The 57,671-nt window shown below is 54.5% G+C and carries 57 protein-coding genes (2 of these 57 running past the window's edge); 40 read left to right on the top strand and 17 right to left on the bottom strand.

Translation table 11 applies throughout. The features are described from left to right. The 6 genes from HV242_RS09795 to uspE all read left to right on the top strand — a co-directional run. Positions 1–583: the 3' end of a M20 family metallopeptidase gene (locus HV242_RS09795; protein WP_041162568.1), read on the top strand. Its footprint begins 863 nt before the window's first position; only the last 583 of its 1,446 coding nucleotides appear in the window; the start codon falls outside the window, past its left edge; its stop codon occupies positions 581–583. Positions 584–640: 57 nt separating this feature from the next. Next, entirely contained in the window at positions 641–2,167 is a 1,527-nt protein-coding gene (gene abgT / locus HV242_RS09790) for a p-aminobenzoyl-glutamate transporter (RefSeq protein WP_020884305.1), read from the top strand. Between the two features lie 10 nt (positions 2,168–2,177). Continuing rightward, positions 2,178–2,693 carry a methylated-DNA--[protein]-cysteine S-methyltransferase gene (gene ogt / locus HV242_RS09785; protein ID WP_020884306.1) on the top strand — a complete coding sequence of 172 codons (516 nt, stop codon included), beginning with the start codon at positions 2,178–2,180 and terminating at the stop codon, positions 2,691–2,693. 183 nt (positions 2,694–2,876) lie between these two features. Then, positions 2,877–3,629 (top strand): fumarate/nitrate reduction transcriptional regulator Fnr, encoded by a 753-nt coding sequence (fnr, locus tag HV242_RS09780; protein ID WP_014070017.1) that lies wholly within the window; start codon positions 2,877–2,879, stop codon positions 3,627–3,629. Positions 3,630–3,805: 176 nt separating this feature from the next. Then, positions 3,806–3,958, top strand: coding sequence for a hypothetical protein (locus HV242_RS09775; protein ID WP_223398027.1), 153 nt, complete (start codon positions 3,806–3,808; stop codon positions 3,956–3,958). A 110-nt stretch (positions 3,959–4,068) separates the two neighbouring features. Then, entirely contained in the window at positions 4,069–5,019 is a 951-nt protein-coding gene (gene uspE / locus HV242_RS09770; protein WP_014169827.1) for a universal stress protein UspE, read from the top strand. Between the two features lie 49 nt (positions 5,020–5,068). Here the strand turns inward: uspE and pntB are convergent, their stop codons facing one another. Continuing rightward, positions 5,069–6,457, bottom strand: a complete 1,389-nt coding sequence (gene pntB / locus HV242_RS09765; RefSeq protein ID WP_050736698.1) for a Re/Si-specific NAD(P)(+) transhydrogenase subunit beta — start codon at positions 6,455–6,457, stop codon at positions 5,069–5,071. Positions 6,458–6,467: 10 nt separating this feature from the next. Further along, a complete protein-coding gene (pntA, locus tag HV242_RS09760) occupies positions 6,468–7,997 on the bottom strand; it encodes a Re/Si-specific NAD(P)(+) transhydrogenase subunit alpha (protein WP_020884308.1) in 1,530 nt (509 codons plus the stop codon). 535 nt (positions 7,998–8,532) lie between these two features. Between pntA and ydgH the strand changes: the two genes are divergently transcribed. The 3 genes from ydgH (at position 8,533) to folM (ending at position 11,807) form a co-directional block, all read left to right on the top strand. Continuing rightward, a complete protein-coding gene (gene ydgH / locus HV242_RS09755) occupies positions 8,533–9,477 on the top strand; it encodes a DUF1471 family protein YdgH (RefSeq protein ID WP_020884309.1) in 945 nt (314 codons plus the stop codon). A 185-nt stretch (positions 9,478–9,662) separates the two neighbouring features. Next, the gene (locus HV242_RS09750) at positions 9,663–11,045 is read left to right on the top strand and encodes an amino acid permease (RefSeq protein WP_020884310.1); all 1,383 of its coding nucleotides are present in this window, start codon (positions 9,663–9,665) and stop codon (positions 11,043–11,045) included. Between the two features lie 39 nt (positions 11,046–11,084). After that, positions 11,085–11,807, top strand: a complete 723-nt coding sequence (gene folM / locus HV242_RS09745; protein WP_025204335.1) for a dihydromonapterin reductase — start codon at positions 11,085–11,087, stop codon at positions 11,805–11,807. Here folM and HV242_RS09740 read toward each other — a convergent pair. Further along, positions 11,804–12,139: a GlpM family protein gene (locus HV242_RS09740; RefSeq protein WP_020884312.1), complete on the bottom strand. Its 336-nt coding sequence runs from the start codon at positions 12,137–12,139 to the stop codon at positions 11,804–11,806. The genes folM and HV242_RS09740 overlap by 4 nt on opposite strands. A gap of 128 nt (positions 12,140–12,267) precedes the next feature. On the opposite strand from HV242_RS09740, the gene rstA reads away from it, so the two are divergent. The 3 genes from rstA to tus all read left to right on the top strand — a co-directional run bounded on the left by rstA (position 12,268) and on the right by tus (position 15,772). Further along, positions 12,268–12,984 (top strand): two-component system response regulator RstA, encoded by a 717-nt coding sequence (gene rstA / locus HV242_RS09735; RefSeq protein ID WP_025204337.1) that lies wholly within the window; start codon positions 12,268–12,270, stop codon positions 12,982–12,984. 485 nt (positions 12,985–13,469) lie between these two features. Then, positions 13,470–14,768: a two-component system sensor histidine kinase RstB gene (gene rstB, locus HV242_RS09730; protein ID WP_014169816.1), complete on the top strand. Its 1,299-nt coding sequence runs from the start codon at positions 13,470–13,472 to the stop codon at positions 14,766–14,768. Positions 14,769–14,842: 74 nt separating this feature from the next. Next, on the top strand, positions 14,843–15,772 hold the full coding sequence (tus, locus tag HV242_RS09725; protein ID WP_014169815.1) for a DNA replication terminus site-binding protein: 930 nt from the start codon (positions 14,843–14,845) through the stop codon (positions 15,770–15,772). Here the strand turns inward: tus and fumC are convergent, their stop codons facing one another. Further along, positions 15,773–17,167: a class II fumarate hydratase gene (fumC, locus tag HV242_RS09720; RefSeq protein ID WP_044867810.1), complete on the bottom strand. Its 1,395-nt coding sequence runs from the start codon at positions 17,165–17,167 to the stop codon at positions 15,773–15,775. It lies immediately after the preceding gene. Between the two features lie 137 nt (positions 17,168–17,304). After that, complete coding sequence (gene fumA / locus HV242_RS09715; protein ID WP_025204339.1) at positions 17,305–18,951, bottom strand: class I fumarate hydratase FumA; 1,647 nt, start codon at positions 18,949–18,951, stop codon at positions 17,305–17,307. Positions 18,952–19,148: 197 nt separating this feature from the next. Here fumA and manA point away from each other — a divergent pair, with 197 nt between their 5' ends. Both manA and HV242_RS09705 read left to right on the top strand, forming a co-directional pair. Then, positions 19,149–20,324, top strand: coding sequence for a mannose-6-phosphate isomerase (manA, locus tag HV242_RS09710; protein WP_049022014.1), 1,176 nt, complete (start codon positions 19,149–19,151; stop codon positions 20,322–20,324). 99 nt (positions 20,325–20,423) lie between these two features. After that, complete coding sequence (locus HV242_RS09705) at positions 20,424–21,992, top strand: YdgA family protein (protein ID WP_050736697.1); 1,569 nt, start codon at positions 20,424–20,426, stop codon at positions 21,990–21,992. A 69-nt stretch (positions 21,993–22,061) separates the two neighbouring features. Here HV242_RS09705 and HV242_RS09700 read toward each other — a convergent pair whose 3' ends face one another. Beyond that, entirely contained in the window at positions 22,062–23,090 is a 1,029-nt protein-coding gene (locus tag HV242_RS09700; RefSeq protein WP_014169810.1) for a Mal regulon transcriptional regulator MalI, read from the bottom strand. Positions 23,091–23,267: 177 nt separating this feature from the next. Between HV242_RS09700 and malX the strand changes: the two genes are divergently transcribed. From malX to add, 3 genes are all read left to right on the top strand, one after another. Next, a complete protein-coding gene (gene malX / locus HV242_RS09695) occupies positions 23,268–24,860 on the top strand; it encodes a maltose/glucose-specific PTS transporter subunit IIBC (RefSeq protein ID WP_050736696.1) in 1,593 nt (530 codons plus the stop codon). Positions 24,861–24,908: 48 nt separating this feature from the next. Next, the gene (locus HV242_RS09690; RefSeq protein ID WP_032681156.1) at positions 24,909–26,081 is read left to right on the top strand and encodes a MalY/PatB family protein; all 1,173 of its coding nucleotides are present in this window, start codon (positions 24,909–24,911) and stop codon (positions 26,079–26,081) included. A 96-nt stretch (positions 26,082–26,177) separates the two neighbouring features. Next, positions 26,178–27,179 carry an adenosine deaminase gene (add, locus tag HV242_RS09685; protein ID WP_014169807.1) on the top strand — a complete coding sequence of 334 codons (1,002 nt, stop codon included), beginning with the start codon at positions 26,178–26,180 and terminating at the stop codon, positions 27,177–27,179. A gap of 45 nt (positions 27,180–27,224) precedes the next feature. On the opposite strand, the gene HV242_RS09680 is transcribed toward add, so the two are convergent. After that, positions 27,225–28,265 carry an oxidoreductase gene (locus HV242_RS09680; RefSeq protein ID WP_050736695.1) on the bottom strand — a complete coding sequence of 347 codons (1,041 nt, stop codon included), beginning with the start codon at positions 28,263–28,265 and terminating at the stop codon, positions 27,225–27,227. Between the two features lie 243 nt (positions 28,266–28,508). Between HV242_RS09680 and blr the strand changes: the two genes are divergently transcribed. From blr to gstA, 12 genes are all read left to right on the top strand, one after another. Beyond that, complete coding sequence (gene blr / locus HV242_RS09675) at positions 28,509–28,634, top strand: division septum protein Blr (RefSeq protein ID WP_168112406.1); 126 nt, start codon at positions 28,509–28,511, stop codon at positions 28,632–28,634. Between the two features lie 232 nt (positions 28,635–28,866). Then, positions 28,867–29,082 (top strand): transcription modulator YdgT, encoded by a 216-nt coding sequence (gene ydgT, locus HV242_RS09670; RefSeq protein ID WP_006174966.1) that lies wholly within the window; start codon positions 28,867–28,869, stop codon positions 29,080–29,082. An 86-nt stretch (positions 29,083–29,168) separates the two neighbouring features. Beyond that, complete coding sequence (locus tag HV242_RS09665) at positions 29,169–29,609, top strand: DUF2569 domain-containing protein (protein WP_025204344.1); 441 nt, start codon at positions 29,169–29,171, stop codon at positions 29,607–29,609. 76 nt (positions 29,610–29,685) lie between these two features. Next, entirely contained in the window at positions 29,686–30,267 is a 582-nt protein-coding gene (rsxA, locus tag HV242_RS09660) for an electron transport complex subunit RsxA (protein WP_014169803.1), read from the top strand. Then, a complete protein-coding gene (rsxB, locus tag HV242_RS09655; RefSeq protein ID WP_032681158.1) occupies positions 30,267–30,845 on the top strand; it encodes an electron transport complex subunit RsxB in 579 nt (192 codons plus the stop codon). Before rsxA ends, rsxB begins: the two co-directional genes overlap by 1 nt. Further along, positions 30,838–33,060, top strand: coding sequence for an electron transport complex subunit RsxC (gene rsxC / locus HV242_RS09650; protein WP_050736694.1), 2,223 nt, complete (start codon positions 30,838–30,840; stop codon positions 33,058–33,060). Before rsxB ends, rsxC begins: the two co-directional genes overlap by 8 nt. Next, the gene (gene rsxD, locus HV242_RS09645) at positions 33,061–34,113 is read left to right on the top strand and encodes an electron transport complex subunit RsxD (RefSeq protein WP_014169800.1); all 1,053 of its coding nucleotides are present in this window, start codon (positions 33,061–33,063) and stop codon (positions 34,111–34,113) included. It begins immediately after the preceding gene. Positions 34,114–34,123: 10 nt separating this feature from the next. Beyond that, on the top strand, positions 34,124–34,744 hold the full coding sequence (rsxG, locus tag HV242_RS09640; protein WP_020884325.1) for an electron transport complex subunit RsxG: 621 nt from the start codon (positions 34,124–34,126) through the stop codon (positions 34,742–34,744). Between the two features lie 2 nt (positions 34,745–34,746). Then, positions 34,747–35,433 (top strand): electron transport complex subunit E, encoded by a 687-nt coding sequence (locus HV242_RS09635; RefSeq protein WP_014169798.1) that lies wholly within the window; start codon positions 34,747–34,749, stop codon positions 35,431–35,433. Next, positions 35,430–36,065 (top strand): endonuclease III, encoded by a 636-nt coding sequence (gene nth, locus HV242_RS09630; protein ID WP_014169797.1) that lies wholly within the window; start codon positions 35,430–35,432, stop codon positions 36,063–36,065. Before HV242_RS09635 ends, nth begins: the two co-directional genes overlap by 4 nt. A gap of 617 nt (positions 36,066–36,682) precedes the next feature. After that, complete coding sequence (gene dtpA / locus HV242_RS09625) at positions 36,683–38,191, top strand: dipeptide/tripeptide permease DtpA (RefSeq protein WP_014169796.1); 1,509 nt, start codon at positions 36,683–36,685, stop codon at positions 38,189–38,191. 105 nt (positions 38,192–38,296) lie between these two features. Continuing rightward, complete coding sequence (gene gstA / locus HV242_RS09620) at positions 38,297–38,902, top strand: glutathione transferase GstA (protein WP_014169795.1); 606 nt, start codon at positions 38,297–38,299, stop codon at positions 38,900–38,902. A gap of 59 nt (positions 38,903–38,961) precedes the next feature. Here the strand turns inward: gstA and pdxY are convergent, their stop codons facing one another. From pdxY to anmK, 5 genes are all read right to left on the bottom strand, one after another. Beyond that, a complete protein-coding gene (gene pdxY, locus HV242_RS09615) occupies positions 38,962–39,822 on the bottom strand; it encodes a pyridoxal kinase PdxY (protein WP_050736693.1) in 861 nt (286 codons plus the stop codon). Positions 39,823–39,887: 65 nt separating this feature from the next. Continuing rightward, complete coding sequence (tyrS, locus tag HV242_RS09610; protein ID WP_025204348.1) at positions 39,888–41,162, bottom strand: tyrosine--tRNA ligase; 1,275 nt, start codon at positions 41,160–41,162, stop codon at positions 39,888–39,890. Between the two features lie 125 nt (positions 41,163–41,287). Then, the gene (gene pdxH / locus HV242_RS09605; protein WP_025204349.1) at positions 41,288–41,944 is read right to left on the bottom strand and encodes a pyridoxamine 5'-phosphate oxidase; all 657 of its coding nucleotides are present in this window, start codon (positions 41,942–41,944) and stop codon (positions 41,288–41,290) included. 57 nt (positions 41,945–42,001) lie between these two features. Continuing rightward, complete coding sequence (gene mliC / locus HV242_RS09600) at positions 42,002–42,325, bottom strand: C-type lysozyme inhibitor (protein WP_020884329.1); 324 nt, start codon at positions 42,323–42,325, stop codon at positions 42,002–42,004. A gap of 93 nt (positions 42,326–42,418) precedes the next feature. Beyond that, entirely contained in the window at positions 42,419–43,543 is a 1,125-nt protein-coding gene (gene anmK, locus HV242_RS09595) for an anhydro-N-acetylmuramic acid kinase (protein WP_020884330.1), read from the bottom strand. Between the two features lie 255 nt (positions 43,544–43,798). On the opposite strand from anmK, the gene slyB reads away from it, so the two are divergent. Next, positions 43,799–44,266, top strand: coding sequence for an outer membrane lipoprotein SlyB (gene slyB, locus HV242_RS09590; protein WP_014169789.1), 468 nt, complete (start codon positions 43,799–43,801; stop codon positions 44,264–44,266). Between the two features lie 235 nt (positions 44,267–44,501). Beyond that, a complete protein-coding gene (locus HV242_RS09585; RefSeq protein ID WP_047744553.1) occupies positions 44,502–45,863 on the top strand; it encodes a sensor domain-containing diguanylate cyclase in 1,362 nt (453 codons plus the stop codon). A gap of 36 nt (positions 45,864–45,899) precedes the next feature. On the opposite strand, the gene slyA is transcribed toward HV242_RS09585, so the two are convergent. Further along, positions 45,900–46,340 carry a transcriptional regulator SlyA gene (slyA, locus tag HV242_RS09580; RefSeq protein WP_014169785.1) on the bottom strand — a complete coding sequence of 147 codons (441 nt, stop codon included), beginning with the start codon at positions 46,338–46,340 and terminating at the stop codon, positions 45,900–45,902. Positions 46,341–46,526: 186 nt separating this feature from the next. Here slyA and HV242_RS09575 point away from each other — a divergent pair, with 186 nt between their 5' ends. The 3 genes from HV242_RS09575 to HV242_RS09565 are packed head-to-tail and all read left to right on the top strand — an operon-like array spanning position 46,527 to position 49,659. Then, positions 46,527–46,763: a DUF1656 domain-containing protein gene (locus HV242_RS09575; RefSeq protein ID WP_020884333.1), complete on the top strand. Its 237-nt coding sequence runs from the start codon at positions 46,527–46,529 to the stop codon at positions 46,761–46,763. Positions 46,764–46,765: 2 nt separating this feature from the next. Continuing rightward, positions 46,766–47,626 (top strand): efflux RND transporter periplasmic adaptor subunit, encoded by an 861-nt coding sequence (locus HV242_RS09570; RefSeq protein ID WP_050736692.1) that lies wholly within the window; start codon positions 46,766–46,768, stop codon positions 47,624–47,626. Further along, positions 47,626–49,659: an FUSC family protein gene (locus HV242_RS09565; RefSeq protein ID WP_050736691.1), complete on the top strand. Its 2,034-nt coding sequence runs from the start codon at positions 47,626–47,628 to the stop codon at positions 49,657–49,659. Before HV242_RS09570 ends, HV242_RS09565 begins: the two co-directional genes overlap by 1 nt. Here HV242_RS09565 and sodC read toward each other — a convergent pair. From sodC to HV242_RS09550, 3 genes are all read right to left on the bottom strand, one after another. After that, the gene (sodC, locus tag HV242_RS09560) at positions 49,638–50,156 is read right to left on the bottom strand and encodes a superoxide dismutase [Cu-Zn] SodC (RefSeq protein ID WP_044866241.1); all 519 of its coding nucleotides are present in this window, start codon (positions 50,154–50,156) and stop codon (positions 49,638–49,640) included. The two genes, HV242_RS09565 and sodC, sit on opposite strands and share 22 nt — an antisense overlap. Positions 50,157–50,235: 79 nt before the next feature. Next, positions 50,236–51,132: an aldo/keto reductase gene (locus HV242_RS09555; RefSeq protein WP_044866239.1), complete on the bottom strand. Its 897-nt coding sequence runs from the start codon at positions 51,130–51,132 to the stop codon at positions 50,236–50,238. A 48-nt stretch (positions 51,133–51,180) separates the two neighbouring features. Continuing rightward, positions 51,181–51,420: a DUF1289 domain-containing protein gene (locus HV242_RS09550; protein WP_020884337.1), complete on the bottom strand. Its 240-nt coding sequence runs from the start codon at positions 51,418–51,420 to the stop codon at positions 51,181–51,183. Positions 51,421–51,569: 149 nt separating this feature from the next. Here HV242_RS09550 and eptA point away from each other — a divergent pair, with 149 nt between their 5' ends. The 5 genes from eptA (at position 51,570) to rnt (ending at position 56,242) form a co-directional block, all read left to right on the top strand. After that, a complete protein-coding gene (gene eptA / locus HV242_RS09545) occupies positions 51,570–53,195 on the top strand; it encodes a phosphoethanolamine transferase EptA (RefSeq protein ID WP_050736690.1) in 1,626 nt (541 codons plus the stop codon). Between the two features lie 41 nt (positions 53,196–53,236). After that, positions 53,237–53,836 carry a TetR/AcrR family transcriptional regulator gene (locus HV242_RS09540; protein ID WP_044866238.1) on the top strand — a complete coding sequence of 200 codons (600 nt, stop codon included), beginning with the start codon at positions 53,237–53,239 and terminating at the stop codon, positions 53,834–53,836. 53 nt (positions 53,837–53,889) lie between these two features. Beyond that, positions 53,890–54,987, top strand: coding sequence for an alkene reductase (gene nemA, locus HV242_RS09535; protein WP_020884339.1), 1,098 nt, complete (start codon positions 53,890–53,892; stop codon positions 54,985–54,987). Between the two features lie 100 nt (positions 54,988–55,087). After that, on the top strand, positions 55,088–55,495 hold the full coding sequence (gene gloA, locus HV242_RS09530) for a lactoylglutathione lyase (RefSeq protein WP_020884340.1): 408 nt from the start codon (positions 55,088–55,090) through the stop codon (positions 55,493–55,495). A gap of 96 nt (positions 55,496–55,591) precedes the next feature. Then, positions 55,592–56,242 carry a ribonuclease T gene (gene rnt / locus HV242_RS09525; protein ID WP_025204356.1) on the top strand — a complete coding sequence of 217 codons (651 nt, stop codon included), beginning with the start codon at positions 55,592–55,594 and terminating at the stop codon, positions 56,240–56,242. Positions 56,243–56,287: 45 nt separating this feature from the next. Here rnt and grxD read toward each other — a convergent pair whose 3' ends face one another. Then, on the bottom strand, positions 56,288–56,635 hold the full coding sequence (gene grxD, locus HV242_RS09520) for a monothiol glutaredoxin 4 (RefSeq protein WP_003832760.1): 348 nt from the start codon (positions 56,633–56,635) through the stop codon (positions 56,288–56,290). A gap of 339 nt (positions 56,636–56,974) precedes the next feature. Here grxD and HV242_RS09515 point away from each other — a divergent pair, with 339 nt between their 5' ends. Continuing rightward, a protein-coding gene (locus HV242_RS09515) for a C40 family peptidase (protein ID WP_014169773.1) crosses the window boundary here: on the top strand, positions 56,975–57,671 show its 5' portion. Its footprint extends 77 nt past the window's final position; 697 of the gene's 774 nt are visible here — the first part of the coding sequence; the start codon lies at positions 56,975–56,977; its stop codon lies off the right edge, out of view.

Genomic DNA, 57,671 nt, shown 5'->3' with positions numbered 1-57,671 from the left:
CGTTGCGTGTCGCTTTGATAAAGCCTGCTCCAGCTACCTGCCCAATCGCACGCTCGAAGCGGCGATGTATCGCGCCCTGCAACATTACGGCACACCGGAGTGGACGGAAGAGGAGCGCCAGTTTGCGCAGGATATTCGTGCCACGCTAACGCCAAATGACCTGCAAAACAGCCTGAAGAACATTGCCGCGACGGGGGGAGAAGCCGGTAACGCTTTTGCGCGCCGTCAGCAGGAGATGTTACTGACAGATGAGGTCGCACCTTACGCCATTACCGATAACGTACTGGCCGGGTCAACCGATGTGGGCGATGTCAGCTGGAAAATGCCGGTGGCACAGTGTTTCAGCCCCTGCTTTACCATCGGAACGCCTTTGCATACCTGGCAACTCGTGGCTCAGGGGCGAACCTCCATTGCTCATAAAGGCATGCTGCTGGCCGGAAAAGTGATGGGCGCAACCGCGCTAAATCTGCTCCAGGATGCAACGCTGCTGCAACAATGCCGGGAAGAGTTCGAACAACAAATCACCGAAAAGCCGTACGTGTGTCCGATTCCGGCAGGCGTGACACCGTCACCTTTAAAATAATAAAACACAACACAACAACACAACAACACAACACAACAACAGTCCCGAGGAACGCCCATGAGTATGTCTTCCATACCTTCGCATTCCCCATCCGGTAAGCTCTATGGCTGGGTTGAAAGGATCGGCAATAAAGTGCCGCACCCTTTCCTGCTTTTTATCTGGTTGATCGTGGTTTTGATGGTGGCGACAGCGGTGCTGTCCGCCTTTGATGTCAGCGTGCGCAGTCCGGCCGATGGCAGTATGGTGGCGGTCAAGAACCTGTTAAGTGTCGAAGGGTTGCACTGGTTCTTACCGAATGTGGTTAAAAACTTCAGCGGCTTCGCCCCGCTGGGGGCCATTCTGGCGCTGGTACTGGGCGCCGGGCTTGCCGAGCGTGTCGGACTGTTACCGGCGCTGATGGTGAAAATGGCCTCCCACGTCAGCGCACGTTACGCCAGCTACATGGTGCTGTTTATCGCCTTCTTTAGCCACATCTCCTCGGATGCCGCGCTGGTGATCATGCCGCCCATGGGCGCTCTGATTTTCCTCGCCGTCGGACGCCATCCCGTGGCGGGTCTGCTGTCGGCGATTGCGGGCGTAGGCTGCGGCTTTACCGCCAACCTGCTGATCGTGACCACCGATGTCCTGCTCTCAGGCATCAGCACGGAGGCGGCCAAAACCATCGACACCGCGATGCACGTCAGCGTCATCGACAACTGGTACTTTATGGCCAGCTCGGTGGTCCTGCTGACCCTGGTGGGTGGACTGATTACCGATAAGCTCATTGAGCCGCGTTTAGGGAAATGGGAAGGCCGAAGCGATGAGAAGCTGGAGACGCTGAGTAAAGAGCAACGCGTTGGCCTGCGCGTGGCAGGCGTGGTCTCGCTGGCGTTTATTGCCGCGGTCGCGCTGATGGTGGTACCGGAAAACGGCATCCTGCGCGATCCGGTTAAACATACCGTTCTCCCCTCGCCGTTTATTCAGGGCATTGTGCCGCTGATTATTCTGTTTTTCTTTGTCGTTTCGCTCGCCTATGGGATCGCCACCGGCAAAATTCGCCGTCAGGGCGATCTGCCGCAGCTGATGATCGAACCCATGAAAGAGATGGCGGGCTTTATTGTGATGGTGTTCCCGCTGGCGCAGTTCGTGGCGATGTTTAACTGGAGCAACATGGGCAAATTTATGGCCGTGGGGCTGACCGATGCGCTGGAAGCGGCGGGGTTAAGCGGCGTCCCGGCATTTGTCGGCCTTGCGCTGCTGTCGTCACTGCTGTGCATGTTTATCGCCAGCGGCTCGGCAATCTGGTCGATTCTGGCCCCCATCTTTGTGCCGATGTTTATGATGCTGGGGTTCCACCCGGCGTTTGCCCAGATCCTGTTCCGTATCGCAGACTCCTCCGTCATCCCCCTGGCACCGGTCTCACCGTTTGTTCCGCTGTTTTTGGGCTTCCTGCAGCGCTATAAACCAGAGGCAAAACTGGGTACCTACTATTCGCTGGTTTTACCCTATCCGCTTATCTTTTTAGGGGTATGGCTGGTGATGCTGGTGGCATGGTATCTTGTCGGTCTGCCGATTGGGCCGGGGATTTACCCAAGGCTGCACTAAAGGATTAACGATGCTGAGATTACTCGAAGATAAAATTGCCACGCCGCTTGGTCCACTGTGGGTGATTGCAGACGAGCAGTTTTGTCTGCGCGCCGTTGAGTGGGAAGAACACAGCGACAGGATGGACACGTTGCTCAACGTGCACTATCGCGCGCAGGGTTATGAACGTATCAGCGCCACCAACCCCGGCGGCCTGAGCGACAAACTGACGGCGTACTTCGAGGGCGATCTCAGCATCATTGACACCCTGCCGACCGCCACGGCAGGCACACCTTTCCAGCGCGAAGTCTGGCAGGCGCTGCGCAGTATTCCGTGCGGACAGGTCATGCATTACGGCCAGCTCGCCGGGCAACTCGGCCGTGCCGGCGCGGCCCGCGCGGTCGGCGCGGCAAATGGCGCTAACCCCGTCAGTATTGTGGTCCCCTGCCACCGCGTGATTGGCCGCAACGGCACCCTGACCGGCTATGCCGGTGGCGTGCAGCGCAAGGAGTGGTTACTGCGTCACGAGGGGTATCTCCTGCTCTAGTTTCCAGGCTTTTAGTGCTTAATTTTCTTCCGGTTAGGCTAAAAATCCATAATCAAGCTGTGGAATTTCAAGAAGATGGCAACAGGTTGCCGTCTCTTGTCCTTATTGATGGTTTGGCAGGCTTACGTACTTACCAAAAAGATGTTAAAATTGACCAATATCAATTAAGGCTTGAGCAAACCTATGATCCCGGAAAAGCGAATTATACGACGCATTCAGTCTGGCGGTTGTGCTATCCATTGCCAGGATTGCAGCATCAGCCAGCTCTGTATCCCGTTTACCCTGAATGAGCATGAACTCGATCAGCTTGATAATATCATCGAGCGCAAAAAGCCTATTCAGAAAGGGCAGACGCTGTTTAAAGCGGGAGACGAACTGAAATCGCTCTATGCTATCCGTTCTGGCACCATCAAAAGCTACACCATCACGGAACAGGGTGATGAGCAGATCACCGGCTTCCATCTGGCGGGTGACCTGGTTGGCTTTGATGCCATCGGTACTGGCCATCACCCGAGCTTTGCTCAGGCGCTGGAAACCTCAATGGTTTGCGAAATCCCGTTTGAAACGCTGGACGATCTCTCAGGCAAAATGCCCAATCTGCGTCAGCAGATGATGCGTCTGATGAGCGGTGAGATCAAAGGCGATCAGGACATGATTCTGCTACTTTCCAAAAAGAATGCAGAAGAACGCCTGGCCGCGTTTATCTATAACCTCTCACGCCGCTTCGCGGAGCGCGGTTTCTCCCCGCGTGAATTCCGTCTGACCATGACGCGTGGCGATATCGGTAACTACCTGGGCCTGACCGTGGAAACCATCAGCCGCCTGCTGGGTCGTTTCCAGAAAAGCGGAATGCTGGCCGTTAAGGGTAAATACATTACCATCGAAAACGGTGAAGCTCTGGCCGTTCTTGCCGGTCACTCCCGCAACGTGGCATAACGCCCCCGCATGATTGATGCCAGGCCGATAAATTTTTATGATTTATTGGTCTGGTACGTCACCACTTCCGTTTCACCACGTTTCCCTGGCACCGCCCCACTCAGTCCCTGAAAGGTTCTTGTTGAGGTTATGAATTGAGAGAAAGTTTATTTTTCGTTTCAGTCGTTATCGCCTCAGTGACCTTCATATTCATCTGGATCATGCTTGTCGGGCCAATGAAGGGTGAAGAAAAAACCTACGTACAGGATTCAACGACGTTTGCGATTGCGGTGATGGTACTGCTGTTGATTGCCTTTATCGCGGTAACAACAACGGTTCTTTTTCTGTGACAGATTTTCATGATTTATTGATCTGACAAAAACTTCCCCCCTGTTTCATTCAAGATATATAGGTTACTCTTTTAATTACAGACTGTGGTGACAGTAGTAAGGAGACCTGTATGGCAAAGTATCAAAACATGCTGGTGGCTATCGATCCTAACCAGGACGATCAGCCGGCATTACGACGTGCTGTGTATCTACATCAACGGATTGGTGGCAAAATCAAAGCGTTTTTGCCGATCTATGACTTCTCATATGAGATGACCACCCTTCTGTCGCCTGACGAACGCACCGCAATGCGTCAGGGAGTGATCAGCCAGCGTACCGCGTGGATCCGTGAACAGGCCAAATATTACCTGGAAGCGGGTGTTCCTATCGATATTAAAGTGGTCTGGCATAACCGACCTTTCGAAGCCATTATCCAGGAAGTGGTCGCCGGTGGGCACGACCTGTTGCTGAAAATGGCGCACCAGCATGACAAGCTGGAATCCGTGATCTTTACCCCTACCGACTGGCACCTGCTGCGTAAATGCCCTTGCCCGGTGTGGATGGTAAAAGACCAGCCGTGGCCAGAAGGCGGCAAGGCCGTCGTGGCGGTCAACCTGGCGAGCGAGGAGGATTACCACAATTCGCTCAATGAAAAGCTGGTCAAGGAGACGATCCAACTTGCCGAGCAGGTTAACCACACTGAAGTCCATCTGGTGGGCGCTTACCCGGTAACACCGATTAATATTGCTATCGAGCTGCCTGAATTTGACCCGAGCGTGTATAACGATGCGATCCGGGGGCAGCACCTGCTGGCCATGAAGGCGTTACGCCAGAAATTCAGCATCGATGAGAAAATGACACATGTGGAAAAAGGGTTGCCTGAAGAGGTGATCCCGGATTTAGCAGAACATCTGCAGGCGGGGATTGTGGTACTGGGTACCATTGGCCGGACCGGTATTTCTGCCGCATTCCTGGGCAATACCGCCGAACAGGTGATCGACCATCTGCGCTGTGACCTGCTGGTCATCAAGCCGGATGAGTATCAGACACCGGTTGAACTGGACGACCCGGAAGACGACTAAGTTCAGACATAAAAAAACCGCCGTTTCCGGCGGTTTTTTTGTCGCTGATTTACAGCGATTTCAGAATCGCATCGACACTGGCTTTTGCATCGCCAAACAGCATGTGCGTGTTCTCTTTGAAGAACAGCGGGTTCTGAACCCCTGCATAACCGGTGTTCATGGAACGTTTGAAGACAATCACGTTCTGCGCCTTCCACACTTCCAGAACCGGCATACCGGCGATTGGGCTACGCGGATCGTCCTGCGCCGCCGGGTTAACGGTGTCGTTGGCACCAATAACCAGGACGGTGTCGGTATCGGTGAAATCATCGTTGATCTCATCCATCTCCAGCACGATGTCGTAAGGCACTTTCGCTTCCGCCAGCAGCACGTTCATGTGGCCTGGCAAACGCCCCGCTACCGGGTGAATGCCAAAGCGAACCTTGATACCACGCGCACGCAGCTTCTCGGTGATCTCCGCAACCGGATACTGAGCCTGTGCCACCGCCATGCCGTAGCCTGGGGTAATGATGACCGAGTGTGAGTTTTTCAGCATCTCTGCGGTATCTTCCGCGGTGATCTCACGGTGCTCACCCACTTCTTCGTCAGAACCGGTTGAGGAGCCGTCAGAACCAAAGCCACCCGCGATAACGCTGATAAACGAACGGTTCATCGCCTTACACATGATGTAAGACAGGATCGCACCAGAAGAACCGACCAGCGCACCGGTGACGATCAACAGATCGTTGCTCAGCATGAAGCCAGCTGCTGCCGCGGCCCAACCGGAGTAGGAGTTCAGCATGGAGACAACCACTGGCATATCGGCACCACCAATGGAGGCCACCAGGTGCCAGCCAAAGGCCAGGGCAATCAGGGTCATCACCAGTAACGCCAGCACCTGCAGGCCCACGCTTTCAGTGCGCACGAAGACCACCAGCAGCACAAAGGACACGACCAGCGCCGCCAGGTTCAGCTTGTGACGGTTTGGCAGCATCAGCGGTTTAGAAGAGATCTTACCGCGCAGTTTGCCGAACGCGACAATTGAGCCGGTGAAGGTCACCGCACCAATGAAGATGCCGAGGAACACTTCCGTCAGATGGATGTTGACCAGAATCGGTTCCAGACCGGGTGAGTGGTACAGGTAGCTGTTGAAGCCCACCAGCACCGCCGCCAGCCCCACGAAGCTGTGCAGAATGGCCACCAGCTCCGGCATCTCGGTCATTTCAACGCGTTTCGCCAGGCGAATACCAATCGCGCCACCGATGATCATCGCCACCAGGATCCATGCAACGTTGCCGGTGTCCGGCCCGAAGATGGTGGCAATCAGCGCAATCGCCATCCCGGCGATACCAAAGTTATTTCCCTGCTGAGACGTTTCGTGTTTGGAAAGCCCCGCCAGACTGAAAATAAACAGGATTGCAGCAACAATGTATGCGGCTGTGACTAATCCTCCAGACATATGCTACCCCTTAGCCTTTACGAAACATTTTCAGCATGCGCTGAGTCACGGTGAACCCACCGAAAATATTGATACTGGCGATCAGCACCGCGATAAAGCTCAGGAAGCTTACCCAGCCGCCGTGGCCAATCTGCAGCAGCGCCCCGACCACGATAATCCCGGAGATGGCGTTAGTGACCGACATCAGTGGCGTATGCAGCGCATGGGAGACATTCCACACGACGTAGTACCCCACCACACACGAGAGCGCGAAGACGGTAAAGTGGCCGAGGAATTCTTTCGGCGCGACGTCTGCCAGCCAGCCAAACAGAATAATGACCAGCGCCATGATCGCGTACTTGCGCCACGGAGAAGCCGGTTTAGCTGGCTCTTTAGGCTCAGGCGCCGCTTTCGGTGCCGCCTGAGGCTGCGCGGACACCTGAATCGGTGGCGCAGGCCAGGTGATTTCGCCTTCACGCACCACCGTTACGCCACGCACAACAACATCGTCAAAATCAACGGTGATGTTGCCGTCTTTCTCTTTGCAGAGCAGTTTCAGCAGGTTAACAAGGTTGGTACCGTACAGCTGAGAAGACTGCGTTGGCAGACGGCCCGGCAAATCGGTATACCCGATCACCTTCACGCCGTTAGCAGTGGTGGTCACCTGATTTGGCACGGTGTATTCACAGTTGCCACCGTTTTGCGACGCCAGGTCGACGATCACGCTGCCCGACTTCATTGAGTCAACCATCTCACGGGTAATCAGCTTCGGCGCGGGTTTACCGGGGATAAGCGCGGTAGTGACAATGATGTCGACATCTTTTGCCTGCGCGGCGAAGAGTTCCATTTCCGCTTTGATAAAAGCTTCGGACATGACCTTCGCGTAACCGTCACCGCTACCCGCTTCTTCCTTGAAGTCCAGCTCAAGGAATTCGGCACCCATACTTTGTACTTGTTCTTTTACTTCAGGACGGGTGTCAAAAGCGCGTACGATAGCGCCCAGGCTGTTTGCCGCGCCGATAGCCGCAAGACCCGCCACGCCCGCGCCAATCACCATCACTTTCGCCGGAGGCACTTTCCCTGCCGCGGTGATCTGACCGGTAAAGAAGCGACCAAACTCATGCGCCGCCTCAACAATCGCGCGGTAACCGGCGATATTCGCCATGGAACTTAAGGCATCCAGCGACTGCGCGCGCGAAATACGCGGCACGGAGTCCATGGCCATCACGGTCACGCCACGTGCTGCCAGCTTCTCCATCAACTCAGGATTCTGTGCAGGCCAGATGAAGCTCACCAGCGTCGTGCCAGGATTAAGCAGTTCAATCTCGCTCTCTTCCGGCGCATTAACCTTGAGAATAACGGGCGACTGCCAGACTTCAGCACCGTCCACCACTTCCGCGCCAGCCTGAATAAAGGCCTCGTCATCGAAACTCGCCAGTTTGCCCGCGCCGCGTTCAACTGCGACGGTAAAACCCAGTTTAAGCAGTTGCTCCACCGTTTTCGGTGTTGCCGCTACGCGGGTTTCATTGGCTAACCGTTCTTTTGGTACCCCAATACGCATAGTTTTCCCTTCCATCGGTTTTTGATGATGGTTTGTCGATAAATGCCCGCGGTTTGTATCAACTTTCGCCAGCAGGACAGCGACGACATATGATTAACCCCAGAAAATAAAACAGTAACAAACTTTCTATAACCTACTGAAAATAACGCCCGTGATCTACCGCCAGAAAACACTATTTCTTACTTTATCTGTGAAAAATAAGTGATCTGCGTCGCTGACAGTGATATTTACCTTAAATTCATCGCTGAGACCGATAAATAGCGCAAGCGAAGCGGTAAAAACATGATATAGCGCCATTAGAGAACAACTTATTAACATTAAATTAACTTGTAAAAGTCATAAGCTTTATCAGTTTTGCTTGTCAGACGCCTGTTTTTTCAACATATCACTAAATGTTATCAAATCAGATGATTCAGTGAGCACAGGCTGTGAAAAATGGCGCAGACAGCGACGGGTTTTAAATGCCATAATCGGGACCGTCTCAAATTAACAACAATACCAGTACATGGTTTGCGCAAGGCGAAGGATTATTTTTATGAAGCTTAAGAACACACTCCTGGCGTCCGCACTTCTCTCCGCGACCGCCCTGTCTGCGAATGCCGCGACAGAGTTAACGCCGGAGCAAGCGGCAGCGTTAAAACCTTTTGACCATACGGTCATTGTGGGTCGTTATAATTCTATTGGCGATGCCGTCGCCGCCGCATCAAAAGCCGCCGATAAAAACGGTGCGGCCTCGTTTTACGTTGTTGATCAGTCTGACTCCGGCAACAGCGGTAACCAGCGCGTGACCATTGCGCTGTATAAAGACAATGCGCCGAAAGCTGACGCACCGAAAAACCGCGTGATTAACGGCGTCGTTGAATTACCGAAAGATCAGGCGATTGAGCTGGAACCTTATGACACCGTCACCGTGCAGGGCTTCTATCGCAGCCAGCCTGAAGTGAATGATGCCATCACCAAAGCCGCAAAAGAAAAAGGCGCGTACTCTTTCTTTATCGTGCGTCAGGTCGATGCTAACCAGGGTGGCAACCAGCGCATTACCGCGTTCATCTATAAAGAAGATGCGAAAAAACGCGTTCTGCAAAGCCCGGACGCCATCCCTGCTGATTCCGAAGCGGGTCGTGCGGCGATAGCGAAAGGCGGCGAAGAAGCGAAGAAAGTGGAAATTCCAGGCGTAGCCACCTCTGCCGCACCAAGCGCTGAAGTGGGCCGTTTCTTCGAAACGCAATCCACCAAAGGTGGCCGTTACTCCGTTACCCTGCCAGACGGAACCAAAATTGAAGAGCTGAACAAAGCCACTGCAGCGCAGATGGTGCCGTTCGACAGCATTAAATTTACCGGCAACTACGGCAACATGACGGAAGTCTCTTATCAGGTCGCGAAACGTGCGGCGAAGAAAGGGGCGAAGTATTACCACATCACCCGCCAGTGGCAGGAACGTGGTAACAACGTGACCATCAGCGCCGACCTGTACAAGTAACAGAACGGTTGACCCGAGGCGGCGCAATGCCGCCTTTTTTGTTACTTTTTTTTGAAATTCGGCCCCACGTCATTGCATGCTTTCGTGACACTCCGTAAAATCCCGCGCCTTAGTGTGATCCACCATTTTTATGCGCCTGTGCGAAATAATTATTCTGGATTTGGACCTTTCATAACAGGAAGCCAATGGAAAAGAAACTAGGCCTGAGTGCTTTGACTGCACTCGTTTTGAGCTCAATGCTGGGTGCGGGCGTGTTCAGCTTACCGCAGAATATGGCGGCGGTCGCCAGCCCTGCCGCACTGCTTATAGGGTGGGGCATCACGGGGGCCGGGATTTTGCTGCTGGCGTTCGCAATGCTGCTGCTGACCCGCATCCGCCCGGATCTGGATGGGGGGATTTTCACTTACGCCCGTGAAGGTTTCGGCGAACTGATTGGCTTCTGTTCCGCATGGGGCTACTGGCTATGTGCGGTCATCGCAAACGTCTCCTACCTGGTGATCGTCTTTTCGGCGCTCAGTTTCTTTACCGATACCCCTGAACTGCGGTTCTTTGGCGACGGCAATACCTGGCAGTCCATTGTGGGCGCCTCGGTACTGCTGTGGGTTGTTCACTGGCTGATTCTACGTGGCGTACAGACGGCGGCCAGCATTAACCTGGTGGCAACCCTGGCCAAACTGGTTCCGCTCGGCCTGTTTATCGTGCTGGCCTTTATGGCGTTCCGTCTCGATGTGTTCAGTCTCGATTTCAGCGGTGTCGCGCTGGGCGTACCGGTCTGGGAGCAGGTCAAAAACACCATGCTGATCACCCTGTGGGTCTTCATCGGTGTTGAAGGGGCCGTCGTGGTCTCTGCCCGGGCGCGGAATAAGCGCGATGTGGGTCGCGCCACGCTGCTGGCGGTACTGGCGGCGCTGGGCGTGTATCTGATGGTGACGCTGCTGTCGCTGGGTGTGGTCGCGCGTCCTGAACTGGCCGAAATGCGTAACCCGTCGATGGCGGGCCTGATGGTGAAAATGTTCGGACCGTGGGGTGACGTGGTGATTGCCGCGGGGTTGATTATCTCCGTGTGCGGCGCGTACCTGAGCTGGACCATCATGGCGGCAGAAGTGCCGTTTCTGGCCGCAACGCACAAAGCATTTCCACGCCTGTTTGCTCGTCAAAACAAAAACAGCGCGCCGTCGGCCTCACTCTGGCTGACCAACATCAGCGTTCAGGTCTGTCTGGTGCTGATCTGGCTCACAGGTTCAGACTATAACACTCTGCTGACCATCGCCTCGGAGATGATTCTGGTACCCTATTTCTTAGTGGGTGCATATCTGTTAAAAATCGCCACACGTCCGGCGCACTATGTGGTGGGTGTCGGAGCCTGTATTTACGGCCTGTGGTTGTTGTATGCTTCCGGGCCTATGCATCTGCTGCTGTCGGTGGTGTTGTATGCACCGGGCCTGCTGGTGTTTATCTACGCCCGCCGCACGCATCAGTTAGAGAACGCGCTTAGACGCCGTGAGATGGCCTTAATCGGGCTGTTACTGGTTGCTGCCGTACCGGCAACCTGGATGTTAATGGGATAGAATCGCCTTTCCCATTGTTGAACTGAAAAGGAGAACACGATGGGAAACGCGCAGCAACGCCCAATACTGATTACTGGTGGAGGCCGTCGTATCGGCCTCGCCCTTGCCCATCACTTTCTCAATCTTCGCCATCCGGTCATCATCAGTTACCGCAGCGAATATCCCTCGATTGAGGGGCTACGCAAAGCCGGTGCGATCTGCATTCAGGCCGATTTCTCAACCGATGACGGTATTCTGGCCTTCGCTGAAAAAGTAAAATCTACCACCCCCGGGCTGCGCGCCATTATCCATAATGCCAGCGCCTGGCTTCCCGAAAAATCCGGTACGCCACTCAGCGAAACGCTCTCCTGCATGCTGCAGATCCACGTCAATGCGCCCTATCTGCTGAACCATGCCCTGCTCGACCTGTTGCGCGGTCACGGACATGCGGCGGGTGATATTATTCATTTCACCGATTACGTCGTGGAGCGCGGCAGCGACAAGCACATCGCCTATGCGGCCAGTAAAGCTGCACTCGATAACATGACGCGCTCGTTCGCCCGTAAACTTGCCCCTGAAGTTAAGGTGAACGCCATCGCCCCGGCGATGATTTTATTCAACGAAGACGATGATGCGGAGTATCGCCAGCAGGCGCTAAATAAATCGCTGATGAAAATTGCGCCAGGTGAAAAAGAGGTTATCGATCTTATCGATTATCTGCTCACCAGTTGCTATGTCACTGGCAGAACCTTTGCCGTGGACGGCGGTCGACCGCTGCGCTAGTGAAAGCGGCTCCAGAAGAAGATAAGCACCCAGGCGCTGAGCCCCCAGCAGACAACGGCCCCGCTCAGCGCCAGGGGAAGTCGCATAAAACCGGTGAAGTACCAGAGCGAAAGCAGATAAAGAAAATAAGGGATGATCGACCACATCCCGAACACGATAGTCGTACGCAATGCTTCCGTGCCTCGTTCTGAGGCGACAATATAGTGCGCTATTAACGCAAAGGTCGGGAAGAGTGGGATCAGCCCGGCAATATAATAATTCCTGGTTTTAGCCAGAATACCAATCAGTAACACCACCAGCGCACCCAACGCGGCTTTTATCACCAGCCCCATCTTTTTCCCTATAACAATCAAATAACACTATGAGCCAGAATAACGGAACTGGCGTTAATTATGAAAGATTAATGGAACGTTAAGGTTGTGCGGTGTATGTTGGCTTTTTTCACGATAACAGACGTTGTATGAATAAGATTGTTTATGTTGAAGACGAGCCCGAAGTGGGGCAATTGATCGCCGCCTATCTGGGTAAACATGATATGGACGTCATTGTTGAGCCTCGTGGCGATCGTGCCGAAGAGGTGGTCTTACGTGAAAACCCGGACCTGGTGCTGCTGGACATTATGCTGCCCGGCAAAGATGGCATGACGGTCTGCCGCGATCTGCGCGCCCGGTGGGAGGGCCCTATCGTGCTGCTGACCTCGCTGGACAGCGACATGAACCATATTTTGTCACTCGAAATGGGTGCCAATGACTACATTCTGAAAACCACGCCCCCTGCCGTCCTCCTTGCTCGTCTGCGCCTTCATTTACGCCAGCGTGCCAGCGTTGAACGAGAAGCGCCTGCTCAGTCGCTGACCCCGCACAAAGCGATGCGTTTTGGTACCTTGTCTATTGATCCGATTAACCGTCAGGTTCTGCTTTCTGGCGAGCTTATCGCCCTTTCCACCGCAGATTTTGACCTGCTCTGGGAACTGGCAACCCACGCCGGGCAGATCATGGACCGCGATGCATTACTGAAAAACCTGCGCGGCGTCAGCTACGACGGAATGGATCGCAGCGTTGACGTGGCTATTTCGCGCCTGCGTAAAAAACTGCAGGATAATGCCACTGAGCCGTACCGCATTAAAACCGTGCGTAACAAGGGCTATCTGTTCGCGCCTCACGCCTGGGAAACCTGATGCCGGTTCCCCGAACGACACTGTTTAAAACATTACGCAGACGAGGTCTGACAGTTGCATAAAATAAGAACACTCAGCCTGATCTGCTGTTTTGGGTTAACCGGGTGCGTTGTCGCAGATATGGATTCAAGTCATTTTGACTATGTTCCGTATATTCAGACTATCCAGAATCCCAGGACCCCGGGCCATACCAATGTGCAACAACGCCGTGAGGATTTGTACGCCTGCGGCGTTGATCGAAAGTATTCGCTCAATTCATGGGACGAAAGCTTCAGTCGCAACCGCCTGCTGCCGGGCGAAACGATAGAACAGCAAGATTCCAGGATCAAAAAAATAGAAGACTGTATGAAATCAAAAGGGTACGTTCTGTGGGATTACTCACAATGCGGACCCCGTAAAAAACCGAGCGGTATGTGTAACTAGTTTGGGTTTGCGTGTTTGTCTTCGACGCAGGTTGTTAACGTATTGATTTTCGGTGAGATTGAATGAAAAAGCTGTTCGTACAGTTTTATCTCCTGCTGTTTGTCTGCTTCCTGGTGATGACCATGCTGGTTGGGCTGGTCTATAAATTCACCGCCGAACGTGCGGGCAGGCAGTCACTGGATGATTTAATGAAAAGCTCGCTCTACCTGATGCGCAGCGAGCTGCGAGAGATTCCGCCACACGACTGGGCCAAGACCTTAAAAGAGCTGGATCTGAACCTGTCGTTTGATCTGCGCATCGAGCCGATGAAGGATTTCGATTTAGAGCCACCCGCCATGCAGCGACTGCGTGACGGGGACATTGTGGCGCTGGATGAGAAATATACCTTTATCCAGCGCATTCCACGGAGCCATTACGTTCTGGCCGTGGGGCCGGTACCTTATCTCTATTATCTGCACCAGATGCGCCTGCTGGACCTTGCCCTGCTGGCTTTCATTGCCATTTCGCTCGCGTTCCCGGTCTTTATCTGGATGAGGCCACACTGGCAGGACATGCTGAAACTGGAATCTGCTGCGCAACGTTTTGGTGACGGGCATTTTACCGAGCGCATTCACTTCGACAGCGGTTCCAGCTTCGAACGTCTTGGCGTGGCGTTTAACCAGATGGCCGATAACATCAATGCGCTGATTATCAGTAAAAAACAGCTCATTGACGGAATTGCTCACGAGCTGCGTACGCCACTGGTACGCCTGCGCTATCGGCTGGAGATGAGCGAAAACCTGACGGAGGCCGAGTCGCAGGCGCTGAACCGCGACATTGGTCAGCTTGAGGGCCTCATTGAGGAACTCCTGACCTACGCGCGCCTCGATCGCCCGCAAAACGAACTGAACCTCAGTACGCCGGACCTGCCCGGCTGGTTACAAACCCATATCGATGATGTCCAGAGCGTAAACCCGCAACGTACCCTGCTGACACACGTCACGCCCGGCGATTATGGTGCACTGGATATGCGTCTGATGGAACGCGTGCTGGATAATCTGATGAACAACGCCATGCGTTATAGCGAGAGCACGCTGCAGATTGGCTTAGATTTACAGGGTAGTCAGGCCTGTCTGACGGTTGAGGACGACGGACCGGGCATCGCCCCGGAAGCGCGTGAAACGGTGTTTGAGCCGTTTGTACGCCTCGACCCTAGCCGCGATCGTGCCACGGGGGGGTGTGGGCTCGGGCTGGCAATTGTCTACTCCATCGCGCAGGCGATGGGCGGCACGGTGCATTGTGAAGAGAGCGCACTCGGCGGCGCGCGCTTCTGCTTTAGCTGGCCGGTATATCACAACATCACCCTTCCCGTCCCTGCCTGACCTTTATCGCTCGCTGGCCTGACCCGGCGTGCTGTGCTATATGATAAGTATGTTGTAACTAATGAAGAGTTATCATGGCGACGTACGATCTCATCGAAAGGCTGAACAGCACATTCCGCGACATTGAACACGAGTTACTGACCCTGACCGAACGTTTGCAGACCTGCCGTCTGTTAGCCGCGCGCGTCTTTACCCTGCCGGATGTGGTGAAAGGCGCTGAACACGACCCGCTGGAAACCATAGAGGTACAGCAGCATATCGGCAAAGCGGCGCTGGAACTGACGCTGCGGCACTACCGTCGCCTGTTTATCCAGCAGCAGTCAGAAAACCGCAGCAGTAAGGCGGCCGTTCGTCTGCCGGGCGTAATCTGCCTGCAAACTGATGCAACAACGCGAGAAGCACTGGAAAACCAGATTGCGCATATCAACACGCTTAAGGCGACGTTTGAAAAGATCATCACTGAAGAGTCAGGTCTGGCCCCTGCCGCCCGCTTTGAATGGGTACACCGACAGCTACCGGGATTAATCACCCTGAATGCCTACCGTACGCTGACGGTACTGCGTCATCCCGCTACGCTTCGCTTCGGCTGGGCCAACAAGCACATCATTAAAAACTTCACCCGTGATGACATTCTGGCGCAGCTGGAAAAGAGTCTGAAGGCACCGCGGACTGTCGCACCGTGGTCACGCGAGCAGTGGATTGAACGGCTTGAGCAGGAGTACCACAGCATCGCCTCACTGCCGGCGGATACCCGGCTTAAGATTAAGCGCCCGGTGAAGGTGCAGCCTATCGCACGCGTCTGGTATTCCGGCCAGCAAAAGCAGGTACAGTATGCCTGCCCGACGCCGCTGATCGCACTTTATGATGCCGATCAGGGGGCCATTGTGCCGGATATTGGCGAACTGCTGAATTACGATGCTGAAAATGTCCAGCATCGTTACAGACCTCAGGCGCAACCGCTGCAGCTGATTATTCCGCGGCTGCACCTGTATGTGGCGCAGTGATTATTTCAGGCTGTCGACCATCGATTCCGGGCGTACCCATGCATCAAACTCAGCCTCCGTCAGGTAACCCAATGCCAGAGCGGAGGCTTTCAGCGTCAGCCCCTCTTTATGCGCTTTTTTCGCAATCTCGGCGGCTTTGTCGTAGCCGATATGGGTATTCAGCGCGGTCACCAGCATCAACGACTCATTGAGCAACTGGCTGATGCGCTCGCGGTTTGGCTCAATGCCTGACGCACAGTGCTCGTTGAAACTCTCCATACCGTCCGCCAGCAGGCGTATGGACTGAAGCACGTTGTGAATCACCATCGGCCGATAGACGTTGAGCTCAAAGTTACCGGATGCGCCGCCCATGTTAACGGCAACGTCGTTACCCATTACCTGACAGCAGAGCATGGTCATGGCTTCACACTGGGTCGGGTTTACTTTGCCCGGCATGATAGAGCTACCCGGCTCGTTCTCCGGAATGCTAATTTCACCGATACCGCAACGGGGACCCGAGGCCAGCCAGCGCACATCATTGGCGATTTTCATCAACGACGCTGCCAGACCCTTGAGGGCACCGTGGGTATGAACCAGCGCATCACAGGTGGCCAGCGCTTCAAACTTATTCGGCGCCGTGATAAACGGCTGCCCGGTGATGGCCGCCAGCTCGTCGGCAACGCGCACCGCATATTCCGGATGGGTATTTAACCCCGTACCGACCGCCGTTCCGCCCAGCGCCAGCTCTGCAAGATGCGGCAGGCTGTACTCGATGTGCTTGAGGTTATGTTCTAGCATTGCCACCCAGCCGGAAATCTCCTGGCCGAGCGTCAGCGGCGTGGCATCCTGCAGATGAGTACGTCCTATTTTGACGATATCGCTGAAAGCCTGCGCTTTCTCGCCAAGAGTGGTTTTAAGCACGTTGAGCTGCGGGATCAGCTGTTCACGAAGCGCAATCACCGCCGCCACGTGCATCGCCGTCGGGAAGACGTCGTTCGAACTTTGGCTTTTGTTTACGTCATCGTTCGGGTGAACCTTACGCTCCATACCGCGCACGCCGCCCAGCAGTTCGCTTGCCCGGTTCGCCAGCACTTCGTTCATATTCATGTTGCTCTGGGTGCCAGAACCGGTCTGCCAGATGGCGAGGGGGAATTCATCGGGATGCTTGCCGGCCAGCACTTCATCGGCAGCAGTGATAATCGCGGTGGCCTTATCTGCCGCCAGCAGGCCTAAATCCTGATTCACTTTGGCGGCCGCACGTTTAGTGAGCGCCAGCGCCTGAATCAGCGAGACGGGCATTTTCTCGGTCGAAATACGGAAATGTTCCAGCGAACGCTGGGTTTGCGCGCCCCATAGCTTGTCAGCCGGGACATCGATCGCGCCCATAGAGTCTTTCTCACGGCGTACCGTAGTCATTACTTTCTCCTTGATAACACTGTCGGGATTGCTCACATGCTTCAGAGATAAGTATTGAGTGCTTTACAGAAAAGATATGGCGCTTTGTGCGCTCTTTGATGTGCCGGGTGACGTGAACGCCACCCGGCTATAGTAGATTACTTCACACACGCCGAACATTGAGAGGACTGGATCTGCCTGAAGAAGTCGTTACCTTTGTCATCCACAAGGATAAACGCCGGGAAATCTTCCACTTCAATTTTCCAGATAGCTTCCATACCCAGTTCCGGGTATTCAATGCACTCAAGGCTCTTAATGCTGCCCTGCGCGAGTACGGCAGCCGGACCGCCGATGCTGCCCAGGTAGAAGCCACCGTGTTTATGGCAGGCATCCGTCACCTGCTGGCTACGGTTTCCTTTTGCCAGCATGATCATGCTGCCGCCGTTGGCCTGCAGCTGGTCAACATACGAGTCCATACGGCCTGCGGTGGTCGGGCCTAACGAGCCAGAGGCGTAGCCTTCTGGCGTTTTGGCCGGGCCTGCGTAGTAAATCGGGTGATCTTTGATGTACTGCGGCAGCCCTTCACCGTTGTCCAGACGCTCTTTCAGTTTCGCGTGAGCGATGTCACGACCAACGATGATGGTTCCGTTAAGAGAGAGACGGGTCGACACCGGATACTGAGACAGCTGCGCCAGAATCTCTTTCATCGGACGGTTCAGGTCAACATGAACGGCTTCACCCTCTCCCGCTTTGCGCAACGCTTCAGGAATGTACTTCCCTGGGTTGTTCTCCAGTTTTTCGATCCAGACGCCTTCGCGGTTGATCTTCGCCTTGATGTTACGATCCGCAGAACAGGAGACCCCCATCCCGACCGGACAGGAGGCGCCGTGGCGCGGCAGACGGATCACACGCACATCATGGGCAAAATATTTGCCGCCGAACTGCGCGCCCAGGCCGAGGTTACGCGCTTCTTCCAGCAGTTCCTGTTCAAGCTGAACATCGCGGAACGCCTGGCCGTGCTCGTTCCCTTCGGTAGGCAGGCCGTCGTAGTATTTGGTCGACGCCAGCTTCACCGTTTTCAGGGTGCTCTCTGCTGACGTACCGCCAATCACAAAGGCAATATGGTACGGCGGGCAGGCAGCGGTGCCGAGCGTGCGCATTTTCTCAACCAGATAATTCTTCAGCTTGCCCGGCGTGAGCAGCGCTTTGGTTTCCTGATAGAGATAGGTTTTGTTCGCTGAACCGCCACCTTTGGCGATGCAAAGGAATTTGTATTCATCACCGTCCACGCTATACAGGTCAATCTGCGCAGGCAGGTTTGTGCCCGTGTTGACCTCTTTGTACATATCCAGCGCCGCGTTTTGCGAGTAGCGCAGGTTGTCTTCGGTGTAGGTATTGTACACGCCGTGCGCCAGCGCCGCTTCGTCGCCGCCGCCGGTCCAGACGCGCTGGCCTTTTTTACCCACAATGATGGCCGTGCCGGTGTCCTGACAGGTAGGTAAAATACCTTTCGCCGCGATATCCGAGTTACGCAGGAACTGCAGGGCGACGTATTTGTCGTTTTCGCTGGCCTGCGGGTCGCTCAGGATATCGGCAACCTGCTGCTGGTGCGCAGGGCGGAGCATAAACGAGGCGTCGTGGAAAGCCTGCTGCGCCAGTAACGTCAGCGCCTGCGGATCGACCTTGAGGATCTCCTGCCCTTCGAATTCAGAGACGGAGACGTGATCGCGGGTTAACAGGTAATATTCGGTTTGATCCTTACTGAGGGGGAAAGGATCCTGATAATGAAAGGGTTTGTTCGACATTGTTCTCTCACTTACTGCTTCAGTCTGATTATTTGGGCAGATGTTCCGCTGCCCGCTTAAAAGCGAGTCAGCTTATCCTACACAATTTTTTAACAAAAACTGAGACTAGTACGACTTTTTACATCCACAGGTTACTTCCATGTGGTTTATTGCTTTAATACCCGGAGTTAATTCCACCATTGAATCAGGGCTTGATAATGCAAAAACTCATTAACTCAGTGCAAAACTACGCCTGGGGAAGTAAAACTGCGTTAACGGATCTCTACGGTATCGCGAACCCAAACAACCTGCCGATGGCAGAACTGTGGATGGGTGCGCACCCGAAGAGCAGCTCAAAAATTGAAGACGCAAGTGGCCAGGTTCGCTCTCTGCGCGACGTGATTGATGCCGACAAAGCTACCCTGCTGGGTGACAAGGTTGCCAGCCGTTTTGGTGAGCTGCCGTTCCTGTTTAAAGTGCTGTGCGCCGACCAGCCGCTCTCCATCCAGGTTCACCCGAATAAAAAAGCCTCTGAGATGGGCTTTGCGAAAGAGAACGCGGCCGGTATTCCGTTAGATGCGGCCGAGCGTAACTACAAAGATCCTAACCACAAGCCGGAACTGGTCTTTGCGCTGACTCCCTTCCTGGCGATGAACGCGTTTCGCGAGTTCTCAGAAATTATCTCCCTGCTGCAGCCGGTGGCGGGTGCTAACAACGCGATCGCTCACTTCCTGGAAAACCCGAATGCAGCAGGCCTGAGCCAGCTTTTCGCCAGCCTGCTGAACATGCAGGGAGAAGAGAAATCTCACGCCCTGGCGGTGCTGAAAGCAGCGCTGGACAGCCAGCACGGTGAGCCGTGGGATACCATCCGCCTGATTTCTGAATTCTACCCGGACGACAGCGGCCTGTTCTCCCCTCTGCTGCTGAACGTGGTGAAGCTGAACCCGGGCGAGGCGATGTTCCTGTTTGCTGAAACCCCGCACGCCTACCTGCAGGGCGTGGCGCTGGAGGTGATGGCCAACTCAGACAACGTACTGCGTGCAGGCCTGACGCCGAAATACATTGATATCCCTGAGCTGGTTGCCAACGTGAAGTTTGAGGCGAAGCCTGCGGATCACCTGCTGACTCAGCCTGTTAAACAGGGTGCGGAGCTGGACTTCCCGATCCCGGTGGATGATTTTGCCTTCTCACTGCATGACCTGAGCCCGGCAGAAACCGCCATCGCGCAGGAGAGCGCGGCAATCCTGTTCTGCGTTGAGGGTGAAGCAACGCTGCATAAAGGTGGCGAGCGTCTGGTGCTCAAGCCAGGCGAATCGGCATTTGTAGCGGCAAACGAGTCGCCGGTGAGCGTGAGCGGAACCGGTCGTCTGGCGCGTGTTTTTAATAAGCTATAAGCACTTACTGAATTTTTTAACAACTCTTGCTAAGCTAGTTGAAGACTTTACATCACCGGGCGGTTTCTACCGCCTGGTTTCATTTTAGGGATAGTCGCAATGAAAAAATCGGTCGTAGCGGTAGGAGTGATTGTAGCGTTAGGCGTGGTCTGGACAGGTGCCTCCTGGTTTACCGGGAAACAGCTGGAAAACCGTCTGGCTGAGATGGTGGCACAGGCTAACGGAGAGCTTAAGCGTGGCGCGCCGGAAGCAGGCGTGGAGCTTGCCTACCAGAATTATCAGCGTGGTATCTTTACCAGCCATATGCAGGTGGTTGTCAAGCCTGTTGCCGGTAATGAAAATGGCTGGCTGAAACCGGGCCAAAGCGTGGTGCTGGATGAAGTGGTCAGCCACGGTCCGTTCCCGCTGGCACAGTTAACGTCTTTTAACCTGATCCCGTCGATGGCGTCTGTTCACACTGTACTGGTGAATAACGACTTAACCAAACCTCTGTTTGATCTGGCAAAGAACGAGTCACCTTTCGAGGTTAACACCCGCATCAGCTACGCCGGTGACACACGTTCCAGTATCGATCTGAAAGCACTGAACTACGAGAAAGATAACGAGAAAGTGACCTTTAGCGGGGGGAATTTCAAGGTTGATGCTGACCGCGATGGAAATGTCTTCTCCCTGACCGGTGAAGCAGAGAGCGGCCTGATCAATGCCGTCAATGAATACGGTCAAAAGGTTCAGCTGACGTTCAATAACCTGAAAGCCGACGGCGACAGCAAGATGACCGATTTTAAAGAGCGTATCGGTAATCAGAAACTCTCTTTTGACAAGATTGCTATCGCGGTTGAAGGGAAAGAGATGGCCGTGCTGGAAGGCATGGAGGTGGACGGCAAATCCGACGTGTCTAAAGACGGTAAGAGCATCAATACCCAACTGGATTACGCCCTGAAGAGCCTGAAAGTGCAGAACCAGGATCTCGGGACCGGCAAACTGTCGCTGAAGATTGGCAATATCGACGGTCAGGCATGGCATGAATTTAGCCAGAAATACAGCAAAGAGAGCCAGGCACTGCTGAGCAATGCCGCGCTGCAGCAGAATCCGGAAGTTTACCAGCAGCAGGCCATGGCGGTGCTGATGAACAACCTGCCCATCCTGCTGAAAGGCGAGCCGGTTATCACCGTGGCCCCGCTGAGCTGGAAAAACAGCAAAGGCGAAACCAACTTTAATCTGTCCCTGTTCCTGAAAGACCCGACAACCGCAACGGGTGAACCTCAGACGCTGGCGCAGGAAGTGGATCGCAGCGTGAAGTCACTCGACAGCAAGCTGACCATCCCTGTGGATATGGCGACCGAGTTTATGACCCAGATTGCGAAGCTTGAAGGGTATGGCGATGAAGATGCCGGCAAGCTGGCGAGCCAGCAGGTGAAAGGCCTGGCGGCAATGGGCCAGATGTTCCGCATCACGAAGATGGAAGACAACACCATTTCCACCAGCCTGCAGTATGCCAACGGTCAGGTCACGCTAAACGGCGATAAAATGCCGCTGGAAGATTTTGTCGGGATGTTTGGTATGCCTGCCCTGGGGATGCCGGAACCGGCTGAACCTGCAGCGCCGGCCGTGCCTGAAGCACCTGCTGCACCCGCTGCACCCGCTGCACCCGCTGCACCACAGCAGTAATCATCAAAACCCCTCTCTGAGGGGTTTTTTATTATCGGTTGCAGGTACTCAGACTGGTGCCACGAAATACTATTTCACCGTCACTAACCTTGCCGACACAATCTGGTGCCCGGCCTGCACGTCTGCTTTTTCGATGCGCTGCATAATCCTGTCCGCCAGCGTGTAACCCATCTCCCGGGCAGGTGTGGTGGCCCAGACAATGGGCAGATCGTCCAGCGCGTTTTCACCAACATCGGCAAATGCCCCTAACGCCACCTGGTGGCCGAAGAAGGTTTCAACCCCACCCTCGCCGCTCTGACGCCCGGCACGGATCAGGCCAAACCAGGCCCCCATCGCAATCACCTCGTTATAGCAAATCACGGCGCTTATCGTCGGGCTACTCCGTAATAACGCGTTTATCGCTTCCGCGGCTTTCTTCTGGCTGGATTCGCATTCCACCACCCATTCGCTGTGGAACGGGAGGCCGTATTTAATCAGCGTCGCGCAGTAACCGCCTACCCGCTCGGCTCGCGTCAGGGACGAGCTTTTTCCGCCAAGCCAGGCAATGCGCTGATGCCCACGATGAATGAGATGCTCCGTCAACATTTGTGCGGCCTGCATGTTGTCCGGTCGCAGGGTATCGGCTTCGTCCAGATAACTGGCGCGCGAGGCAAACACCAGCGGCACGCCTTTTTCGGCGGCGCGCTCGCACAAGTCATTACTCACCCCCGACGCGCCGGCGACGATCACCCCGTCGACGCCCTGCGTAAGGAGCATATCCAGACGGGAAAGGAGCTGATCGGCCTCGCGACCGCCGTGAAGCAAAAAGACCATCCGTCCCTGCGCTTCAAGCGCTTCGGTCAGGCCCGCGGTCAGTTCGGCATAAAAGGGAGAGGTCAGGTCACGCACAATCAAACCGATCACACCGCTTTGGCCGCCGCGCAGCGCTGATGCCTGGCGGTTACGTACAAAGCCCAGTTGCTCAACCGCCTCGTTAACCCGTTGCCCGGTCGCGGGAGAAATGCGTCCTTTCCCGCTGAGCACCAGTGAAACGGTGCTGACGGAAACCCCCGCCGCCAGCGCGACATCGTTGATGGTGATTTTTTTCGCTACAGCCATGTGTCGGCGTGACTCCCTGAAATGAGATCGGTAAAACGTTTTATCAATATGTAATCTTTATACTACCAGTCAAAGCCTGAGAATGTGATTCAGAGCGCACTAAACTTTGATAAAACGTTTTATCTTCTCGCAGCATTGAAGCAGATAAACTGATTTTAACAATAAAGGAGTCGTTTTATGACGGCGAAAGCAGCACAAAAAATATCGCTGTGGGAATTTTTCCAGCAACTGGGTAAAACCTTTATGCTGCCCGTGGCACTCCTCTCGTTCTGCGGGATCATGCTCGGGATCGGCAGTTCGTTGAGCAGTAAGGACGTCATCACGCTGATCCCGTTCCTCGGGACACCTGTGCTGCAGGCGATCTTTATCTGGATGAGTAAAGTCGGCTCCTTCGCCTTCAGCTTCCTGCCGGTGATGTTCTGTATTGCTATCCCGCTGGGTCTGGCACGCGAGAACAAAGGCGTGGCCGCCTTTGCCGGGTTTGTCGGTTATGCGGTAATGAACCTTGCGGTGAACTTCTGGCTGACGGCTAAAAGCATTCTGCCCACCACCGATGCCGCCGTGCTTAAAGCGAACAACATTCAGAGCGTTATCGGGATTCAGTCCATTGATACCGGGATCCTCGGCGCGGTGATCGCCGGGGTGATTATCTGGATGCTGCATGAGCGCTTCCACAATATCCGCCTGCCTGATGCGCTGGCGTTCTTCGGGGGCACCCGCTTTGTACCCATTGTAACCCTTGTGGTCATGGGTCTGTTTGGCCTTATTATTCCGCTGATCTGGCCAGTCTTTGCGCTGGGGATTAATGGGATTGGCCGCATCATCAACGGTGCGGGCGACTTTGGTCCGATGATCTTCGGAACCGGCGAACGTCTGCTGCTGCCGTTTGGTCTGCAACATATTCTGGTGGCGCTGATCCGCTTTACCGAAGCGGGCGGCACAATGGAGGTGTGCGGACACGATGTGAGCGGTGCGCTGACCATCTTCCAGGCACAGCTGAGCTGCCCGACCACGCACGGCTTCTCTGAAAGTGCGACCCGCTTCCTGTCACAGGGTAAAATGCCGGCCTTCCTCGGCGGCTTGCCGGGTGCGGCGCTGGCCATGTATCACTGTGCTCGTCCGGAAAACCGCCATAAAATTAAAGGGCTGCTGATTTCCGGTGTTATCGCCTGTGTCGTGGGCGGTACAACGGAGCCAATCGAATTCCTGTTCCTGTTTGTCGCGCCAGTGCTGTATCTCATCCACGCGGTACTGACCGGTCTGGGCTTCACCGTGATGGCGGTGCTGGGCGTCACCATCGGGAATACCGACGGCAACGTCATCGACTTTGTGGTGTTCGGGATCCTGCACGGGTTGTCGACCAAGTGGTACCTGGTACCGGTGGTCGCCGCTATCTGGTTCGCGGTGTACTACGGCATTTTCCGCTTCGCCATCACCCGCTTTAACCTCAAAACGCCTGGGCGGGATACCGATACCGCCAGCAGCGTTGAGCAGGCTGTTGCAGGTACCGTGGGTAAGTCCGGCTATAACACCCCTGCTATTCTGGCGGCGCTGGGCGGTGCGGATAACATCACCTCTCTGGATAACTGCATCACCCGACTGCGCCTGTCGGTGGCGGATATGTCGAAAGTGGACACGAATGCCCTGAAAGCCAACCGGGCGATCGGCGTGGTACAGTTAAATCAACATAATTTGCAGGTGGTTATCGGCCCGCAGGTTCAGTCAGTGAAAGATGAGCTGGCAACCCTGATGCGTACAGTGGAAGCCTGATGCCTCACCCCCTCGCGCTGAGGGGGTTTTTCTTTAAGGACTTGAGTCATGTTCGATTTTTCAACCGTCGTGGATCGACACGGCACCTGGTGCACGCAGTGGGACTATGTCGCCGACCGCTTTGGCGCGGCCGATCTGCTGCCCTTCACCATCTCCGATATGGATTTCGCGACCGCGCCCTGCATCACCGAAGCGCTGCACCAACGTATTCATCACGGGGTGTTTGGCTACAGCCGCTGGAAAAATGAAGAGTTTCTCGCCGCTGTGGCGTACTGGTTCCGGCAGCGCTTTAACAGCCACATTGATACCGACTCGCTCGTGTACGGGCCTTCCGTTATTTATATGGTATCCGAACTGATTCGCCTCTGGTCAACTCCCGGCGACGGCGTGGTGGTCCACACCCCCGCTTACGATGCGTTCTATAAGGCTATCGAGGGGAATGCCCGACAGGTGGTCGGCGTGGCGATGGAAAAACATGCCACGGGCTGGCAGGGAAATAGGGCCGCACTTGAGGCGGCGCTGGCAAAACCGGAAAACAAAATTTTGCTGCTGTGCAGCCCGCAAAATCCCACGGGTAAAGTCTGGACCCGTGAAGAGCTGAGTCACATGGCAGAACTGTGCGCCCGTTATGACGTGGCGGTGATCAGCGATGAAATTCATATGGATATGGTGTGGGGAGGCCGTCGCCATACGCCGTGGAATGAAGTGGCAGGCGGCAAATGGGCACTTCTGAGCTCTGGTTCAAAAAGTTTTAACATACCGGCGCTCACCGGTGCCTGGGGGCTGATTGGCGATAAAGAGAGCCGTAACGGTTACCTCAGCGCATTAAAAGGTCGTGACGGGCTCTCTTCCCCTTCCGTGCTGGCGCTGACGGCCCACATTGCTGCCTATCAGCAGGGAGAGCCATGGCTGGATGCGTTGCGGGCGTATCTGGAAGAAAATCTGGCGTACATTGCACGCGAATTACACCGCGCGTTTCCGACGCTCAACTGGCAGCCACCCGAAGCCACGTATCTGGCCTGGATCGATTTACGTCCACTCAACCTTGACGACAAAATGCTACAAAAAGTCCTGATTGAGCAGCAAAAGGTCGCCATCATGCCGGGATACACCTACGGCGAAGAGGGTAACGGTTTTGTCCGTCTGAATGCGGGATGCCCGCGTAGCAAGCTTGAGCAAGGGGTTCAGCGGCTGATCGCCGGCATAACGACGCTCCTGTAATCAGATTGCGCAACGGAATATTCCCTTGCGCAAATAGCTTTTTACCTCGTTTTGTTTTTATAATATGACGCACTTTAACCAGAAAAGAGTGCGACCATGATTGATACACGCCTGCCACTAACTGATATTCACCGCCATCTTGACGGTAACATTCGTGCCCAAACCATCCTCGATCTTGGCCGCCAGTACAATCTCACGCTCCCTGCACAAACGATTGAGACCCTCATCCCCCACGTTCAGGTCACCTCAAATGAACCGGATCTGGTCAGTTTCCTGAGCAAACTCGACTGGGGCGTGAAGATGCTGGCCTCGCTGGATGCCTGCCGCCGTGTTGCTTTCGAAAATATTGAAGATGCCGCCCGTAATGGCCTGCACTACGTTGAACTGCGCTTTTCGCCAGGCTATATGGCGATGACCCACAACCTGCCCGTTGCAGGCGTGGTTGAAGCGGTAATTGACGGCGTGCGCGAAGGGTGTAAAACCTTCGACGTTCAGGCTCGCCTGATTGGCATTATGAGCCGTACCTTCGGTGAAGCGGCCTGTCTGCAGGAGCTGGAAGGGTTACTGGCGCATCGTGATGCGATCGCTGCCGTTGACCTGGCGGGTGATGAACTCGGCTTCCCAGGCAGTCTGTTCCTTTCTCATTTCAACCGCGCGCGTGACGCCGGCTGGCACATTACCGTACATGCCGGTGAAGCGGCAGGCCCTGAAAGCATCTGGCAGGCCATCCGTGAGCTGGGTGCAGAGCGTATCGGTCATGGTGTCAAAGCCGTTGAAGATCGTGCCCTGATGGATTTCCTTGCCGAGCAGCGTATTGGTATTGAATCGTGTCTGACGTCCAATATTCAGACCAGCACAGTGGCATCACTGGCGCATCACCCGCTGAAAACCTTCCTGGAGCACGGTGTTCTGGCCTCACTGAACACGGACGATCCGGCAGTACAGGGCGTGGATATTATTCATGAGTATACCGTCGCCGCACCGCAGGCTGGCCTGAGTCAGGATCAGATCCGCCAGGCGCAGATTAACGGCCTGGACATCGCCTTCCTGACACCAGCAGAGAAACAGGCGCTGCGGGATAAGGTCGCCCGCGGCTAAGCCCGTTGCCGGGTGGGGTCGTCCCCTTACCCGGCTTTGCCAGAATCACGCCAGACAGAGCGTTGCGCGGTGTTTGGCTGATTCAATCCCCAGTTCAATCAATTCCATAATCTGAATCGCCTGGCTGGCCGGAACCGGGTTATCCCCCGTCCCGTTTAGCGCATCACGGATAGCGGCATAATACGCCGGATAGTTACCCGGGATCGTCAGTAACGTTTCTTCAACCCTCTCCTCGCCTTCCACCCGCGTCACAACCCCGTCCCGCATGTCATAGCCCCAGTCTTCCTGCGGCAAACGCTCGCCGTTTTTCAGGCGTTCTTCCTGAGGATCGAGACCAAACTTCACATAGCTCCCGCGCGTACCGTGAAGGATATAACGCGCTGATTCGGCGGCTGCCACCATTGTCCCGTGCAGTACAATACGCCGCTGCGGGTAACTCAAGATGGCATGAAAGTAGTCGGTGGTTTGCGCTCCGGGTCTGAGCTGGGCCAGATCGACCGTCATGCTGACCGGCAGGCCAAACAAATTTACGGCCTGATCGAGAAGATGCGGCGCTAAATCGTACCAGATGCCGCTGCCCGGCCCGGCTTGCTCACGCCAGCGGTTTCGGACCTGAGGGCGGAACCGGTCAAAGTGCGATTCAAAAAAGAGGATTTCGCCCAGCGTACCTTCATTAAGGAGCGCTTTTACCGTCAGGAAATCACTGTCCCAGCGGCGGTTATGAAATACCGAAAGCACTCTGCCAAAACTTTTTGCCAGCGCATCCAGTTCGCGTGCCTGTGACAACGTCACCGTGAAGGGTTTATCGACAATAACGTGCTTACCGGCCTCCAGTGCAGCCTTTGCCAGCGGAAAATGCGTGTCATTGGGGGTGGGAATGACGATCAGATCAATATTAGGGTCGTTAAAAAGATGCTTAGGTTCAGAAACAACCGGCACGGAGGGCCAGTCTGCATGCACTTTCGTGGCATCGCTACTGGAAACTGCCGCCAGCGCCATGCCCGGCGTCCCGGCAATCAGAGGCGCATGAAAAGTCTTGCTCGCGTACCCGTAACCAATAAGCCCGACGCGGATGCTATCACTCATAATGTTGCCCTCTTTTATGACTATCTTATTTCACACTGGCTACTCTGACGTTCTTACAGATTAATCATGTGCCATATGACGTAAAATAGCAGGCTATGCCGGTTGTTTTTGTTACATAGATTTAACGTTCTGATTTTGTTTAGGGGAACCGTTCCCAAAGCACTTGCCGCGGGGGGAACGGCGCTGTAACATTTGCAACCTGTATTTATGGATAAATTACACGTACCAGTCATGACGTCAATTATTAATCGAATCATTGAATTAGCGGGATGGATTGTCCTTGGGGTATCGGTCATTTTGCTTGGTGTTGCCAGCCATATCGATAACTACCAGCCGCCGGAGCCTGTCACCGTCGCCCAACCTAAGTAACCGGTTACCGCAATAAAGAGTGACATAATATGTCAGTTACTTATTGCCAGCCCTGGTGAACACGGTTAACCTTCTCTTCCAGGCATCGTCTGATGCCTGTACTTTCAGCAAAGAAAACTCCTAATTTAGTCGCGTTATCTGAGTGGGCTGTTTACGTCTTTATTAATCCGTTTATTATTCGGACGAATTACCTTAACTGGTATTACTCACTTTTATATGGAAACTTATTAATATGACAGTTCAGGACTATTTATTAAAATTTCGCAAGATCAATTCGCTTGAGAGCCTGGAAAAACTGTTTGACCATCTGAACTACACGCTGTCGGATAATCAGGAAATCATCAATATGTATCGCGCCGCTGACCACCGCCGTGCGGAGCTGGTCTCCGGTGGCCGTTTGTTCAACGTCGGTGAAGTGCCTAAGTCTGTATGGCGCTACGTTTTATAAGAAAGTAGCCATCCGCGCGAAATGTTATATACTCTCCGCCCTGCAAACTGGCTGTACAACATTTCGCGCAGATTATGGGAGAGTTCATGACCGCAACGCCTGGAGAACGAATTGGAGGCTGGTTAATCGCCCCACTGGCATGGCTGCTGGTTGCCTTATTAAGCGCATCACTTGCGCTGCTGCTTTATACCACCGCACTGATTACACCTCATGCAATCCAGACCCTGATGTCGCAAAGTGTGCTTAATATTACGATGTGGTTTGTGTCGTTCGTTTTTGCGATCGGGATGTGGTACTACACGCTATGGCTGACCATTGCCTTCTTTAAGCGCCGTAAGGGTGTCCCTAAACACTACATTATCTGGCTGCTGATTTCGGTCCTGCTGGCGGTGAAAGCCTTTGCTTTTTCGCCAGTTTCTGATGCCCTGGCCGTTCGCCAGCTGCTTTTTCCGTTACTGGCCGCGGCGCTGCTGGTGCCCTATTTCAAGCGTTCGACGCGGGTGAAGAACACCTTTGTGAACCCGTAATAACCTTACAGATAACCTGTTGTCGCCTGCGGTGGTTTGTCCGATAATAGGCGGCTTTTTTATTTCAGGCTAAATAATGACCGATTACTTACTGCTCTTTGTCGGCACTGTGCTGGTTAACAACTTCGTCCTGGTGAAGTTCCTTGGCCTGTGTCCATTTATGGGGGTTTCCAAAAAGCTGGAAACTGCAATGGGCATGGGGCTGGCCACCACCTTCGTGATGACGATGGCGTCTATCTGCGCGTGGTTGATTGATAACTGGATCCTCATCCCGCTGGATTTAATCTATCTGCGTACGCTGTCCTTTATTCTGGTCATCGCGGTGGTAGTGCAATTCACAGAAATGGTGGTGCGTAAAACCAGCCCGGCTCTCTATCGCCTGCTGGGTATCTTCCTGCCGCTGATTACCACCAACTGTGCAGTACTTGGCGTGGCGCTGCTGAACATCAACCTTGGGCATAACTTCATGCAATCGGCGCTGTACGGTTTTTCTGCCGCCGTCGGTTTCTCTCTGGTGATGGTGCTGTTCGCCTCGATTCGCGAGCGCCTTGCAGCAGCGGATATCCCTGCGCCATTCCGCGGTAACGCGATCGCCCTGGTGACAGCAGGTTTAATGTCTCTGGCCTTTATGGGCTTTAGTGGTCTGGTGAAGTTGTAATGAGTACTGTCTGGATAGCCATCACCTCTATCAGCGTGCTGGGGTTGGTGTTTGGCCTTATTCTGGGTTACGCCTCCCGCCGTTTCGCGGTAGAGGACGATCCTGTTGTAGAAAAAATCGATGAGCTTCTGCCGCAAAGCCAGTGCGGGCAGTGTGGCTATCCTGGCTGCCGCCCCTATGCCGAAGCGGTAGGCGTGCAGGGTGAAAAAATTAACCGCTGCGCACCCGGCGGTGAAGCGGTAATGCTGAAAATAGCCGCCCTGCTTAACGTTGACCCGCAACCTGTTGACGGCGATGAAGATGTGCAGGAGCCGGTTCGCGCCCTCGCCGTGATTGACGAAGCGAACTGTATCGGCTGCACAAAATGCATCCAGGCATGCCCTGTCGACGCCATCGTTGGCGCAACGCGCGCCATGCACACCGTCGTGGCGGATCTGTGCACCGGCTGTAACCTCTGCGTGGCACCCTGCCCGACGCAATGTATCGCGTTGCGCCCGGTTGAACCGACTACCGAAAGCTGGAAGTGGGATCTTCAAACCATTCCGGTTCGCATCATTCCTGTGGAACAACATGCTTAAGTTATTTTCTGCTTTCAGAAAAGAGAAGATTTGGGACTTTGACGGTGGTATCCATCCACCTGAAATGAAAACCCAGTCCAACGGCACGCCGCTGCGCCAAATTCCGCTGGCGTCCCGTTACGTCATGCCGCTGAAACAGCATATCGGTGCTGAGGGTGAACTGTGCGTGAAAGAAGGCGATACCGTCCTTCGCGGCCAGCCGTTAACGTTCGGTCGCGGACGTATGCTGCCGGTCCACGCTCCGACGTCCGGTACAGTGGTGGCGATCGCCCCCCATACCGTTGCACACCCCTCTGCGCTCTCCGAGCTGAGCGTCATTATTGAAGCCGACGGAGAAGACCGCTGGATAGAACGTGACGGCTGGAGCGACTACCGCAACCGGAGCCGCGAAGCGCTTATCGAGCGTATTCATCAATTCGGCGTTGCCGGCCTGGGCGGCGCAGGGTTCCCTACCGGCGTCAAACTGCACGGCGGCGGCGATAAAATTCAGACCCTGATCATCAATGCAGCAGAATGTGAACCCTACATCACCGCCGACGATCGTCTGATGCAAGACTGCGCCGCGCAGGTCGTGGAAGGGATCCGCATTCTTGCCCATATTCTGCAGCCGCGCGAAGTGCTGATTGGCATTGAAGATAACAAGCCACAGGCTATTTCGATGCTGCGTGCCGTCCTCAACGGCAGCCACGATATCGGCCTGCGCGTTATCCCAACCAAGTACCCCTCTGGCGGTGCCAAACAGCTGACGCAAATTCTGACCGGCAAGCAGGTTCCGCATGGCGGACGCTCTTCGGACATCGGGGTGCTGATGCAAAACGTCGGGACAGCCTACGCCGTGAAACGTGCGGTGGTGGACGGTGAACCGCTGACCGAGCGCGTGGTTACGCTGACCGGTGAATCTGTCGCACGTCCGGGCAACGTCTGGGCGCGTCTGGGTACGCCGGTTCGTCATCTGCTGGAACAGGCTGATTTTTGCCCGGGCAGCGACCAGATGGTGATCATGGGTGGCCCGCTGATGGGCTTTACCCTGCCGTGGCTCGATGTCCCGGTAGTAAAAATCACAAACTGCCTTCTTGCCCCCTCCCCGACCGAAATGGGTGAAGAGCAGGAGGAGAAAGGCTGTATCCGCTGCAGCGCCTGTGCCGATGCCTGCCCGGCGGATTTACTTCCGCAACAGTTGTACTGGTACAGCAAAGGTCAGCTGCACGATAAAGCGCAGGCCCATAACCTGGCCGACTGCATCGAATGCGGTGCCTGCGCCTGGGTCTGCCCAAGTAACATTCCTCTGGTGCAGTACTTCCGCCAGGAGAAGGCCGAGATTTATGCCATCTCCATGGAAGAGAAACGCGCAGCCGAAGCGAAAGCGCGTTTTGAAGCGCGTCAGGCGCGTCTGGAGCGTGAAAAACTGGCCCGTCAGGCGCGTCACAAACAGGCAGCAGTTCAGCCCGGCGAAAAAGACCAGGATGCGATTAATGCCGCACTGGCACGCGTGCGGGAGAAAAAAGCGACGGCAGCCCAGACCGTGGTGATCCCGGCCGGTGAAAAACCGGATAACAGCGAAGCGATTGCCGCCCGCGAAGCGCGTAAAGCGGCTGCGCGCGCCCGTCAGGCAGAAAAAGCACAGTCAGCCTCCTCTGACGCTGAGATCGATCCGCGTAAAGCCGCCGTTGAAGCCGCCATTGCCCGCGCCAAAGCCCGTAAGGCCGGCGAGCAAAACGTGGTAGTTGAACAAGAAGCGGAGGCCGTAGATCCCCGTAAGGCGGCTGTTGAAGCGGCGATCGCGCGCGCCAAAGCGCGCAAAGTCGGCGAGCAAAACGTGGTGGTTGAGCAAGAAGTGGAGGCCGTAGATCCCCGTAAAGCGGCTGTTGAAGCGGCGATCGCGCGCGCTAAAGCGCGCAAAGCAGCGGCGCAGACTGAAACCGCTACGCCTGAAGCCCCCGTCGACCCGCGTAAAGCGGCTGTCGAAGCCGCCATTGCCCGTGCCAAAGCGCGTAAAGCGGCGGCGCAGCCTGAAGCCGCTGCACCTGAAGCACCTGTCGACCCGCGTAAGGCGGCTGTCGAAGCCGCCATTGCCCGCGCCAAGGCCCGCAAAGCAGCGCAGCAGGAAGAACAGCAACCGGCCGCAAACGACGACCCACGTAAAGCCGCAGTCGCCGCCGCCATTGCGCGCGTTCAGGCGAAGAAAGCCGCACAGCAAGCAGTTAACGAGGATTAAATGGTTTTCAGAATCGCAAGTTCCCCTTACACCCATAATCAGCGCCAGACATCACGCATCATGATGCTGGTGTGCCTGGCGGCGCTGCCGGGCATTGCCGTTCAGTGCTGGTTTTTCGGCTGGGGAACGCTGTTCCAGATAGTGCTGGGTTGTGCCAGCGCCTTAGGGGCAGAAGCCCTGGTGCTTAAACTGCGTAAGCTGGCGGTTTCCCGCATCCTTGCCGATAACTCAGCACTGCTGACTGGCCTGTTGCTGGCAATCAGTATTCCACCGTTTGCTCCGTGGTGGATGGTGGTGCTCGGTACGGTGTTTGCAGTCATTATTGCCAAACAACTTTATGGTGGGCTGGGCCATAACCCGTTCAACCCGGCGATGATTGGCTACGTCGTACTGCTGATCTCCTTCCCGGTTCAGATGACCAGCTGGTTGCCGCCGCATGACATTGCCGCGACGGTACCCGGCTTTATGGATGCCCTGCACGTTATCTTTACCGGCCATACCGCGCTCGGTGCGGATATGAACGCGCTGCGTATGGGCGTGGATGGCATCAGCCAGGCCACACCACTCGATACGTTTAAAACCTCCCTGCATGCCGGGCACTCCGTCGATCAGATTATGAAATCTGCCATCTTCAGCGGCATGCTGGCGGGCGCGGGCTGGCAGTGGGTGAACCTTGCTTATTTGCTGGGCGGGCTGTTCCTGCTGCAGCAGAAAGCGATCCGCTGGCATATTCCGGTCAGCTTCCTCGTGACGCTGGCGGTCTGCGCCACACTGGGATGGGTGTTCTCGCCAGAATCGCTCGCCAGCCCACAGATGCATCTGCTCTCGGGGGCAACCATGCTGGGTGCGTTCTTTATCCTGACCGATCCGGTAACGGCATCTACCACGAACCGTGGCCGCCTGATCTTCGGTGCGCTGGCCGGCTTGCTGGTGTGGCTCATCCGCAGCTTTGGCGGTTACCCGGACGGTGTGGCATTCGCGGTTCTGCTTGCGAACATCACCGTTCCGCTCATCGACTACTACACGCGTCCGCGCGTGTACGGCCACCGTTAAGGGTTTCGCGATGCTGAAAACAATGCAAAAACACGGCGTCACGCTGGCCATTTTCGCCGCGGTCCTCACCGGACTGACGGCCCTGGTAAACAACCTGACCAAATCAACCATCGACGAACAGGCGGTGAAGCAGCAAAAAGCCCTGTTCGATCAGGTGATCCCCCCTGATTTCTACGATAATGACCTGCAGAAAAGTTGCTTCGTGGTCCAGGCACCTCAGTTAGGAAAAGGCCCGCACCGCGTCTTTATTGCCCGTAAGGGAGATAACGCGGTAGGCGCGGTGATGGAAGCGACGGCGCCCGATGGCTACTCCGGGGCGATTCAACTGCTGGTCGGCAGCGATTTCTCCGGTACCGTGTTGGGTACGCGCGTGACGGAACATCATGAGACGCCAGGCCTGGGGGATAAAATTGAAACCCGTCTGAGCGACTGGATTTTGCATTTTGCCGGAAAAGTGATCCACGGCGAAGCGGATCCTGCATTTGCTGTGAAAAAGGATGGCGGCGAGTTTGACCAGTTCACGGGGGCAACCATTACCCCACGGGCCGTGGTCAATGCCGTAAAACGAGCCGGGCTGTATGCGGAAACGCTGCCCGCGCAGATGAACAATCTTCCGGCCTGTGAGGAGTAATCATGAGCCAGGTTAAAGAGGTTATCGTCCAGGGATTGTGGAAGAACAACTCCGCGCTGGTACAGCTGCTGGGGATGTGTCCGCTGCTGGCAGTGACATCCACCGCCACCAACGCGCTGGGTCTGGGGCTGGCAACCACGCTGGTTCTCACCCTGACCAATCTGTCCATCTCTGCCCTGCGCCGCTGGACGCCATCGGAAATCCGTATTCCGATTTACGTCATGATCATCGCGTCGGTGGTGAGTATCGTCCAGATGCTGATTAACGCTTATGCGTTCGGTCTGTATCAGTCGCTCGGGATCTTTATTCCCCTCATCGTAACCAACTGTATTGTGGTCGGGCGCGCGGAAGCTTTTGCCGTAAAAAACAGCCCGGCGATGTCGGCTCTGGATGGTTTCTCTATTGGTATGGGGGCAACCGGTGCCATGTTCGTGCTCGGCTCAATGCGTGAGATCCTGGGTAACGGAACGCTGTTTGATGGCGCAGATGCGCTGCTCGGCGGCTGGGCTAAAGCGCTGCGCATCGAAGTCTTCCACACCGATACGCCGTTCCTGCTGGCCATGCTGCCGCCAGGCGCGTTTATTGGCCTCGGCATGATGCTGGCGATAAAATACCTGATTGATGAAAAACGTAAGCGCCGCGTGGCTGAGCGCAGCGTACAGGAAGGGATACCCGAGAAGGCCTCATGAATAAAGAAAAGCGCATTGCGATCCTGACCCGTCTGCGGGATGAGAACCCACATCCGACGACGGAGCTGAATTTTAACTCCCCGTTCGAGCTGTTGATCGCCGTGCTGCTCTCTGCGCAGGCTACCGACGTGAGCGTTAATAAGGCGACCGCCCTGCTTTATCCGGTCGCCAACACGCCAAAGGCGATGCTGGAACTGGGCGTGGACGGGGTGAAGTCCTATATCAAAACCATCGGTCTGTTTAACAGCAAGGCTGAGAACGTGATCAAAACCTGCCGGATCCTGCTGGAACAGCACGGGGGTGAAGTGCCGGAAGATCGCGCCGCGCTGGAAGCATTACCCGGCGTGGGACGCAAGACTGCGAATGTGGTACTTAACACCGCGTTTGGCTGGCCGACTATCGCCGTTGATACCCATATTTTCCGCGTCTCTAACCGCACTAACTTCGCACCGGGCAAGAATGTCGAGCAGGTTGAAGAGAAACTGCTAAAAGTGGTTCCCGCCGAATTTAAGGTGGATTGCCATCACTGGCTCATTCTCCATGGCCGTTATACCTGTATTGCCCGTAAGCCTCGCTGTGGCTCCTGTATCATCGAAGATCTCTGCGAGTACAAAGAGAAAGTGTATCCCTGATATCTTGCGCTTTTCGTTTTCTGACGCAACGGCAATTCCTTACCAAAAGAGGGTCTACCAGAAGACCTTCTTTTGACCATAATTTATCCGCCTTCCTTACCGCTTCCCTTATCACTTGTTCGAGCCTTTAACGCTCAAACAGGTTAATACTTTTTTCATAGCCGAAAATTTCTATACATATGTGATCAAGATCACCCTGATAACTTCGTGTTGAATTTTTGTTGTTAAAAGCGGCGTAAACCCTTTGCCAGACAAGATCAAACTCATCATGAGCAACACATAAGACCAGCTATTTTTCAGAATATGGGCTATATCACTGCAATAAGCCTCAAATAGCAGAACATATCGCCATTGAGGGCAAATTATGGGTGAATGCCAGTCAAAAAAACTCCCTTTACAGATCGTATGAAATTTAACGCTGAATAACATTTGTATGAACCGCCGATTATAGCGGCCCAGTTATATGTAACAGATTATTACAAACGTATTGCCAGACGGTGCAGGATAGTGAACATTACCCGCCGTTTCTCCTCCCAATATAACTATAAGGCGGATGGACTACGGCCATCACGCGATGAACACCCCCGTTAATATGGGATGTAAAAAAAGAGGTATATGTGTCGACTGCAAACAATAAACCAACAGATGAAAGCGTAAGTCTTAACGCTTTTAAACAACCTAAAGCGTTCTATCTCATCTTCTCTATCGAGTTATGGGAGCGTTTTGGTTATTACGGCCTGCAAGGGATCATGGCGGTTTACCTGGTAAAACAGCTGGGTATGTCCGAAGCAGATTCCATTACGCTGTTCTCCTCTTTCAGTGCCCTGGTGTACGGTCTGGTCGCTATCGGCGGCTGGCTGGGTGATAAAGTCCTCGGGACTAAACGTGTCATTATGCTGGGTGCGATTGTCCTGGCCGTTGGCTATGCACTGGTTGCATGGTCTGGTCACGATGCCGCTGTGGTGTATATGGGTATGGCGACTATCGCCGTCGGTAACGGTCTGTTCAAAGCGAACCCGTCTTCCCTGCTCTCTACCTGTTACAACAAAGATGACCCGCGTCTGGACGGTGCATTCACCATGTACTACATGTCCGTGAACATCGGTTCCTTTTTCTCCATGCTGGCAACCCCGTGGCTGGCCGCTAAATTCGGCTGGAGCGTTGCGTTCTCCCTGTCCGTTGTCGGTATGCTGATCACCGTGGTTAACTTTGCCTTCTGCAAACGCTGGGTGAAAGACTACGGCTCCAAACCAGACTTCGAACCGGTTCATATTGGCAAACTGCTGGCGACCATTGTCGGCGTGGTGATCCTCGCGGCAATCGCAACCTGGCTGCTGCATAACCAGGGCATCGCGCGTGCCGTTCTGGGTGTGGTTGCGCTGGGTATCGTGATCATCTTCGCGAAAGAAGCCTTCGCCATGCAGGGTGCCGCTCGTCGTAAGATGATTGTGGCCTTCATCCTGATGCTGGAAGCGATTATCTTCTTCGTTCTGTACAGCCAGATGCCAACGTCTCTGAACTTCTTCGCTATCCGTAACGTTGAACACTCAATCCTGGGTATCGCGTTCGAGCCGGAGCAGTATCAGGCCCTGAACCCGTTCTGGATCATGATTGGTAGCCCGATTCTGGCTGCTATCTATAACAAGATGGGCGACCGTCTGCCGATGCCGCACAAATTTGCTATCGGTATGCTGCTGTGTTCTGGCGCATTCCTGGTACTGCCGCTGGGTACGAAATTTGCGACTGACGCCGGTATCGTCTCCGTTAACTGGTTGATCCTGAGCTATGCGCTGCAGTCTATCGGTGAACTGATGATCTCCGGTCTGGGCCTGGCGATGGTTGCACAACTGGTTCCTCAGCGTCTGATGGGCTTCATCATGGGTAGCTGGTTCCTGACCACTGCGGGTGCCGCCATCATCGCAGGTAAAATTGCAAACCTGATGGCCGTGCCGGATAACGTGACTGACCCACTGGTCTCTCTGAACGTCTACGGTACCGTGTTCATGCAGATTGGTATTGCTACTGCGGTTATCGCGGTTCTGATGATGTTGACTGCGCCGAAGCTGAATCGCATGACTCAGGACGACGACAAGACGGCGAAAGCGACCGAAACCGCTACCGCATAATGTCACTGAGAAACGACTGAACAGAAGCCGCTAATGTATTAGCGGCTTTTTTTTTACCCGTTCGCGCACTAACATAGCTGAAACCTCAGCAAAAAGGAGTTACCGATGAAACTGTTCTACAAACCGGGCGCGTGCTCTCTTGCTTCCCACATTACCCTGCGCGAGAGCGGCAAAGATTTCACGCTGGATGGCGTTGACCTGATGAAAAAACGCCTGGAAAACGGCGATGATTTTTTTGCTATTAACCCGAAGGGACAAGTTCCGGCTCTGCTGCTGGATGACGGTACCCTGCTGACCGAAGGCGTGGCGATTATGCAGTTCCTCGCCGATAGTGTGCCCGACAGGCAATTGCTGGCACCGGTAAGCACGGTTTCTCGCTACAAAACGCTGGAGTGGATGAACTACATTGCGACCGAGCTGCACAAAGGCTTTACGCCGCTGTTCCGTCCGGAGACGCCGGAAGAGTACAAACCGACCGTACGTGCTCAACTGGAGAAAAAACTGCAGTACGTTAACGCATCGCTGAAAGACGATCAGTGGATTGGGGGCGCGCGTTTTACGATTGCCGATGCCTATCTGTTCACCGTGCTGCGCTGGGCGCGGGCCATTAAGCTCAACATGGACGGGCTGGACCACATTGCATCGTACATGGATCGCGTAGCCGCGCGTCCTGCGGTGGCTGCAGCGCTTAAAGCAGAAGGGTTGAACTGACCGGCGCACTGTATGGCCGGGTGGCGCTGTCGCTACCCGGCCGACAGGAACGTGAACCGTTATAACCGGGTCGCGCTGAAGTAATGCTCCGGTTTCTCGATACGATCCTGTGCCGCGACCACCTGCAGTTCATACTCCTGCATCTCTTTCGTCGCCTTCATGATTTCGTATACTGCAGCAGTTACATGCTCAAGCGCATCCCGCAGCGTGGCCCCCTGAAGTAATTTCACCAGCAGCAAACCGCTTGTCACATCACCGACACCCACCGGCTGACGCATGCCGAAGTCCACCAGCGGACGGCTGATATGCCAGGCTTCGTCTTTCGTCACCAGCAGCATCTCAAAACGGTCCCTGCTCAGCCCTGCGCGCGCGAGATGTTTCACCAGGACAATCTCCGGCCCTTGGGCTATTAACTCGCGAGAAGCGCTTACCGCCTCTTCTACGCTATTCACCGGATGCTCGCAGAGAATTTCCAGCTCAATCAGGTTCGGCGCAATAATATCACTGGCCGGCAGCGCGTGACGCACATGGAATTCAGCCACGCCGGGGGCCACGATACAGCCTTTCTCCGGATGCCCCATAACAGGATCACAAAAGTATTTCGCCGCCGGGTTTGCCGCTTTCACCTGGCGGACAATGCCCAGGATATGCTCTCCCTGCTCTGCCGAACCGAGATATCCGCTCAGTATCGCATCACAGCGTTTTAGCTGATCGATATTGGCAATGCCCTGCACAATGTCGGTGAGGTGCGAAGGCGGCATCACGCAGCCGGTCCATTGACCGTATTGTGTATGGTTTGAGAACTGCACGGTATTGAGGGGCCAGACGTTGGCACCGAGGCGGCGCATCGGAAATTCCGCGGCGCTGTTGCCAGCATGCCCAAAGACCACGTGGGACTGAATGGCGAGGATGTTCTTCATTTTTACTTACCAAACCCTGAAAAAACAAAAGGGGCGTGGTTTCCCACGCCCCTGGATACTTTTAATTATTTCCAGCAGACCAGACAGTAGTTTTTCTTACCGCGACGCAGAAGCGTGTAGCGGCCATACAGACGATCGCTGTCAGCAAAGGTGTATTCCGGGTCGGCCTGTTTTTCACCGTTAATGGTGATAGCGTTCGAGGCGATGGTTTTACGCGCCTGACCGCGGGATGGCTGCAGCTCGGAGTCCACCAGCGCCTGCATCAGGTCGGCACCTTTTTCCATCTCAACCATCGGCACGCCATCCTGCGCCAGCTGTTCGAAGTCCGCTTCGCTCAGATCGCTCAGCGTCCCGTTGAACAGGCTTGCAGTAATACGTTTTGCCGCGGCCAGACCTTCTTCACCGTGAACCAGTTTGGTCACTTCATCAGCCAGTACGTACTGAGCGCGTGGCGCTTTACCGCTGGTTTTGTCTTCTTCTTCCAGAGCGTTGATCGCCTCAATGTCCATAAAGGTGAAGAACTTCAGGAAGCGATAAACATCGGCATCCGCCGTGTTAATCCAGAACTGGTAGAATTTGTACGGGCTGGTTTTCTTCGGATCAAGCCATACCGCGCCGCCTTCGGTTTTGCCAAATTTGGTGCCGTCGGCTTTGGTGATCAGTGGAACGGTCAGACCGAAGACCTGGTTCTGGTGCAGACGACGCGTCAGATCGATACCCGACGTGATGTTGCCCCACTGGTCAGAGCCGCCAATCTGCAGGCAGACGCCGTGCAGTTTATTCAGGCAGGCAAAGTCATAACCCTGCAGCAGGTTGTAGGAGAACTCGGTAAAGGAGATGCCCTGGTCGTCACGGTTTAGACGCTGCTTCACCGCTTCTTTGTTAATCATCTGGTTAACAGAGAAGTGTTTGCCAATGTCGCGCAGGAAGGTCAGCACGTTCATGCCGCCAAACCAGTCATAGTTGTTGGCCGCAATCGCAGAGTTGTCACCGCAGTTAAAGTCGAGGAAAGGCGCAACCTGTTTGCGGATCTTATCCACCCACTCCTGCACGGTGTCTTCGGTGTTCAGTTTACGCTCGGCAGCTTTAAAGCTTGGGTCGCCAATCAGACCGGTCGCGCCGCCAACCAGTGCGACAGGCTTGTGGCCCGCCATCTGGAAGCGTTTCAGGCATAACAATGGAACAAGATGCCCCAAATGCAAGCTGTCAGCGGTAGGATCGAAGCCGCAATAGAGCGCGATCGGGCCTTGCGCCAGTCGCTCTGCTAACGCTTCCTCGTCCGTCACCTGAGCCACAAGGCCCCGCTCTTGCAATTGTTTAATCAAGTTACTGCTTGCCATCAAATTCTCCATGTATAAACGACTGCACCTTTGCCGGTACACGACTTTTCGCCTGATGCGAAAGGTACATAGAATAAAGCGCAAGCGCGGCCTGCGCTAGCGCTTAAATCAACAAATTTCGGCGATTACGGTGCCAGCCTGTCGATTTTCCAGCCGCCATTTTCACGCTGGTATAAAAAGCGGTCATGCAGACGGTGTTCGCCGCCCTGCCAGAATTCCATCTGCTCGATCGGAATGCGGAAGCCCCCCCAGAAACTGGGCAACGGAACTTCGCCCTGCTGGAATTTCTGCTTCAGTTCGAGGAATTTGCTTTCAAGCACGCCACGCGCCGAAATACGGCTGGACTGTTTTGAGACCCAGGCGCCAATCTGGCTGTCACGCGGGCGGCTGTGGAAATACTTCACCACTTCCAGCGTGGAGAGACGCTCTGCTTTGCCGGTGACCATCACCTGACGCTCCAGCATATGCCACGGGAACAGCAGGCTGATACGAGGATTGTTTTCTAAATGGTGTGCCTTACGACTGCCCAGGTTGGTGTAAAACACCAGGCCTTTCTCGTCATAATGTTTGAGCAGGACGATACGCTGATACGGTTGACCGTTTTCATCTACCGTTGCGACAACCATTGCCGTTGGGTCGGCGAGTTTCGCTTCGCAGGCCTGTTTCAGCCAGCGTTCAAAAAGCACGAGGGGTTCGGCGGGAAGATCCTGGCGACGCAGGCCGCCTTTGGTGTATTCACGGCGCAGATGCGCAATTTGCTGCAGTTCGTCGTTATCTGACATGGCGTTAGCTGACATTGACATTGGGTGGCGCTATTGTGCGCCGCCCCTGTAAAAATCTCAACGCTTCGGATTTTCGAGCTGGCAATTGTTCAGCACAATACGGTCGCGTTTGTAGACGGTGGCACTGTCGCCTTTCGACCAGAAGACATAAATCCCGTCCGTGTAGCGTGCGCCGGAGGCAGAAATGCCCTGCTTGAGGGTGAGCAATTTGTTGTCGTAGACAAAACTGGCTTCCTGACGCGGATTGTTCAGCTTAACGGTCAGCGGTTTTTCATCACAGCGATACTCCAGGGTATCGGTCTGCATGCGATCAAGGAACTGGTTGTAGACGCTGCATCCTGACAGCAATAAAGGCGCGGCAATAAGAAGAAGTTTTTTCATGGGCGTATTCCGAAGACTTTCCTGGTCCTGGAGGGCATGGCTGCCCTCCTGTTTCATTCCATTCTAACGACCACACGCCGCGCTGAATTTCAGTTAACTCTGATTATGACGCGGATTCGCCGGGAAAATGGCCCCGAGGACGCTGGCCTCACGTGCGCCAGTCACCGACGGCAAATTGCCCGGAAGCCCGGCAATGGTGCGCCAGGCAAGCCAGGCAAAGGCCAGCGCTTCCATATCATCGCCGCTGATGCCGGCTTCATCGGTGGTCGTCACCTCGGTACCCGGCAATAACCCGGCAAGACGTGCCATCACCAACGGGTTACGGCTGCCGCCGCCGCACACCAGCAGGCGTTCGCATCCACCGCTGAGAAGAACCTGTTCCGATATCGAAACCGCCGTTAACTCGGCGAGCGTCGCCTGGACATCCTGCGGTGCAAGCGCCGGGAACTGCGCCAGCTGACGTTCGAGCCAGCCATAGTTGAAATATTCGCGCCCCGTGCTTTTGGGCGCCGGTAAAGCGAAGTACGGATCGCTTAGCATGGACTGCAACAGCGGGATGATCACTTTGCCTTCGCTGGCCCACTGCGCGTCTTTATCATACGCCTGACCACGCTGACGCCAGATCCAGGCATCCATCAGCATGTTACCCGGGCCGGTGTCATAGCCGCGTACGGGTTGATCCGGGATAAGCAGAGACAGGTTGGCGATACCGCCAATGTTCAGCACCATTCGGCGCTCTGTCGGATGGGTCAACAATGCCTGATGAAAAGCGGGCACCAGTGGCGCACCCTGCCCGCCAAGCGCAATATCGCGACGCCGAAAATCACCGACTACGGTCACGCCCGTCTTCGCCACAATCTGGTTGTTGTCGCCGATTTGCAGGGTATGCGGTGCATCGCCGACCGGCTCATGCCAGACCGTTTGTCCGTGACAGCCGATGGCGACGACATCCTGCGGGCGAAGCTTTTCTTTATGCATCAGGGCCAGTACCGCATCGGCAAACAGCGCCCCCAGCCGCACATCAAGCTGACCAAGCTGAGAAAGCGTCAGTTGCTGCCCCTGACAGACACTGAGAATGTCCTCTTTCAGCGCCAGGGGGATAGGCCAGGTCAGGCTCGCCTGCTGTGCCACCATGTTTTCATCAATAGCGGCCAGAACGACGTCTACGCCATCCAGACTGGTACCCGACATCACACCAATGTAGCGACCCGATTTCATGCGCTTTCCTTACGTTGCGTGGGCTAATGCTCTCCACTCAACCATAAACAGCGCCGGTTTGCTATCCGGCGATAATATTTTTTAACAATCTCAGACAGGTAACCTGCCGGGTGCCCGTTTATGTCTCGTTAAGTTAAATTCAAGTACAATTTTCTTATTGTTAGTGCAAAGATATGAACTATGGCCCCTTATGCCATATAATTTAGCCATAACGGATGCCCGCCATCGGGCGTTTTTGGTGAACAGGAGATTCAAATGATTTTACGTGTACTGGGCGTTTCGCTGATCGGTTTAACCCTTGCAGGCTGTGTGAATGACAGTTCACTTTCTGGCGACGTGTACAGCGCTTCTGAAGCCAAACAGGTTCAGAGCGTCACTTACGGTACCGTTGTTAACGCACGCCCTGTACAAATTCAGGGTGGCGATGACAGCAACGTGATGGGTGCCATCGGCGGTGCTGTGCTGGGTGGCTTCCTCGGTAATACCGTAGGCGGTGGCACGGGCCGTTCGCTGGCCACGGCAGCAGGTGCCGTTGCGGGTGGTGTTGCAGGCCAGGGCGTTCAGGGTGCAATGAACAAAAGCCAGGGCGTAGAACTGGAAATCCGTAAAGATGACGGCAGCACCATCATGGTAGTACAGAAACAAGGTAATACCCGTTTCTCTGCCGGCCAGCGCGTTGTTCTGGCGAGCAACGGAAGCCAGGTCACCGTTTCTCCACGCTAATTCAAACTGGATGTGGTCATCAGACCACATCCATTTAGCATATCCATTTAGCAAATCCAGTAAACAAATCTGTTTACATATAATATAATAATCAGCAATATATTTACAAAAAACATTCCCGCCATGAATCATTAAGCGCGGTATATCTTGTTCCTGCGCAAAGTATTTACTCTCCACGCCTGTTACTCTCTTTCTTACTTTACATTTTTTAATTTTATTATTCCGTCAAATCCCTATGCTTGCACTACAACGATATTTTAAGAACCCTTATATTACATTCTGTTTTGGATGCATCGTCGTCGTTGGAATATTACAAGGTCTCTTTGTAAAACTGGTTGAATTAGTCCCTTCATTCTCACCGCTGCTATTCCCGACACTTACCATATTTTTGCTGGTATTCCACCTGTTTATTGCCTGCTTCATGGTCATGAAATACTGGTGTGACAGACGGCGGTTGTACCTTATCGCCCTCGCCTCGGCCTTCGCCGGTTCGACGATGCTGATGGCCGGTACCCTGTCCAGCTTCCCGTCATGGCTGGATCTCTATCAGTTCAATGTTGTCGACTATAACGACGCCATGATCTTCTTTATGTTCCGTCATATTCTTATGGCGGTGCTGATAATAGTCTCAGCCTTGCTCTATTCTATTCGGGATTATCCCCTTTCACGCCCCGCGCATATTGCCGTGGTTATCGGTACAATGCTGTTTACGGTTTCTATGGTCGCCCTGGCCTGGTTCTGCTCCAGCCACTCGGCACTGATAACGCTGGATCTGGTGGATAATGAAACCCGGCAATTTATGGTTCTCTGGAGCCAGGTCATAAATATCTTTTTGATTCTTCTCTGGGTTGTGGCGTTAGCAACGTTAATGACGATTACCCGGGTGCGGAATCTTTTTTGGGTTGGCGGTAATTTCTTATGTGTTTGTTATGTCCTGACGCTCTCATTACTGTTAGCCGGCGGGCATGCTGAGGACACGTCCTGGTATCACGCTCGCTTATTCGAAACCGTGGCGACGCTGATGATTATTTTTGTCCTGCTGTACGACGTCTTTAACCTCTATCGCGACTCGCACATAAAGTATCAGCAGTCTTATCAGAACTCGATCCGCGACCCGCTGACGCGCCTCTACAACCGCAGTTATTTTTACGACGCCTTAAATCAGGCACTCAGCATCAGCAAAGCCAACCACCCTGTGTCGGTTATCGTCAGCGACCTCGACCGTTTTAAGCGCATCAACGACTGCTACGGCCATCTGCAGGGAGACAAAGTATTGCAGTTTGTCGCCAACCTGCTGATGGATTCCGTCCGCCCGCAGGACATCGCGGCACGTATTGGTGGGGAAGAATTTGTCCTGATGCTGACCAATACTTCGTCGGAAGCAGCGTACCAGGTGGCTGAACGCATACGGCTAAAGCTGAGCAGTTTTGATAAGGTCAGCAGCGGAGGTCAGTTACCTGAATCCATCACGATTAGCATGGGGGTGTTTACCGCCACCTCTCCGACGACGACCGCTGAAGCGTGCGTGGAGAATGCTGACAAGGCGATGTATGAAGCGAAAGAGACCGGACGTAACCGTGTCGTTGTGTCGAGGTAAAAAAAGGCCTTGCTGCTGCAAGGCCTTGTGATGGTCTCAGTCGCGTGACTGCAGCTCATGGATGTTCTGCTCAAGGCGCCCAATGAGGCTGATGAGCAGTTCAAGCTCTGCGGGTGAAACCCCGGAAAGGATTTCGCCGCGCGTTTTGGTGATAACGGCTTCCATTTCAGTAATGATAGGTGCCGCTTTCTCAGTGAGCTTAATCCGCTTAGCGCGACGATCGCTGGCGCAGGTTTGCCGGGAGATGAGTCCTTTCTCTTCCAGTTGGTCAAGCGTACGTACCAGTGACGGTTGCTCAATGCCGATCGCTTTTGCCAGTTGAATTTGTGACTGGTCGGGTGGCAGCTGATGAATGTTATGCAGCGTGACCCAGTGCGTCTGTGTCAATTCCAGAGGTTTCAGGCGATGGTCAATCAGAGCACGCCAGACGCGTACCAACCTTGCCAGATCAGAACCTAATGGCGATTCCAATTTCATCTCCTTATAATTAGCTTGCTAAGTTATTATACTGATTTTAGAATAGTGTGCAGCATTTGTATTGGCAAAACAAATGCAATACTGCATTCATCGAACTTAAAAGGATGACTTACACTGAATTGTGATGTTCCATCAGATTAAGACTCGCCCTCGCGGCATTTTGTTCACTGCAAAGGATCTCTGCCCGTGACGTTTTTTCAAAGCTCCGTGGGACTCCCCCTTCAGGACCTGATTTTCGGTGCGTCAGTCTACTTTCCGCCCTTGTTTAAGGCCGTCCTGGTCGGCTTTATGATTTGGCTCATAGCCCATCGCCTGCTTCGCGACTGGATGTACTCCGGCGAGATTTGGCACCCCATGTTAATGGACCTCTCCCTGTTTGCCCTTTCCGTATGCCTGGGCCTTGCTGTCTTGATTGTGTGGTGAATATGCCCCTGAAAACGCTGAAGTACTTTTCCACGCTGATTGTTCTTGCCCTGGCCCTGGTTGCCGGGTGGTGGCTCTGGAATTTTTATATGCAGTCACCCTGGACACGTGACGGCAAAGTGCGGGCTGAACAGGTCAGCATTACCCCACAGGTATCGGGCAGCATTACGACGCTTGTTGTGAAAGATAACCAGTACGTTAAAAAGGGTGACGTGTTATTCCGTATCGACGACACCCCCTATCATATTGCGATCCTTAACGCCCAGGCACAGCTGGCGAAGGCCCAGTCTGATTTAGCAAAAGCCAATAACGAAGCCAATCGCCGCCGGCATTTGTCGCGCAATTATATTTCCGCAGAAGATTTAGATACTGCCAATATCAACGTTAAGGCCATGCAGGCGAGCGTGAACGTCGCGGAGGCTACGCTCAAACAGGCGCAGTGGGAGCTGACACAAACCGTTATTACCGCGCCAGTCGATGGATGGATCACCAACCTGTCAGCCCGCGTGGGGAATTATGCCACCGCCGGGCAACCCGTTTTCGCCCTTGTCGACAGCCACTCGTTCTATGTGGTGGGTTATTTTGAAGAGACCAAGCTTCGCCATATTCGCGAAGGGTCTCCCGCTACCATTACGCTTTACAGCGGCTCGCAAAAGTTACAGGGTCACGTCTCCAGCATTGGCCGCGCCATTTACGATCAGAGTGTTGAAATGGATTCAGGCCTGGTACCGGACATCAAACCGAACGTGCCGTGGGTGCGTCTGGCCCAGCGCGTACCGGTTCGTGTGGAGTTTGACCGTTTACCGCAGGACATGACGCTGGTCTCCGGCACAACCTGCACTGTCGCCATCGGGACCCGTTGATGAACCTGCAGGCCCTCTCCTGGCGAAATACGCCGTGGATGAAAGCGACACGTCCGCAGTGGCGCTATGCGCTGCGTAATGGCATTGCGATGTGTCTGGCGCTGACTGTTGCCTATTACCTCAACCTTGATCAGCCCTACTGGGCAATGACCTCTGCCGCGGTGGTGAGTTTCCCCACCGTCGGCGGGGTGATCAGCAAGAGTCTTGGACGTATTGCCGGCAGCCTGTTGGGTGCCACTGCAGCGTTAATCATTGCAGGTCATACGCTGAACGATCCGTGGCTTTTTTTGTTGAGCATGGCGATATGGCTGGGCTTTTGTACCTGGGCCTGCGCGCACTTTACGAATAACGTTGCCTATGCCTTCCAACTGGCCGGCTATACCGCCGCCATTATCGCCTTTCCGGTGGTGAATGTGCTCGATACCACCGAGCTGTGGGACATCGCTCAGGCGCGCGTCTGCGAAGTGATTGTCGGTATTCTGAGCGGCGGTTTCATGATGATGATACTGCCGAGCACCTCCGATGGCACCGCGCTTATTACCGCCCTGAAGACCATGCATACCCGTTTACTGGAGCACGCAAGCCTGCTCTGGCAACCGGATACCAACGACGACATCCGTCTTGCGCACGAAAAGGTGATCGGCCAGATCCTGACCATGAATCTGTTACGCATTCAGGCCTTCTGGAGCCACTATCGCTTTCGTCGTCAGAACACCCTGCTGAACTATCTGTTGCATCAGCAGCTGCGTATGACCAGTTCAATCTCCAGCCTGCGCCGGATGCTGCTCAACTGGCCCACGCCCCCTGCACATACGCGCGCCGTAATTGAAACGCTGCTCGCGGCGCTTGCACGCCCGGATGCCGACATCTACACCGTCGCGAAGATTATCGCCCCGCTCGCGCCAGTAGATGAGTACGATTACCGTCACCGCGCCTTCTGGCAGCGTCTCAACTATTTTTGCCGGTTGTATCTGCGCAGCAGCCGCTGGATTAACGCCGTGGAAAATGCCACCCCGGTCACCGAGTTCGCTGTCCCCGGTAGCCCGGCGCTGGCACGACACACAGACTCGATGGAGGCACTGTGGAGCGGTTTTCGTACCTTTTGCGCGCTCACGCTGGTTGGCGCGTGGAGTATCACCACCCAGTGGGAGTCAGGCCCTGCGGCCCTGACGCTTGCTGCTATCAGCTGCGTGCTGTACTCCGTCGCCGCGTCACCGTTCAACTCCCTCACGCTGCTGCTGCGCACCCTGGTGCTGCTCTCGCTGTTTAGTTTTGCCGTGAAGTTTGGGTTGATGGTGCAGATAAGCGACCTGTGGCAGTTCCTTCTGTTCCTGTTCCCGCTGTTAACCACCATGCAGCTGCTAAAGCTGCAAATGCCCAAACTCGCGGGGCTGTGGGGACAGCTGATTGTATTTATGGGCTCGTTTATCTCCGTCACTAACCCGCCGGTTTATGACTACGCCGATTTTCTCAATGACAATCTGGCGAAGATCCTTGGCGTTGGGCTGGCGTGGCTGGCATTTGCGGTGTTACGTCCGGGTTCAGATGCGCGCAAGAGTCGCCGGCATATCCGCGAGTTACGCAGAGGTTTTGTCGACCAGTTGAGTCGAAAACCGCATTTACATGAAAGTGAGTATGAATCGCTGGTCTATCACTATGTCAGCCAGCTCAATAACAGCCAGGACTCCCTTTCGCGCCGCTGGCTGTTGCGCTGGGGCGTGGTGCTGTTGAACTGCTCTCACGTGGTCTGGCAACTTAGGGCATGGGAAACACGGTCCGACCCGCTGTCGCAGGTTCGTGATGTCTGCATCACCCTGCTACGCGATGTCATGAGCGAACGCGGTGTCCAGCAGCGTCCACTGGAAACCACGCTTGCTGAACTTCAGCGAATTTGCGATACCCTTGCGCACCACCACTCGCCTGCAGCACGAGATTTAGCCTCGATAATCTGGCGCCTGCACTGCTCACTGTCGCAGCTGGAACAGGCACCGGCTCCGGGTACAATTGGGGATCACATCACCCCGCAGGCATAGCGAGCCCCGCCACCGCCAAGCGGTTTTGGCTGATCGGACATATTGTCGCCGCCGACATGGATCATCAGCGCCTTGCCTTTCACTTCATCCAGCTTTTTCAGCCGCGGCGCGACGACGGGATCCGTGGCTTTGCCGTCGTTATTCACCACCAGCACCGGCAAATCGCCCAGATGTCCCATACCGTCAGGACCTTCATGCTTACCGGTATGTTGTGGGTCGAGGTGGCCGCCTGCCGCCTCCGCAGCCGAGGCTTTACCCTCTTTTAATGCGGGCTGACAGCTACCGTGAGCATGGACATGGAAACCATGTTCGCCAGGAGGAAGGGCTTTGAGATTGGGCGCGAATTCCAGTCCCTTGTCGGTTTCAGTGATTTTCACCGTGCCGATGGACTGACCTACACCCTGAGAGGTGACGAGATTCATTTCCACTTCATCACTGGCCGCCTGCGCACCTGCACAGACCACCAGCGTGACGAGAGCCAGAGTAAAACGCTTCATATGACCTCCACGGGTTGTTTTTTGCCCCTTAAGTTTATACCAGGGGCAAAGATTTCACCGGAAAGTCACGTTTTACCGGTTACGGGACGTCGTAACCCAGCGCCGCTTTGCGGATGCGGAACCACTGCTGACGGGTCATCTGCAACTCTTCCGCGGCAATGGCGGCGCGTACGCGTTCAATTTTGCCCGAGCCAATGATTGGCAGTGGTTTTGACGGCAAACGCAGGATCCACGCGTACACCACCTGTTCGATGCTCCTGGCATTCAGTTCGCGGGCAATGGTCTCAAGCTCAGTGCGCAGCGGCTGGAATTCATCATCATTAAACAGGCGTCCACCGCCCAGACACGACCACGCCATCGGACGGATACGCAACTGCTGGAGCTGATCGAGCGTGCCATCCAGCAGCAGCGGCTGATGAACCGGAGAAATTTCAACCTGGTTGGTGGCCAGGGTAAACGGCAGACGAGACTGCAGCAGCGCAAACTGTGCAGGGGTAAAGTTTGATACGCCGAAATGACGCACTTTGCCGCTTTGATGCAGATTCAGAAACGCTTCGGCCACCTCATCGGCATCCATCAACGGATCGGGGCGGTGGATCAGTAGCAGATCGATATGATCGGTCGCCAGGTTAACCAGCGACTGTTCGGCGCTCTTAATGATGTGCGCGCTGTCGGTAATGTAATGGCCGAGGGCATGCTCCGGTTTTGCCGTCGTGGCAATCCCGCATTTGGTGACGATCTCCATGCGTTCGCGTAACGCAGGAACCAGTTTGAGTGCCTCGCCGAACGCGGCTTCACACTGATAGCCGCCGTAAATATCAGCGTGATCGACCGTGGTGATCCCTAAGTCGAGATGCTCTTCAATAAAGCTTGCCAGCTGGAGGGGGGACATATTCCAGTCCATAAGGCGCCAGTAGCCCATCACAAAGCGGGAGAATTCTGGCCCCTGGGGGGCAAGGGTAATTCGCTGAACCATAACATTTTCCTCAAGGACGTGATGTCATGAGTATACGCAATTACCGTGTTAAAACAGTGAAGGTTGCTGGGGTTCTTCGGTGTCACCGGCTTTGTTTGCGCGTATTTTGCGCAGAAGTCGCTGTCGACAGAGACGGAGCACCTCCTGTTTCTGCGTGTCGCTGAAGTGTTGCCAGTTAAAACGCTCATCGCGCGTGCGCATGCAGCCACGGCAATATCCGCGTTCATCCACCTGACAAATACCCCGGCACGGGCTCTGGATGGGGAAAAACTCCAGTTGCTCTGCCACACTCACCTCCCGATAACGACTATCACCTACAGTGAAGACGCTAAACGTCCCGCGTGCAAGGGCTTTACCACAGTTTTGTGGCATTAAGGTTTCACTAATCTTCGTTCTCTATACTCGCCCCATCATTAAAATTGCAGGTTTTCTGATCGATGTGGCTAATCAAAAAGTTACAATGTAACGATATAAAATTTACTCTGGGCTGTGCACTTTTCTTTACCGTATTAAACGCGCTGTTTATTCAGCGTAGCTGGGCAATTATCGCGCCCGCGCATATCCATGACGTCCTCTTTGCCGCGTCCGTTCCACTGGTGCTGTTTTGCGGCTGGGTCATTGTTTTTAGTCTGCTTAATATCCCGTTTATCCGTAAGCCGCTGCTGATTGTCTTGACCGTCGGATGCGCCGCCGCGACCTACTTTATGTATACCTACGGCGCGGTTATCGATCAGAACATGATTGTTAACGTGTTCGAAACCAACTCTCAGGAAGCCACCGCCCTGGTGACGCCGCAGATGATCCTGTGGATTGTCGTTGCCGGTCTTGTTCCGTCCGTGGTGCTGGCCATGATCCGCATTCGCACCGGGAAATGGTGGTACGCCCTGCTGACCCGTTTTGCCGCAATGCTCGGCGCCCTGCTGGTTATCATCCTCATCGCCGCCCTGTTTTATAAAGACTACGCGTCGCTGTTTCGCAATAACAAAAGCATCGTCAAAATGGTGACCCCCGCAAACTATGTCAGCGCGATGGTCAAATACAGCAAAATGCGCTGGTTTGCAGGCGATCAAACGCTGGTCCGAATCGGTGAAGATGCCCATAAAGGGCCGCTGATTGCAGGCCAACAAAAGAAAACCGTTCTGGTGCTGGTCATCGGTGAAGCGTCACGCGCCGCGAACTACTCGTTGAATGGCTACGGGCGTGAAACAAACCCCGAGCTGAAAAAGCAGGATGTGATTAACTTCCCGCAGGCCTCCTCCTGCGGCACCGAAACAGCCGTCTCCGTGCCCTGCATGTTCTCCGGTATGACACGCAGTAAATACGATGCCGATCTGGCCCATCACCAGGAAGGGTTGCTGGATGTGCTCGCCCATGCGGGGATCAATATGCTGTGGCGTGACAATGATGGCGGTTGTAAAGGCGCCTGCGATCGCGTTCCCCATACCGACATGACCCAGTGGAAACTCGATCAGTTCTGCAAAGACAACTCCTGCATTGACGATGTGAACTTCACCCGTCTGGACAATGTTCTGGATGGCCTGAAGCAAGACTCCGTACTGGTCATCCACCTGATGGGCAGCCACGGCCCGGCATACTATCGCCGTTATCCGGATAATTTCCGCAAATTTACGCCAACCTGCGATACCAATGAAATTCAGGATTGCGATCACCAGGCGCTGATGAATACCTATGACAACACCATCCTGTATACCGACAGCATGGTCAGCAAAACCATCGATGCCCTGAAAGCGCGTCAGGCGAGCATGAATACCGCCCTGATTTACCTTTCGGATCACGGGGAATCGCTGGGCGAAAGCGGGATTTATCTGCACGGCACGCCGTATCTGCTGGCACCAGAGCAACAAACGCACATTCCGTTTATGTTCTGGTTATCACCAGACTATGCGAAAAATTTCGGCGTCAACGCGCAGTGTTTACGTGACCATGCAGCAAAAAATGCGGTTTCGCAGGACAATTTGTTCTCTACCGTATTGGGTATGATGGACATTAAATCAAAGGTTTATCAACAGCAGCTGGATATTCTGCACGCATGTCGCCACTGAACACGCTTGCAATAGACCGAACGGTCTATTAGAGTGCGGCCATGAGCAGAAATACAGAACACGATACCCGAGAACATTTACTGGCGACCGGCGAGCGACTTTGCATGCATCGCGGGTTCACCGGTATGGGGTTGAGCGAGTTATTAAAAACCGCTGAGGTACCGAAGGGGTCGTTTTATCACTACTTCCGGTCCAAAGAGGCGTTTGGCGTGGCAATGCTGGAGCGGCACTATGCCAGCTACCATCAGCGCCTGGCAGCGCACTTTGCCACGGGCGAAGGTAATTATCGCGATCGTGTTCTGCACTTCTATCAGGAAACGCTGAACCAGTTCTGTCAGCAGGGCATCATCAGCGGTTGCCTGACGGTAAAACTTTCTGCCGAAGTGTGCGATCTTTCAGAAGATATGCGCACAGCAATGGATAAAGGGGCCCGCGGGGTTATCGCCCTCATGGCACAGGCGCTGGAGAAAGGCCGCGATGAAAAAACGCTGACTTTTCCCGGCGAACCTTTAACCCAGGCGCAGGTTTTATACGCCCTCTGGTTAGGCGCGAACCTGCAGGCCAAGATTTCACGCAGTGCGGTGCCGCTTGAAAGCGCACTGGCACATGTAAAAAGCAGCATTGCTACGCCTCGCGTATAGCAGGCGTTTTTATTTACGTAATTACTAGACGACTGGTCTACTCAGGAGCCTTTATGTCCGCTGAAAAATTATTTACCCCCTTGAAAGTGGGTGCCGTTACCGCGCCAAACCGTGTGTTCATGGCCCCGCTTACCCGTCTGCGCAGCATTGAGCCGGGTGATATCCCTACCCCGTTGATGGGTGAATATTACCGTCAGCGCGCAAGCTCTGGCCTGATCATCACCGAGGCCACTCAGATTTCTGCTCAGGCTAAGGGTTACGCTGGCGCACCAGGTCTGCACAGCCCGGAACAGATTGCCGCGTGGAAAAAAATCACGGCTGGCGTTCACGCTGAAGAGGGTCGTATTGCCGTCCAGCTGTGGCATACCGGTCGTATCTCTCACAGCAGCATCCAGCCTGGCGGTCAGGCACCGGTTTCCGCCTCTGCCCTGAGCGCGAACACCCGCACCTCTCTGCGTGATGAAAACGGCAATGCGATCCGCGTTGATACGTCTATGCCGCGCGCTCTTGAACTGGACGAGATCCCGGGGATTGTTAACGATTTCCGCCAGGCCGTGGCGAATGCGCGTGAAGCCGGCTTCGACCTGGTTGAACTGCACTCCGCGCATGGCTATCTGCTGCACCAGTTCCTGTCACCGTCCTCTAACCATCGTACCGACCAGTACGGCGGCAGCGTTGAAAACCGTGCGCGCCTGGTGCTGGAAGTGGTGGATGCCGTATGTCAGGAGTGGAGCCCGGATCGCATTGGTATCCGCGTTTCCCCGATTGGTTCTTTCCAGAACGTTGATAACGGCCCGGACGAAGAAGCGGATGCCCTTTATCTGATTGAAGAGCTGGCAAAACGGGGTATCGCGTATCTGCATATGTCCGAGCCAGACTGGGCCGGTGGTCAGCCTTACACTGAAGCCTTCCGTCAGAAAGTACGCGAACGCTTCCACGGTGTGATCATCGGTGCAGGTGCATATACCCCTGAGAAAGCTGAAGATCTGATTAGCAAAGGTTTGATCGACGCCGTTGCATTTGGTCGCGATTTTATCGCTAACCCTGATCTGGTCGCCCGTCTGCAGCAGAAAGCCGCGCTGAACCCTCAGCGTCCGGAAAGCTTCTACGGCGGCGGCGCTGAAGGTTATACCGACTACCCTACCCTGTAATCTCTTCATTGCTCATTGATAGCGGCGACCTTTCGCCGCTATACTAAAACATCGTTTCTGTTCAAATAGATATTCTATTCCATTGGTTAATGAGGAAATTATGCGCCTACTTCACACCATGCTGCGCGTTGGCGATCTGCAACGTTCTGTCGATTTCTACACTAACGTACTGGGTATGAAACTGCTGCGCACCAGCGAAAACCCGGAATATAAATACTCGCTGGCGTTTGTGGGTTACGGCCCGGAAACGGACGAAGCGGTCATCGAATTGACCTACAACTGGGGCGTGGACAGCTATGAACTGGGCACCGCTTATGGTCATATCGCGCTGGAAGTGGACAACGCAGCCGAAGCCTGTGAACGTATTCGCAGCAACGGCGGTAACGTGACGCGCGAAGCTGGCCCGGTCAAAGGCGGCACCACCGTGATCGCGTTTGTTGAAGATCCGGACGGCTACAAAATCGAGCTGATTGAAGCCAAAGACGCTGGTCGCGGTCTGGGCAACTGATCCCGCAGGGCGCAACATGCGCCCGTACTTTTACTGCATCCCCATCCAAAATTTGCCATAATGCGCACTGCTTTTTTCCCCATGTAAGAGACCCTGATGTCCGATAACGCTCAATTTAGCGGTCTGTGCGACCGTTTTCGTGGTTTTTATCCTGTTGTGATCGATGTTGAAACAGCCGGATTTAACGCTAAAACCGATGCGCTGCTTGAAATTGCCGCCATCACGCTGAAGATGGATGAACAGGGATGGCTTACACCGGACACCACGCTGCATTTCCACGTTGAACCGTTTGAAGGGGCCAACTTACAGCCCGAGGCGCTGGCCTTTAACGGCATCGATCCGCATAACCCGCTGCGTGGTGCGGTAAGTGAATATGACGCGCTGCACGCCATTTTTAAAATGGTGCGTAAAGGCATGAAAGAGAGCAACTGCAGCCGCGCCATTATGGTGGCGCATAACGCCACGTTCGATCACACCTTTACGATGGCCGCAGCCGAGCGCGCGTCGCTCAAGCGTAACCCTTTCCACCCGTTTGTGACCTTCGATACCGCGGCACTGAGCGGTCTGGCGTTGGGACAAACGGTATTATCAAAGGCCTGTATTACGGCAGGCATTGAGTTTGACGGTACGCAGGCGCATTCCGCACTTTATGACACCGAGCGGACGGCGGAGCTGTTTTGCGAAATTGTGAACCGCTGGAAGCGTCTGGGTGGCTGGCCGCTGCCGATGGGTGACAATGAAGAATAAAAAAAAGCGACCTCATGAGGTCGCTTTTTTGTCTTCGCAGATAACTTACTCCGCGTCTGGCTCTTCCGTTTTGTACTTCGCAGCCGTTTCTTTGATCAGCTGCTGCAGTTCGCCGCGCTGATACATTTCGATCAGGATATCGCAACCGCCGACCAGCTCACCGTCTACCCACAGCTGTGGGAACGTCGGCCAGTTAGCGTATTTAGGCAGCTCAGCGCGGATGTCCGGGTTCTGCAGGATATCAACGTAAGCAAAACGCTCACCACAGGCAGACAGCGCCTGAACCGCTTGCGCGGAGAAGCCACAGCTTGGCAGCTTCGGAGAACCTTTCATATACAGCAGAATCGGGTTTTCAGCGATCTGGCGCTGGATTTTTTCAATAGTGGTGCTCATGTCTTGCTTCCTTTAACTTCTGTTACGGCATTCGTCTGTCATTGTAGCGGTTCAGACTGCCATCGGAAAATAACATTTTTGTCACGTCTTTCTTATTTTACCGCGAGTGATGAAAAGTTGCATTGCAAATGGTGTTTAACCCTGCGGCACTCAGGGTTTTGTTTAGGGAGTGAACAATAGTGCGACAGATTGATGAATTTTTTTGCACTTGCTAACGAAACAGGATTGTAGATTGAAAAATGCTATTAACTTATCGGGTTTTTATAGATTAGAATCGACAGGCTTTGTAAATCATTCGCGGGTATTATTGATGACCTGCATTTATCAGGGGACTGCCCAGTGGCGCGGATAAATAAAATCTCGATCACGCTCTGTGCTTTACTGTTTACAACACTCACTTTCACGCCAGTGGCGAACGCCTCTCAACAGGCGCGGCACTCTGCTGTACAAAAAACGCATCTGGCCAAAACCACAGACCGTAAGAAAAAAACCACCAGCAAGAACGACAAGAAAAAGACCACCACCCAGACTAAAAAGACCGCCTCCAGCAAGACGAAAACAAAACCTTCCCGCACTGCCCACGCAACCAAAAGCAAAGCCTCGCAAACTGCAGCTAATCTCGTGACGGAAAAATGCATCCCCCGCAAAGGTCATAAAGCGAAATGCACGAAGGTCACGAAAATAGCGGAAGTGCATAAGGTTCGCGTACAGAAAGCGCAAAAAACGGCGTTGAACAAACTGATGGGGCAGATTGGCAAACCCTATCGCTGGGGCGGCAGCTCACCGCGTACCGGTTTCGACTGCAGCGGCCTCGTCTATTACGCCTATAAAGATCTGGTGAAGTTCCGAATTCCACGTACCGCCAATGAGATGTATCACCTGCGCGACGCGTCACCGGTCAACCGCGGTGAACTGGAGAATGGCGATCTCGTCTTCTTCCGCACTCAGGGGCGCGGCACGGCTGACCACGTTGGCGTATATGTAGGCAACGGGAAATTTATCCAGTCCCCACGTAGCGGCCAGGACATCCAGATAA

This window comes from Enterobacter sp. RHBSTW-00593 (assembly GCF_013784105.1).
Lineage (GTDB): Bacteria > Pseudomonadota > Gammaproteobacteria > Enterobacterales > Enterobacteriaceae > Enterobacter > Enterobacter ludwigii.
The sequence above is the reverse complement of the archived record's forward strand: the minus strand, read 5'-3'. Positions and strand labels throughout refer to the sequence as shown.

Bases quoted from the DNA above. Each gene is read 5' to 3' on its own strand.
- abgT (WP_020884305.1), top strand. From the start codon at position 641: ATGAGTATGTCTTCCATACCTTCGCATTCCCCATCCGGTAAGCTCTAT.
- ogt (WP_020884306.1), top strand. From the start codon at position 2,178: ATGCTGAGATTACTCGAAGATAAAATTGCCACGCCGCTTGGTCCACTG.
- fnr (WP_014070017.1), top strand. From the start codon at position 2,877: ATGATCCCGGAAAAGCGAATTATACGACGCATTCAGTCTGGCGGTTGT.
- uspE (WP_014169827.1), top strand. From the start codon at position 4,069: ATGGCAAAGTATCAAAACATGCTGGTGGCTATCGATCCTAACCAGGAC.
- pntB (WP_050736698.1), bottom strand. From the start codon at position 6,457: ATGTCTGGAGGATTAGTCACAGCCGCATACATTGTTGCTGCAATCCTG.
- pntA (WP_020884308.1), bottom strand. From the start codon at position 7,997: ATGCGTATTGGGGTACCAAAAGAACGGTTAGCCAATGAAACCCGCGTA.
- ydgH (WP_020884309.1), top strand. From the start codon at position 8,533: ATGAAGCTTAAGAACACACTCCTGGCGTCCGCACTTCTCTCCGCGACC.
- HV242_RS09750 (WP_020884310.1), top strand. From the start codon at position 9,663: ATGGAAAAGAAACTAGGCCTGAGTGCTTTGACTGCACTCGTTTTGAGC.
- folM (WP_025204335.1), top strand. From the start codon at position 11,085: ATGGGAAACGCGCAGCAACGCCCAATACTGATTACTGGTGGAGGCCGT.
- HV242_RS09740 (WP_020884312.1), bottom strand. From the start codon at position 12,139: ATGGGGCTGGTGATAAAAGCCGCGTTGGGTGCGCTGGTGGTGTTACTG.
- rstA (WP_025204337.1), top strand. From the start codon at position 12,268: ATGAATAAGATTGTTTATGTTGAAGACGAGCCCGAAGTGGGGCAATTG.
- rstB (WP_014169816.1), top strand. From the start codon at position 13,470: ATGAAAAAGCTGTTCGTACAGTTTTATCTCCTGCTGTTTGTCTGCTTC.
- tus (WP_014169815.1), top strand. From the start codon at position 14,843: ATGGCGACGTACGATCTCATCGAAAGGCTGAACAGCACATTCCGCGAC.
- fumC (WP_044867810.1), bottom strand. From the start codon at position 17,167: ATGACTACGGTACGCCGTGAGAAAGACTCTATGGGCGCGATCGATGTC.
- fumA (WP_025204339.1), bottom strand. From the start codon at position 18,951: ATGTCGAACAAACCCTTTCATTATCAGGATCCTTTCCCCCTCAGTAAG.
- manA (WP_049022014.1), top strand. From the start codon at position 19,149: ATGCAAAAACTCATTAACTCAGTGCAAAACTACGCCTGGGGAAGTAAA.
- HV242_RS09705 (WP_050736697.1), top strand. From the start codon at position 20,424: ATGAAAAAATCGGTCGTAGCGGTAGGAGTGATTGTAGCGTTAGGCGTG.
- HV242_RS09700 (WP_014169810.1), bottom strand. From the start codon at position 23,090: ATGGCTGTAGCGAAAAAAATCACCATCAACGATGTCGCGCTGGCGGCG.
- malX (WP_050736696.1), top strand. From the start codon at position 23,268: ATGACGGCGAAAGCAGCACAAAAAATATCGCTGTGGGAATTTTTCCAG.
- HV242_RS09690 (WP_032681156.1), top strand. From the start codon at position 24,909: ATGTTCGATTTTTCAACCGTCGTGGATCGACACGGCACCTGGTGCACG.
- add (WP_014169807.1), top strand. From the start codon at position 26,178: ATGATTGATACACGCCTGCCACTAACTGATATTCACCGCCATCTTGAC.
- HV242_RS09680 (WP_050736695.1), bottom strand. From the start codon at position 28,265: ATGAGTGATAGCATCCGCGTCGGGCTTATTGGTTACGGGTACGCGAGC.
- ydgT (WP_006174966.1), top strand. From the start codon at position 28,867: ATGACAGTTCAGGACTATTTATTAAAATTTCGCAAGATCAATTCGCTT.
- HV242_RS09665 (WP_025204344.1), top strand. From the start codon at position 29,169: ATGACCGCAACGCCTGGAGAACGAATTGGAGGCTGGTTAATCGCCCCA.
- rsxA (WP_014169803.1), top strand. From the start codon at position 29,686: ATGACCGATTACTTACTGCTCTTTGTCGGCACTGTGCTGGTTAACAAC.
- rsxB (WP_032681158.1), top strand. From the start codon at position 30,267: ATGAGTACTGTCTGGATAGCCATCACCTCTATCAGCGTGCTGGGGTTG.
- rsxC (WP_050736694.1), top strand. From the start codon at position 30,838: ATGCTTAAGTTATTTTCTGCTTTCAGAAAAGAGAAGATTTGGGACTTT.
- rsxD (WP_014169800.1), top strand. From the start codon at position 33,061: ATGGTTTTCAGAATCGCAAGTTCCCCTTACACCCATAATCAGCGCCAG.
- rsxG (WP_020884325.1), top strand. From the start codon at position 34,124: ATGCTGAAAACAATGCAAAAACACGGCGTCACGCTGGCCATTTTCGCC.
- HV242_RS09635 (WP_014169798.1), top strand. From the start codon at position 34,747: ATGAGCCAGGTTAAAGAGGTTATCGTCCAGGGATTGTGGAAGAACAAC.
- nth (WP_014169797.1), top strand. From the start codon at position 35,430: ATGAATAAAGAAAAGCGCATTGCGATCCTGACCCGTCTGCGGGATGAG.
- gstA (WP_014169795.1), top strand. From the start codon at position 38,297: ATGAAACTGTTCTACAAACCGGGCGCGTGCTCTCTTGCTTCCCACATT.
- pdxY (WP_050736693.1), bottom strand. From the start codon at position 39,822: ATGAAGAACATCCTCGCCATTCAGTCCCACGTGGTCTTTGGGCATGCT.
- tyrS (WP_025204348.1), bottom strand. From the start codon at position 41,162: ATGGCAAGCAGTAACTTGATTAAACAATTGCAAGAGCGGGGCCTTGTG.
- pdxH (WP_025204349.1), bottom strand. From the start codon at position 41,944: ATGTCAGATAACGACGAACTGCAGCAAATTGCGCATCTGCGCCGTGAA.
- mliC (WP_020884329.1), bottom strand. From the start codon at position 42,325: ATGAAAAAACTTCTTCTTATTGCCGCGCCTTTATTGCTGTCAGGATGC.
- anmK (WP_020884330.1), bottom strand. From the start codon at position 43,543: ATGAAATCGGGTCGCTACATTGGTGTGATGTCGGGTACCAGTCTGGAT.
- slyB (WP_014169789.1), top strand. From the start codon at position 43,799: ATGATTTTACGTGTACTGGGCGTTTCGCTGATCGGTTTAACCCTTGCA.
- HV242_RS09585 (WP_047744553.1), top strand. From the start codon at position 44,502: ATGCTTGCACTACAACGATATTTTAAGAACCCTTATATTACATTCTGT.
- slyA (WP_014169785.1), bottom strand. From the start codon at position 46,340: ATGAAATTGGAATCGCCATTAGGTTCTGATCTGGCAAGGTTGGTACGC.
- HV242_RS09570 (WP_050736692.1), top strand. From the start codon at position 46,766: ATGCCCCTGAAAACGCTGAAGTACTTTTCCACGCTGATTGTTCTTGCC.
- HV242_RS09565 (WP_050736691.1), top strand. From the start codon at position 47,626: ATGAACCTGCAGGCCCTCTCCTGGCGAAATACGCCGTGGATGAAAGCG.
- sodC (WP_044866241.1), bottom strand. From the start codon at position 50,156: ATGAAGCGTTTTACTCTGGCTCTCGTCACGCTGGTGGTCTGTGCAGGT.
- HV242_RS09555 (WP_044866239.1), bottom strand. From the start codon at position 51,132: ATGGTTCAGCGAATTACCCTTGCCCCCCAGGGGCCAGAATTCTCCCGC.
- eptA (WP_050736690.1), top strand. From the start codon at position 51,570: ATGTGGCTAATCAAAAAGTTACAATGTAACGATATAAAATTTACTCTG.
- HV242_RS09540 (WP_044866238.1), top strand. From the start codon at position 53,237: ATGAGCAGAAATACAGAACACGATACCCGAGAACATTTACTGGCGACC.
- nemA (WP_020884339.1), top strand. From the start codon at position 53,890: ATGTCCGCTGAAAAATTATTTACCCCCTTGAAAGTGGGTGCCGTTACC.
- gloA (WP_020884340.1), top strand. From the start codon at position 55,088: ATGCGCCTACTTCACACCATGCTGCGCGTTGGCGATCTGCAACGTTCT.
- rnt (WP_025204356.1), top strand. From the start codon at position 55,592: ATGTCCGATAACGCTCAATTTAGCGGTCTGTGCGACCGTTTTCGTGGT.
- grxD (WP_003832760.1), bottom strand. From the start codon at position 56,635: ATGAGCACCACTATTGAAAAAATCCAGCGCCAGATCGCTGAAAACCCG.